Raw genomic sequence first — 53,478 nt, 5'->3', positions numbered from 1 at the left:
GGTCACGCCGCGGTGCGGGACAGTTGCGAGCCACTGGTCGATGTCCGGAAGCGTCGCGAAGCAGGCGGTCGTGAGTGTGCCTGCGGCGGCGACGTGATTGCGTCGCCTGTTACGGAGAAAGAGTGCGAGTGGTGCGAACGCGAGGAGTGCGATGCCCAGATGCCCTAGCGCGTACACGCGTCGGTCACCTCCCCCTGTCTGTGCTGTCGAGTGTGCCGTCCGGGTGCCCATCCCACGGTCATGTCGGTCTACCACAAGGGTGTGACTATAGTAGCATGGACCATGCCGTTCAATGCTCCACCATTTATATGTGTGGAGTCGTCGGCGTAGGTAACTGGTTAGGATTCTGACGAAGAAACGGGACCGATGGCGGTTCACCAGACGGAGCGTTCGTCGGTGACGACGACTTCCTCGTCGATGACGGCACAGCAGTTTTCGTAGGGGACGAACGCGGCGAACGTGCCGTCGATGTAGCACTCGATACCTGCCTCGACGTGTTCGTAGCTGTTACACTCTATCTGGCCTTCGTGGAGGATGACTCGGTACATGCTGGAAGATAGGTTGCGAGACGAGAAATCGGTGACGCGCGGAGTGTCAGGCCGGGTCTCAGTCGCGTTCGACCGCTGGCTCTCGGTCGTGGGTGGTCGACTGTGCGCCCCGTGCTTCGTCGAGGGCGAGACTGTCGGCGTAGGTGACGGCCTCGGCAACCCAGTCGTCGGCCGAACTGGGGTCGGCTGGCCTCGCTGGCTCGTCGTCTGAAACGAGGACCCGAGCGAGTCGGTCGCCGTCGGTCACTTCGAGGAGTGTGCCATCCGGATAGTCGCCGACGATACTGTGGTCGAACCGCTCTCGGCGGGCGCGTTGGGCCGCCGAATCACTGTCGTCGCCGCCGGCAGACCCGGGTTTCGGGAGTGCGTCACGCACGTCGAAGATGGGCGTGAACTCGGCTTCGAGGACCGAGTGTACCGTCTCGTCCCACTCGTCGGTCTCTGTGGCATCGTCGATTCCAGCCGCCTCGGCACCGTCTCTCGCCCCGTTCGCGGGGGCCTGCTGTGACGATGGTGCGAGATACCCCGGCGGACCCGGGAACGGGCCGGTCACGGGTTCTCGCCGCGGACCCGCTCGCCCGTGGACGAGTTCGGCTGTCGTTCGACCCGTGTCGTCGTCGTAGCCGGTGACGAGCAGTCGTGCGGCGTCGTCGCCGTCGGTCACTGCGACGTGGATGCCTTCGTCGGTCACGTCGAGGAATCGGCAGTCGAACTCGTCGGTGAGCGATTGGGTGGGTCCGGGGACCGGCTCGCCGTGAGACTGACCGCGTCCCTCGCCACTGCTCGCCGCGCCACTCGTCGAACTGGTCGAGTCGCGGTCCGATGGCGGTCTGGCGATGAAGACTATGCCCCCGACGAGTGCGGCGACCAGCAGCCAGAGGAAGAACGTGTTCATGTCGCCTGCACCTTCTCACTGGCGCGTGCCCGGGTTCCGGTCGCGGCGTCGTCGCTGTGTCCCATCGTCGTGTGTGCTACTGGTCTCGACAGGCAGAAAACAGTGTCGTCGGGCTTACTGTTCCAACTCGTCCGCACCGGCGTCGTTCTCTTCGTCCTCGTCTTCGTCGTCCTCGACGACTTCGATACCGCGGTTGTTCACGGCGTCGGGGTCGAGACCGACTTCCTGTAGGAACTGCTTGTACTCGCGCTCACAGGTTTCTGCGGCCTTCTGTTTGTCAGAGGCGCGCTGGCAGAGCGCGGCGAGGTCTTCCGGTACGTCGTTCGTGTAGACGATCCAGTGGTTGATGAGGTCGGAGAGGCGGCGAATGGGCGAGGTGAAGTGCCCGTAGATGTCGAAGTTGAGCGCGTGGTGGCCGCCGAAGGGGTCGGACATGTACTTCGCACGTGGCATCACCTTCATCACGGCCCACTGAATCTTGCCGAGCTGACGAGACGGTGCTTCTTCGAGCGTCGCGTTTACGGCCTTGCGCGGGTCGTCCCAAGTGTCGCCCGGGATGGACACGCCGTCGAGTTCCTGAATCTCGACGAGGGCCTTGTCCCACTCGTCGGGTGTCGGCTGCGGGTGGACGCGGTACATCGCCTCGACGCCGCGATTCCACATCAGGACGTGCGTGACGGCCTTGTTCGCCTTCAGCATGCACTCCTCGATGATGGTGTGTGCGCGGTCACGGCGCGGGTTGAGGACGAGCGAGCCGTCCTCTTTGCGCTGTTCGTGAAGCTGGTCGGCGAGTTCGAACACGAGCGAAATCTCGTCGTGCAGGTCGGCGTCTTCCTCGTCCAGTCGGTTCTCCGTCTGGGTGTAGGTCAGGCGCTCGTCCGAGTGGATGACGGATTTGTAGATGTCGATGTTCTCGTAGTTCAGGTTCTCCTTGCCGAGTTCCATCTCGACGGTGTGGGCGAGACGGTCCTCGTTGGGGACGAGCGAACAGACCGTCTCGGCCAACATCGGCGGGAGCATGTGGATGGTGTAGGCGGGGAGATAGACGGTGTTCCCGCGCTCGACGGCCTCTTTCCACATCTCGCTCTCGGGGTGGACGTAGTGGGTCACGTCGGCGATGTGGACCCACAGCGTGTACGTCTCCTCGTTCTCGCGGATGGAGATGGCGTCGTCGAAGTCCTGCGCGTCGACCGGGTCGGTCGTCCAAGTCACCAGGTCGCGTAGGTCCTGTCGCTCTTCGAGTTCGTCCTGAATCTCCTGTTGGACGTCTGTGGTGCGTTCTTCGGCCTCTTGCATCACGGCCGAGGGGAACGAATCACGAATCTCGAACTTCTCGAACAACTCCTCGCGCTTGTTCTCCAGATGGCGCGCGAGTTCTTCGTCGATTTCGACGGGGCCCTGGCCTTCCGCGGTCCCGGCTGCGGCCTGCGCGCTTGTGTCGTCGCTCATATTCCGGGCCTACGACCGGCCGGCACGAAAACGTGTCGGGGCGACGCCGCCGCATCGCTCGTCGATGGAAAGACCGACCGCATCGGCCGGTCACTGAAAATTGCGTTAGCGGCCCTGCTCGGACGTCCCGTACCGCTCCTCGACGAGCAGTCGGTACGTCTCCAAGAATTCGTCCTGTGTCATTTCGGCACCGTCGAGTTCGCAGAGGAGGCTCTCCAGTTCGTCTCGCGGCTGATGGCACTCGGTGCGGTAACACGGTTTGCAGAGGTACTCGAACTCTTTGCCGTGTCGTTCCCAGCGGTTGCCGTGCTTGTCGTACTCTCTCGCGTTCCGCCGTGGGACGTCCTCACCACACGCGATGCACGTGACGAGTTCGTCGCCCCGGTCTGTCCGGGAACCCCACATACGCTGATAGATGTGCGGGTGGCATATAGCCCTTGCCGCGGACGCGAACTTCTCAGTCGACTGTGACCGCGCGACGACGACACAACGCGACACGAGAGCGCGCCGTTTAAGCGCGTCCCGGGAGAGAGACGACGTATGCAGGTCAAGTCCCGCCACCACCTTCGCTCGGACGACGTGAAGGCGGTCGAATCGGCCGTCGCAGACGCACTCGGTGTCGACTTAGACGGTGACTCGTACGAACTGGTCGAACTCGACGGGAGCGAGTTCGACATCGTCCTGGTCGACGGCGAGCCGCTCGTGTGCTACATCGACGACGAACCGTTCCTCACCGTCAAGGGCGCGAACGTCCTCGACATCACCGAGAACATCGTCACGGTCGACGCCGGTGCTATCTCGTTCGTCTCCGACGGTGCAGACGTGATGCGTCCCGGTATCACCGAGGCGGACCCCGACATCGAGTCGGGCGACCTCGTCGTCATCGTCGAAGAGACACACAAGAAGGCACTGGCCATCGGTCGCGCGCTCGCGAGCGGCGACGACATGGTCGGCGACTCGGGCAAAGTCATCGAGTCGATTCACCACGTCGGCGACGACCTCTACGAGTTCAACATCTGACGGCTCTCGCGGTTTTTGTCTCTCTGCTGTTTATTCGTCCACAGCGGCGTCCATGTCGTCCTCTTCGTACGCTTCTCCGTACTTCTCCAGCGCGGTGGCGAACCCTTCGCTCGCCAACTGGTACGTCTGTCGCAGGTCCGAAATCGGTGTCTCCGTCGCGTCGACCCGGAGGTCGTCGTAGTACGGTTCCGGGTCGCGGTCTTCAGTCGTCGCCACGCGAAGCGCCGCGCTCTGAATCGTGAGGTCTTCGCGCTTGTCACCGCCTTCCTCGTAGCCCGCTTCGAGCGCGTCGACCAGTCGCTTCGCCAGCGGGTCGGCTGGGTCGCTCCCGTCGTCGCTCTCCCAGCCGTCCTCGTAGGCTGCAGCGACCGCCTCGACGACTGCCTCACCCGCGAGCAAGTTCCCTGCGACGGTGTAGTGCTCGCCGACGACGCTCCCGTACCACCCCTTGCAGTCGTCGCCGGAGTAGGCGAACTCGCCGTCGTGACCGACGCCGTGGAGTTGGCGGGCCGCCGCGTTGTCGTCCGCGTTGAGCAGTGCGTCGAGGGCGTCTTCGACCGCCAGCCCGTCGTCGAGGTACTCGATGCCTTTCCGGCCGAGACGAACGTTCGTCAGGCTCTGGGTCGACACCGCGCCGTTCTCACTCACCCACGGGCAGAGTGCGCCGACACCCGGGAGTCGGGTCGTCACTGCCACGCCGAAGCGAGTCTGTTCTTCGCCCGACTCGTCTTCGTAGGTTTCGCGAACGCAGATACTGAAAGTCATACCTGCGTCTCTGGCGCGAGACGCGAAAAAGGTCAGTGTCGGGTCGGTTGTATCGGTTCGGTTGCACGTCGCTGGCGCACACTTCGCCGGGTGGTCAGTCTGCCACGACGCCGTCCGCCGACTCCTCGACGCCGAGGGCCCAGTCGACCCGGACTAACCCAGCGCCCTGTGCGGCCGGTGCGAGACCGAGGTCTTCTGCAGTGGCCGTCAGACTGTCTCGCACCGTCTCGTGCGTCTCCCCGTCGGCGAGCAAGAGCGCGGCGGCGGCCGCCACGTGCGGACTGGCCATCGAAGTCCCCTCTTTCCACTCGTACCCACCGCCGGTGAACGCCGACCAGATTCCAACGCCCGGTGCGCACAGGTCGACCCCGTAACCGGCCGACGAGAACGTGGCCAGCGCCCCGTCGTCGTCCACCGCGCTGACACCGAGGACGGTCAGGTACGCTGCCGGGTAGTTCACACAGTCCGAACACGGCCCGTCGTTGCCTGCCGCCGCGACGAGGACGACGCCCCGCTCGGTCGCGTAGGTCACCGCGTCGGCGAGGAGGCGAGAACCGGACCCGCCGAGGCTCAGGTTCGCAACGTGCCAGCCTCGGTCGGCGACGTACTTGATGGCCGCAGCGGCGTTCGCGACCGACCCCTCGCCGTTGCAGTCGGTGACCTTCACCGCGTGGACGCGAACGTCTGGGGCGACGCCGACGACCCCCTCGCCGTTCGCCAGCGCAGCGATGATTCCGGCGACGTGGGTGCCGTGGCCGACGTCGTCGTCCCACGATTCGCGACAGACGTTTCCGACACCGCAGTCAGTACAGCCGACGAAACTCACGCCATCACCGAGATTCACCGACAGGTCTGGATGGTCAGAGTCGATTCCGGAGTCGATGACGGCGACGTGAATCGGTTCGCCGCTCGCCGTCTGTCCCGTCCGATTCATCGCCTGTGCCGCCATCGCACCGATTCGGTCGACGCCCCACGGGACGGTCTGCTCCAGCGTGTGCATCGTCCCGTTCGTTTCGACGTAGCGAACGAGTGGACTCTGCTGGAGCACGTCCAGTGCTGCCGCAGGGAATCGACCGACCACTGCCTGCCCGATTTCCGCGCCGAAGTCGAACTCGCCCCAGACCTGTGTCGACAGCTGCTGTGCCCACTCGAGTCCTGCCAGTCCTCGGATGCCGACCACGTACTCGTCCGCCGCCGTCGAGTCCCATCCACGGCCGACGCCACTGCTGGCAGTCCCGACGACCCCACCGGTGACAGCCCCGACGGTAATTCTCCGGAGGACGCTTCGACGTGTGATGGACATGCTCTCGAAAAAGAGTAGGATTCATTCACAGATATGCTCTCGTTGAGTCGACGGTAACCGTCTGTGAGTCGCTGTCGGGTCGCTCCCCTCTACGAAAACAACCACTGTCCGAGACCAATCGTATACCAGAACGTTCCGCAGTCTCCAGCCGGACACAACTTGCTCGCCGCGCCAGTGTTCGCTCGCCGCGCCAGTCTCGCTCGCCCGTTCAGCCTCTCCGCGCGAACAACTCTGCCGGCCGGAGCGCCGACGCCGTCGCTCCGGTGCTGTCACGGGCGGTCACCCTGACGAGCACTCGGCCAGACTTTCGCGTGGACACGTCACGTCCCAGTCCGACCATCGTCGTCCCCGACGCTTCGTTCCCGCAGACCAGTTCCGTCACGCTCGTCTTCTTTCGCTCGCCGTCGATTACGGTCAACTGCACGCTCACGAGGTCTTCGTCCGCGTCGGTCACCGCCCACGAGGCGACCACACCTATCTCTCCCGTCGACTCGTTCACGAGGACCGCGTCGACCATGAGCCGCTCGACCTTCGGGGCTGCTCGTCGGTCGGCGTGCGCTCGCTCGTACCCCGCCGTGTCCGTCCGCTCGGCGTCGTTCGCCCGCGACCGGACCGATTTCTCACCAGTCATCGTGGTTCGAGTAGAGAGAGGTGTCGGGTGGGTATGAGCGTGTCACGGAGGTGTCGGTGAGTACGGTTCCGCGAGAAATCACCCTCGGCTCGCTACCGAAAGCGCCACACTCCGATTCGACGACCAGTGTCCGACGCAAGAACTATACGGGTCCCGACGGTCTTCCTCCCGTATGGGGTTCATGACCAAAATCCTCGGCGACCGCGGCACGCGAAACACCGAGGATTATCTCGAACTCGACCTCGACGACTTCGACACGGCCTCCGGTGAGGCCGCGCTGCAGGTCCACATCGCCGAGATCGGCGGACAGGCCGACGCGATAGACATCAAAGATGCCGTCTACGACGGTGACATGGTCATCGCAGACATCACGCGCCTTCGCACCGAAGACCGCACCGTCGAACACATCGTCGACGAACTTCGACAGGTCGCACAGGAAGTCGGCGGCGACATCGTCCAGAAGGGCGACGACCAGCTCATCGTGACGCCGACCGGCGTGAAGATTAGCCGCGAAAAGCTCGGCCAGGACTGAGTTCGGTCACGTGACCGACGCCGACGTACAGAACAGCGGTTCACCACATTCTCCGCAGGCACAGTAGTCGTCACTTCTCTTGCAGTCGCTGGTAGTCATCGACGCCGAGACAGCGCCTCTTCTCCGTCGCTGAAACCGACAAACGTCCTCAGAAGTGGTCTTTGCCAGGGTTCGACGAGCCCCAGTCACCACGGCCGCCTTCGGTCCGGTCGACGCCCATGATGGATTCGGCCTGGTCGACGCCGAACGATTCGCCCGTCTCGGGGACGCGAACGGTCACGTCCTCGATTTCGGGCCACGTGTAGAGTTCGGCTTCGATGTTTCCCGTCGTGATGTTCGCGACGGAACAGCCAGAACAGCCGCCACCGAGTTCGATGACGACCTCACCGGTTTCGGGGTCGGCCTTGCGGACGGCGCTGGTCCCGCCGTGCATCTGGATGATGGGCATCTCTCTCGAGAGCCAGCGTTCGAGGCGTTCTTTCAGGGTGGCGTCCTCGGCGTCGGACGAGTCGGTACGCATCGAGTGAGTCTAGGCACTGCGCACGTGAGAAAGCTTTGGGTCTGCGTCGCACGATTCGACAGGAACGTCCGTGAGGAATCTGTGCTGAGGAGGTTTTCGGTCGGCCCTTACTCGTCGCGCCCGCGGAGGAACCGGGCGACACCGAGGCCGAGGCCGCCGAGTGCGGCGAGGACGCCGAAGCCGGGTGTGCCGTTCGAGATCTCACTCTCCTCCGTCGTGGCGGTCGACTCGGTCTCTCCCTGCTCGGTGGTCGTGGTGGTGGTCGTCGTCGGTGCAGCCGTGGTCTGTTGTTCGGTAGTCGTCGTGGTCTGCTTCGGCTTCTCGCCCCACCAGACGTCCTCGGGGTCGCTCGCCATCTGGCCGGGTTCGTCCGGGAACGTGAGCAGTCCAGCGGTGGTCGCGGACCCTTCGAGGCACGAAGACGCGACGAAGAACTCGTTTCCGGGGACACTCTGAGCCGTCCAGAACGCGTACTTGTCGGCGTCGGCCCACCACGAGAGACTTTCGGGGTTGGCGGGGTCGGACACGTCGTGGACAGTCACACCACCGCTGTACCACGAGGTGTACAACTTGTCGTTGCTGAGTTCGCAGTTGTGCGCGGTGGTCCACGTCCCGCCGTTGTACCGGTTGTCGCCGGAGTGGGGAGCCTCGATGGTGGCCAGTTCCTGTGGCTTCGTCGGGTCGGAGATGTCGAACAGTTCGATGCCGGACGGGCCACCGTGGTCGTCGTTCGGACTCGTGTCCCACGATTCACCGCCTTCGGCCATGAGTGTCGCGTCCTCGTTGACCGTGACGTAGTGGTCGTTGCCGGTCGGTTCGAGGTACTGCGACTGCGGTTCGTCGCCGAGTTCTGCGGGCGTCATGTCGCTCTTGTGGCCGACGAACTCGGGGCTGGTGGGGTCGGACACGTCGACGATGAAGGTGCCGCCGTCCCAGTAGGCACAGTACGCGGTTCCGTCCTGTACGTACAGATCGTGCAGGATCATGTACGGGACACTGTCGTACTCGTCCTTCCAGTCGCCCGGCTCCCACTGGCCGACACGCTCGAACTGGTCGGACGACACGTCGATCATGTCGAGCGTGTAGCCGCCGGTCAGGTAGGCGACGCCGTCGACGAGGTGTGAGTTGTGGTTGCCGTGGCCGGTCTCGAACCAGTCGCCGACCTGCTCGGGGTTGGCGGGGTCGGACACGTCGAACACGAAGATGCCAGCCGGACCACGGCCGTTCGCCGCCGCCGCGACGAGTACTCGCTCGTTCTCGTACTTCACGTCCCACACTTGCTGGAGGGATTCGCCGTCGGGCGTCGAGAGACTCGCGGCATCGCCGACGACCGTCGGGTCGGCCGGGTCGGAGATGTCCACGGAGACGAAGCCGGTGCCGACTGCGACGTACGCCACGGTCCCGTCCTCGTTCACGACCGCTTCGTACGCCTCGTCGAGTTCGAGGCTCCCGAGAGGTTCGTAGCCGGCCTGTTCGGTCGCTGTCGCCGTCGTCGCCGCACCACCGACGAGGGGGAGGGCGAGTGCACCAGCGCCCGCTCGGAGGAGCGTCCGCCGGTCCACGCGCGGAGGGGTCGGTTCCATAGTCCCACTGATTACTGGCCGTAAATAAACGTGTTCGTTCCAGTTGTCGTGTGAATATATCCTCCTCGATATGCTGTCTTCCTGCCGAAAATGTCGGAAAGAGCCCGTACTGTCGGCACGAACTGCAGTCGAAAATTGGATATATTCGTCTGGCTGTTCAGTCGCGCTTGCGAACGAGGCGCGCCGCACCGAGGCCCAGGCCACCGAGCGTGGCGAGGAGGCCGAAGCCGGGCGTGGCGCCGCCGTCGCTTTCCTCGCTCGTCGCGGTCGTCTCACCCGAAGACGCCGTCGTGCCGGTCGTCGTCGACTCGGCAGTCGTCGTCGGCTCGCTGGTCGTCGGGTCCGCCGTCGTGGGCTGTTGCGTCGTCGTCGGCTCGCTGGTCGTCGTCGTACTCTTCTGGTTCTGGATGTAGTCCGGCCAGTCGGTTTCGGTGACGCGACTGGACTCCTCCGGCGCGCGGAAGACGTCCGGCGGGTCGGCCATCTCACCGGCGCGGTCGGGGAACGTCATCACGCCGCCGTCGTTGTCCTGCCCGGGGCCCATGTTACCGGCGACGAAGAAGTCGCGGTCGCCCGCGAACTTCGCGCCCCAGAACATCTTCGACTCGGGCTGACGCCACCAGGCGAGGCGGTCGGGGTTCGCCGGGTCGGACACGTCGTGGACCATCACGCCGCCGAAGTACCAGGACGTGTAGAGTCGGCCACCGTGCACGTCGAAGTTGTGTGACGTCGTGAACTTGCCCTGTCGACTCTCGTCGGGCGCAGTCGGTGCGAACACCGTCGAGAGCTTCTCCGGCGAGGAGAGGTCGGAGATGTCCCACACGTCGATACCGCTCGACCCACGCTTCGAGTCGTCGGGGTTCATGTCCCACGACTCGGCACCGACGTACAGCGTCTCGGCCGCGTCGTCGACGGTGACGTAGTGGTTGTTGCCCGGCGGTTGCAGGGCAATTTTGGTGAAGTCTTGCTGTTTCACCTGTGCGAGCTTCGATGCGTCGAGTCCGCCGAGTCGGGCGACGACCCTGGGGTTGGCCCGGTCACTGATATCGACTACGAACGTCCCTGCCTCCCAGTTGGCCCAGTACGCGTAGTCACCCTGGATGTAGAGGTCGTGCAGACTTCTGAGGTAGCCGTGGACCTCTTTCCACTTCTCGTCGTAGTCGACGATGCCGTAGTCGCTCACTTCGGTGAACGAATCGTCGGAGACATCGAACGTCCGCATCGACTCTCTGTTGAAGTCGCTGCGGCAGAGGTAGACGTACCCGTCAGTCAAGTCGCTGTTGTGGATGGCATGGTCGACTTTCTTCACTGCGAGCTGCTTCGGCTTCGCCGGGTCGGACACGTCGTACAGCAGTGCCGCCTTAGTGACTTTGTTCCGACTCGGTTGGTTGGGGGCGACGACGAGCAGGCGGTTACCGTCGACTTTCACGTCGGCGACGTGCGCCAGCGGCCCGTTCTCTTCGTCTTTCAGGAGTTCTTTCTGCTCTGCGACCACGGTCGGGTTCGCCGGGTCCGACACGTCGATGCAGGCGAAGCCGTCGCCCGTCGCCGCGAAGGCAGTCTGGCCGTCGCCGCTGACGGTGACCTCCATCGTTCCGGCGGCGGTCGTTTCACCGAGTGGGGCGTAGGGGTCGGGGGTTCGGGCGGACGTGACTGTGCCGACAGCACCCAGTGCGAGTGCACCGGCACCCGCGCGGAGTACATCTCTCCGTTGCATACCTTCATGCCAACACGCTGACTGTGTAAAAGTACTGTAACCTAAGTGTTTGTTTGTGTTATTAATTGACACGCTTTCCGAAGCGAAAATCACGTCGACAGCGACGTGGTAGACCGACGTTCACCGGAGTCAGTTTCGGAGTTTCGACCGGTCACCGGTCCCCGCAGTGAGCGCACTCGCCAGCGCGCCCTTCACGACGACCTCGTCGCCGAGTGTCGTGAGTTGGATGTCGGGGACGTTCGTCATCACCATCTCCGAGACGCGCTCGCGGATGGGGTCTAAGACGATTTCTTCGTTGTGCAGTGCGACTGCTCCGCCGATGTAGATGACGATGGGCGCGAACGAGTGGACGACGTTGGTGACGCCGATGGCGTTCCAGTGTGAGAACTGGTCGATGACGTGGTCTGCGAACTCGTCCTCGCCCGCGTGGTCGAACACGTCTTTCGCCGAGAAGTCGGCGTCGTCGAGTGGCAGCGCGGTGTCGACGCTCTGGTCGTCCTCGGCCAGCAGTTGGGCGAACCGGGGGAGGTTGTTCCCGGAACAGTACGCCTCCCAGTGGCCGTCTTTCCCGCAGCCACAGGTGAGTCGGCCTTGTGGGTCGACGACGTAGTGACCGACCTCGCCCGCGTTGCCGTCCCAACCACTCGCTATCTTCCCGTCGACACAGACGCCAGCCCCGATACCCGAGGAGATGGTGATGTAGGCCATGTCGTCGGGGTTGCGGTCGGCGAAGAAGCGCTGGCCGATACAGCCAGCGTTGGTGTCGTTGTGCAGGTACACCTTCTCCGAGTCGATGAGGTTCTCGATGGGACCGGTGAGTGGGACACGGTCGACGGTGTCGGGGAGGTTCGGTGGGTTTTCGAGCGTCCCCTGCGCCAGGTCGAGCGGCCCGGCCGCACCGATGCCGGCGGCGACGACCTCGGTTGGGTCGATGCCCGCATCGTCACAGGCGCGCCGAAGCGTGTCGAGGACGGCTTCGGTGACCGCGATGCCTGTCGGTCCCTGTGGTGTGTTCGTCCGGTACGACCCGAGAAGTCGTGCCTCGTCGTCACCGACGACGGCCCTGACGTTCGTCGCGCCGAGGTCGACGCCCGCGTACGTGGCCATGCTATCGGAAACACCGCCGGGTAGGCACTTAAGCGGTTAGATTTACTCACGTGTGAGTATCTGTCGGCGTACTGGCGCGTCGCCTACGCCTCGGCTGCCACTCGGCTGCCCTCGGCTGCTCGACAGCCTCGGGACTCCCGCACGACACACTCACACCTGCGCGACACGCTCAGGCAGTTCCCGCCCGTAGAGAGCCGTATGGACCCGTCGACGCTTTCCGAACGAGAGGTCGAAGCCCTTCACCGGACCGAACTCGGCCTGGAGTGGCTCCGGCGCGCACACGGTCACCTCATCCAGTTCCACCACGCCATCGGCCACGGGATGGACCACTTAGACGCGGCCGAGGAACTGCTCCGCGAGAGCGGCCACACAGACCTCGCGGACGAGATACGGACGGTGCACCTCCCTCGGGGCGTCATCGACAGTGGCGTGGCAGTGGACGCGTCGGTGTCCGAACCGGCCGACACCGCCGGACCGGACCGCTGGTCCTACGACGTTCTCGAAACGTTCGAAGCAGGGTTTCTCGACGACGTGACCGACTTCGAGCGCCGAACCCGCGACGAACTGGCCGACGGCGCGCGACACGTCGCCGAGCGTCGGCAGGAACGACTGTGGCGCGAGCGTGCCGAAGAGGAGTCGGTCTGAATCGCCACTCGGTGACCCGCCGCGAATCGTGGCTATTTCTCGCTCCAACTCGAAGCCTCGGCTATGCTTCAGCCCGACCTCACCGACCGCGTCGCGCTCGTCACCGGGAGCGCGAAAGGCGTCGGCCGCGAACTCCTGCTCGCTATCGCCGATGCGGGCGCGGCCATCGCCGTCCACTATCGCTCAAGCGAATCGGAAGCCGAAGACGTGGCCGCTCGCGCGCGAGAGCGTGGCGCGCCCGCGGTCGCGACCGTCCAGGCCGACGTGACCGACCCCGACGCCGTCGACGCGATGTTCGACACGGTCGAAGCCGACCTCGGCTCTGTCGACGTGCTCGTGAACAACGTCGGTGCGTTCGCCCCGAAACACTGGACCGACATCGACTACGACACCTGGCAGACGGTCTTCGCCACGAACGTCGACGCGACGTATCTCACCTGCAAGCGCGCGTTGCCCGCCATGCGCGAGCAGGAGTGGGGCCGCATCGTCAACATCGGCTACGCCTCCAGCGAGAAGGGCCTCGTCAACCCGAAGAACGCACCCTACTTCATGGCGAAAGCCGGCGTCCTGATGTTCACGCGGATGCTCGCCGCGGACACGCAAGACGACGGCATCACGGTCAACGCCGTCTCACCCTATGTGGTGGAGAACTCCGACGAGTTCCCGGAGGACCTCCCGCGCGGACGCGCCGCCGCCTACGCCGACCTCGTGCAGGCGACCGAGTTCTTCCTCGACGAGGACTCGGACTACATCTCCGGCGAGAACGTGGAAATCGACGGTGGCTGGTTGCCTGAGAAGGTGTGAGTCCGAGGCGTCGTTTTTCGAAACAGCCGGTATGGCGCGCGCTGACGAGCGTGGCGAAGCCCGCGAGTCGGCATCGCGCGAGGGACGAGACGGTCCGCCGAAGGCGGCCGTCGAGTCGGTTGGGGAGGTTGTGGCTGCGGTCATGTTCCGTCGGCATTCGTGAACTGCTTCCCCACACCAGTAGCCGAGTCTGTTGCACCAACACGCCCTGATGACGAATTCTGTCCGGCCAAGCAGCGAACTCGCGCCGACGGTAGATATCGCCTCACCCTCCCCAACCTCCTCGTGGCGTTCGCTTCGCTCACGCCACATCGTCCCTCGCGCGACTTCGACTCGCGGGCTTCACTGGCTCACGGGTCGCTTCGCTCCCCGTTCGCTCCGAGGCGGCTCCGCCGCCTCGCTCTCGTTCAGCCACGCGAGCCAGCGCGCGCCATCAGTCGTCGGCGAACAGCGCAGCGCACAGAAGTTTACTCCAGACGTAAACCTCTACCACCATCACACAGGCCAAACGAGAGGCTTTACCCGCGAACCACCCGAAGAGTCGAGCAACAATGACGGTCATCGAGTCGGTCCACGCGGACCACGGGGCGACGTTCGGCGAGCGCGGCGGGCGAACCGTCGTCGAGCACTACGGGCGACCGGAGCGAGTTCACAAGGCCGTCCGCAACGGTGTCGGCCTCATCGAGATGGCGTACGGCGTCGTCGTCGTGGAGGGCGAAGACAAGGTGGAGTTCGTCGACAACGCCGTCTCGAACCGAGTACCTGACGAAGACGGCGAGGGCTGTTACGCGCTGTTGCTCGACCCGCAGGGGAAGATTTGGACGGACCTCTACGTCTACAACGCGGGCGAGCGCCTGCTGCTGTTCACGCCGCCACAGACGGCCGAAGACCTCGTCGAGGACTGGCAGGAGAAGGTGTTCATTCAGGACGTAGACCTCAGAGTCGCCACCGACGATTTCGCCGTCTTCGGCGTCCACGGGCCGAAGTCGACCGAGAAGGTCGCGAGCGTGCTGAACCACGCCGGCAGTCCGGAGCCACACCTCTCGTTCGTCCGCGGGTCGATGGGCGACGAAGGCGTCACGGTCATCTGTAGCGACGCACCGACCGGCGAGGAGGGCTACGAGGTGGTCTGCGCCGCAGACGACGCAGAGCGCGTCTTCGGCACGCTGGCGAACCACGGGCTGAACGCGGCTCCCTTCGGCTACCAGACGTGGGACGCGCTGACGCTGGAGGCCGGGACGCCGCTGTTCGACACGGAACTCGACGGGACCATCCCGAACGTGCTCGGCCTACGAAACGCAGTCGACTTCGAGAAGGGCTGTTTCGTCGGGCAGGAGGTCGTCTCACGCGTCGAGAACCGCGGCCAGCCGTCGAAGCGACTGGTCGGCCTCGAACCCGAGGCGGTTCCGGAGTCCGGCGCGGCCGTCTTCGACGGCGACGCGGCTATCGGCGAGGTCACGCGTGCGGTCGACAGTCCGACGCTCGACCGGCCCATCGCGCTGGCGCTCGTCGCGTTCGACAGCGAGGCGACGGACCTCTCGGTTCGCGTCGAGGGTTCGTCGACGTCTGCCACCCGTGTCGACCTTCCGTTCGTCGACGGGAGTGACACCTCGGACAGATTGCCGAAATATCTGTCCTGAGCGCCGCTACCGACCGCTCAGCCGCTGCACTTTAGCGTACTGACCGTTTCTAGCATCGTATGGATGGAACGGTGGCCCGGTGTTCTACGGGTGTCTCCGGCCTGGATCAGGTACTTCACGGGGGCCTGCTTCCCGGTCGGGCGTACATGGTACGGGGACAGCCCGGGACCGGCAAGACCATTCTCGGCCTGCACTTTCTGACAGTCGAGCCGTCTGAGTCGCTATTCGTGGCGTTCGAAGAACGAGAGGAGGACATCCGGACCAACGCGGCCACGCTCGGGTTCGACCTCAGTGACGTGATGATTCTCGACCTCAGTCCGGACTCGGAGTCGTTTCGAACGCGCCAGCACTACGACGTGTTCAAACCGCCGGATGTGGAGGACGACCTCACCGAACACATCGTCGCGGCCGTCGACGAGCACGACCCGTCGCGGGTGTTCGTCGACCCGCTGACGCAACTGCGCTACTTCGCGCCCGACGACTACCAGTTCCGGACCGAGGCCGCGGGCTTCATGAGCTATCTGAAAGACTCGGACGCGACGGTCGTCTTCACCACGCAGTCGACCGAGGTGACCCCGGACGAAGACTTAGAGTACATCTGTGACGGGAGTATGGTGCTGGGGTACGCGACGAAGGGCCGGACGATACAGGTGACGAAGTTTCGTGGTTCGGGTTTTCAAGACGGTATTCACACCATGCGTATCGGTGCCAGCGGGCTGACAGTGTTCCCGGAACTGGTTCCCGGTGACAAACGGACCGAACCGTTCGACGCCCGGACGGTCTCGACCGGTGTTCCCGAGATGGACGAACTCCTCAACGGCGGCCTCGAACGCGGGACGGTGACGGTCATCAGCGGACCGAGCGGCGTCGGCAAGACGACTACCGGGTCGCAGTTCATGAGCGCGGCCGCCGAGAACGGCGAACGCTCGGTCATCTTCATGTTCGAGGAGTCGACCGACACCTTCCTCCACCGGTCACGCGCCATCGGTATCCCCGTCGACGAGATGCTGGCGAACGACACGCTCTCGGTCCGGGAAATCGAACCGCTCGCGGTCTCACCCGACGAGTTCGCACACATGGTCCGCGAGGAGGTCGACCAACGCGACACGAGCGTCGTCATGATCGACGGTATCAGTGGCTATCGGCTCTCGATTCGCGGCGAAGACGACGACCTCATCCGCGAACTCCACGCCCTCTGTCGCTACATGCGCGGGATGGGTGTGACGACCATCCTCGTCGACGACGTGGAGTCTATCACGGGCGAGTTCTTGGCGACGAGCGAACGGATCAGTTACCTCGCCGATAACATCCTCTTCCTGCGGTACCTCGAACTCGACGCCCAGATTCACCGGGCCATGGGTGTCCTGAAGATGCGCGCCAGCGACTTCGAACGGACGCTCCGCGAGTTCGAGATTCGGGCGGATGGCCTCCACCTCGGCGAACCGATGACGGACTTGCGCGGCGTACTGTCGGCCAAGCCGGTGTGGCGAACGAGCGAGAGCGACGGCGGCGAAGACACCGTCGCCGACGAGTGACTTCGTCACCGACCGTCCGACACCCAGCCCCGCCTACAACCACTCGTCGCGCAGCAGTCCGAAGTGGACCGTGTCGCGGTAGTCACCGTTCCACCAGATGTGTCCTCTGTACCTCCCTTCCTGTTCGAAGCCGAGTCGACCGAGCAATCGCTGTGACGCGTCGTTCCCCTCGATAGTCCACGCGACGACGTGGTGCAGGCCAAGCGTCCCGAACGAGTGGTCGAGGACGAGTGAGACGGCCTCGCTCGCGTAGCCTTCGCCGTGGTACTCGGGTGCGAGCCAGTACGCGAGTGTCCCGTGGTCGCGGCCCACGTCGAACAGCGCGGCTCCGCCCATCGGTTCGTCCGGGTCGTTGGGGCGACAGACGAGGAAGTTTTGACTGCCGTTGTCGTCGTCCCCGACGACCTCGTCGACGAACGATTCGACCACGTCGCGATTCTTCGGTGTCGTGAACAGGAGTCCCTGTCTGATGGCCGGGTCGTTACGGGCACGCTGGAGGAACGCAACGTCCTCGTGTTCGACGGTTCGCAACTCGACACGGTCTCCGCGGAGGAAGGCAGCACCGGGCATGGAAACCACGTCCCCTAATTTCGACAAAAGTCTTCTGTGAAGCCGGTTTCACCCTCGCCGACACGGGCGACCGACTATCGAACTTCCTGACCGATTACTTCAGGAACGCCTTCAGCTGGTCCGTCGAAAAGAGCGAGGTCGGTCGGTCCATGTGGACGCCGATTTCGCCCGAGAGCGAGGACAGCCCGAGCGTCTGTACCGGCTCTGGCAGCGAGTATGCCCGACGAAGCCAGTGGCCGAGGCGAATCTCCGTCTCCAGGTCGTCGCGCCACGCGTCTTCGTAGTCGACCAGCGTCCGCGGGTCGTCGGGGTCGACGGTTCGAACTGCGTGGTCGGCACAGGTCATCCCGTACAGGATGCCGCCGCCGGTGAAGGGTTTCGTCTGGCTGGCGGCGTCGCCGACGAGGAAGCCACGCCGCGACGAGACGACACCGGGCGGGCCGATGGGGATGAGGCCGGAACAGCGCTTCACGATGTCCACGTCGTAGCCCGCGACGAGTTCGTCGAACAGTTCGTTCACGGCCGTGCCCGGCGGGGTCGCCAGTCCGTACTCCACACCGGACTCGGCCCGCGGAATGCGCCAGGCGAAAAAGCGCGGCGCGGTGAGGTGCACGTCCACGAAGTCCTGGTCGTCCGGTTCGTCACTGAAGCCGAGGACACCGTGGAGGAGTTCGCCCGGTTCGGGGAGGCTGAGTTCGCGTCGAACCCGCGAGCGCGGACCGTCAGCGCCGACGACCATCTTCGCCTCGTGGGTCTCGACGCCATCGGGACCGCGCGCCGTCACCGTGACGGAGTCGCGCTGCTCGTCGACCTGTGTGACCGTGTGCTGGTCGCGCAGGTCTGCACCCGCCTCGCGTGCGAGGTCGGCCAAGTGTCTGTCCAGTCCGACACGGTCGATGACGTTCGAGACGGCCTCCTGCTTGTAGAACTCGTGCGAATCGCTGTGCGGCCCGCCGACGTGGAAGCGAGCGCCGTACACCTCGTTCTGGAGGAGTTCGTCACGCGCTCCATCGCCCGTGTAGTCCCAGATGTCCGTACTCACGTGCCCCGAGCAGGCGAGCGGTTCGCCGACACGGCCCTGTTCGAGCGCCAGCACGTCGTAGCCCGCCTCGCTGGCTCGACGAGCGAAGCGTGAGCCGGCGGGACCAGCGCCGACCACGACGAAGTCGTACATGTCCGACGGCAGGAGGGAGCGGCGTAAATACCTTCCTCGTTCGTTCGCAGTCGCGACTCAGCGCGTCGCCAGTCCACGGACCGGCCCGGCCTCGTCCCACGCCACGACACGAGTCCACGACCGCGCGCCGTCGGTCGTCCGGTAGAGGCCGTCGTCGGCCGCCGCGAGGAAGGTCTCCGGTTCGTCGTCCGCAGCGAGGACCGGCCGCCGGAAGCCCTCGGGCTCCGGGAGGCCGTCCATCGCGACTTCCCACGGGTCAGTGCCCTGCTTCCGATAGACGTAGCTCTCCGCGCCCTCGTCCGGATGGGCCTTGTACGCGCCGCTGGCGGCCGACACCAGTCGGTAGTCGGGGTCTGCCGCGTCGACGGCGACGCTCCAGCAGTACCGGTGGTCAAGTCCATCCTGCGGGTGGTGCCACGTCCGGCCGCTGTCCTCGCTCTCGGCGTAGCCGTCACCGGCGGCACTGTACACCCGGCCGATGGCGTCCGGATGCGTGGTCAACTGGTGGTTGTCGAAGCGACTGCCGGTGGGACGCTCTCTCCACGTCTCCCCCGCGTCGTCCGTGACGACGAGCGCGCCGGCTTCGATGCCGACGTAGAGGTGTCCCTCGCGGTGCGGGTCGGGTTCCAACCAGCGGACGTGGTGCGTGTGTGGTCGCGGTGGGAACGACCACGAGTCGGCCGACGGGAGGTCGGTGAGCCCGTCTTTCTCGGTCCACGAGTCGCCGCCGTCGGCCGAGTAGAACACGCGACTCGGCTCGGTGCCGAGCCAGACGCCGTCGGCGTCGTGTGGGTCGAGGGCGACTGTCGTGACACTGTCGGGTAGGCCAGTTCCGATTCGGTTCCACGACGCCCCGTCGTCAGTGCTGCACCAGAGCCCATCTGAGAACGTTCCGGCGAAGACGCGCCGCTCGTCGGCGGCGACGCACTCGAAGTCGTGGCCGGTGAATCGGTCGGTCACTGCGTCGTCGTCGACCGTCAGGAGGGTGTCGTTCAGTGCGACGAACTGCATACGCGACTGTATGCTGCGTGTTGCCAAAACACTACGTCCCGGTGGGGGCGAACAGCCGACACGACTGCACACGCGACGGTGTGTCGGACACCTGCTGGCCGTCGCGTGACGACTCGTCAACGCATGCGAGTCTTGGCCGCGGAATCGCTGAAGAAGATTCGGGTCAGTTCAGGCAGGTACGTCCCAGTCGAGTTGCTGGTTGTGCCGGTCGAGGAACGGCGTCACGTCGGGGGCGGTCGCTGGCCACGGGACGCGCTCGCCGTCTCGGTCGAGGAGCGTTCGTCGGAGCAGGTCGCTGTCGGTCTCGAAGTCGGGCGCGACGCGAACACGGAGGTCGGTGTCGAGGGTGAACAGGTCGGCGTCGAAGGCGGCGTGGTGGGTCTTCGAGAGGAGCATGACGTTTCGTGGGTTCAGTTGGTCGGCTTCGAACTCGCTCCACGGCAGGATGTGGGCCACGTCGAGCAGTGCAGGAACGTCGACGCCGGAGAGAACCCCAGTCGTTCGGTAGTGCCCCAGCGTTTCAGTTCGGAAGGCCCGGGGCATCGACCGGGTCGTGGTCGTCGTCTCGTATTCCGTGCCTCGGTACGAAGACTGCTGATATTGACTGGCCTGATACTGTGGCGTCACCTCGACTTCACCCGATTCGTCGTCTTCGGCGAGGTCGACGATTCGGTACGTCCCCGCGTAGTCCTCGAACGAGACTTCATCGCTGTCTCGAAGCTGTTGCATAATCTGGCTGAACTTCTGTCCGGGCGTGTTGTTGTTCGGGAACGCCTGCTCGAAGACGGGCAGCGCCTGTTCGAGAAACTCCTGTCGAGAAAGGACGGGAGAGCCAGTCTGTTCCTGATACCGCCGCAATTCTCCTCTAACCACCCGTCGCCAGCGAGACATACCGCAGGCGAGGGATCGGGTGATCGAAAAACTTCGGGCTGTGGTCGGTTGGGAGACGAACCTAGTCGTCCGTCGGCGTCGCCATCTCCCGCGTCTCGGGTTCGACGCGCTGGCCGCGTGGGCCTTCGATGTCCACGCCGGGAAGCAGGTCGCGCAGGTAGCGCCCGGTGTGGGAGTCGTCGTTCTCCGCGACTTCTTCGGGCGTGCCCGCGGCCACGAGTTGACCGCCTTTCTCGCCACCTTCAGGGCCGAGGTCGACGACGTGGTCGGCGTTCTTCACGAGGTCGAGTTCGTGTTCGATGACGACGACCGTGTTGTCGTTGTCGACCAGTCGGTGGAGCACGTCGATGAGTTTCTTCTCGTCGGCCGAGTGCAGGCCGGTTGTCGGTTCGTCCAGCAGGTACAGCGTGTTGCCGGTGTCGCGCTTGCCGAGTTCCTCGGCGAGTTTGACGCGCTGGGCCTCGCCGCCGGAGAGGGTCGTCGACGGCTGGCCGAGCGTCATGTAGTCCAGTCCCACGTCTTTGAGCAGTTTCAGCTTCCGGCGGATGCGCGAAGAGGACTCGAAGAACTCGTACGCTTCCTCGACGCTCATGTCGAGCACGTCCGAGATGGTCGCGTCCTTGTACGTCACGTCGAGTGTGGCGTCGTTGTACCGAGCCCCTTCGCAGGCTTCACAGGGGACGTACACGTCCGAGAGGAAGTTCATCTCGATTTTGACGGTCCCCTGCCCGCCACACTCCTCACAACGACCGCCCTTGACGTTGAACGAGAAGCGACCCTTCTCGTAGCCACGCTGTTTCGACAGCTTCGTCTGGGCGAACAGTTCGCGGATGTAGTCGAAGACGCCGGTGTACGTGGCCGGGTTCGACCGCGGCGTGCGGCCGATGGGCGACTGGTCGATGAGGCGGACCGTCTCGATGTCGTCGATACCGTCGATATCGTCGTGTTCGCCGGGATTCACGGACGTGTTGTTGTTCATCCGGCGGGCCAGTCCCTTGTACAACACGTCGTGCATCAAGGTCGATTTGCCAGAGCCGGAAACGCCCGTGATGGCTGTGAAACAGCCCATCGGGAGCGGCACGTCGAGGTTCTTCAAGTTGTGCTGGCGGGCACCCTCGATGGTGAGATAGCTGTCGTGGTCGCGGCGAGTGTCCGGCACCGGAATCTGCTTGCGGCCGGAGAGGTAGTCGCCGGTGACGCTCTCGTCGCAGTCGACGATGTCGTCGAAGTCGCCCTGTGCGACGACTTCGCCGCCGCGCTTGCCCGGGCCGGGGCCCATGTCGACGACGTTGTCCGCCCGGCGCATCGTCTCCTCGTCGTGTTCGACCACGAGGAGGGTGTTGCCGATGTCTCTGAGTTCACAAAGCGTGTTGAGTAGCCGGTCGTTGTCGCGCTGGTGCAGGCCGATGCTCGGTTCGTCCAGCACGTAGAGCACGCCGACGAGACCACTGCCAATCTGCGTGGCGAGACGAATCCGCTGGCTCTCGCCGCCGGAGAGCGTCGAGGCTTCGCGGTCGAGGGTCAGGTAGTCGAGACCGACCTCGGTCATGAAGCCGAGACGGGCACGAATCTCCTTCAGAATCTCCTCGGCGATTTTTGTCTCACGCTCGTTCAGCTTCGCCTCCAGCCCCTCGAAGTGCGCGAGGGCGTCGCCGATGCTCATCCGGTTGACCTCGGTGATGGCGGTGTCGCCGACGAGGACGTGGCGACTCTGCTCTTTCAGGCGTGTCCCGTCACACACCGGGCAGGTCGTGACGGCCATGTAGTCCTCGATGTGTTCTCGCGCCCGGTCGCTGTCGGTCTCGACGTAGCGACGTTCGAGGTTTTCGATGACGCCCTCGAACGGTTCGTCCTTCCGGCGGACGCCGTTCTTCGTGTGCCACTCGAAGTGGACGTCTTCGCTCGTCCCGTAGAGGAACGCGTCCTGTATCTCCTCGTCCAGTTCCTCGAACGGCGTCTCGACGCTGACGCCGAAGTGCTCGGCGACGTTGTCTATCTGGCGGCTGTAGTACGTGCGGTTGTAGCCCCACGGTTCGAACACGTCTTTCAGCGGTTTCGAGGTGTCCACCACGACGAGGTCTTCCGAGACCTCCTTCGCGGAGCCGAGGCCGTCACACTCCGGACAGGCCCCGTGCGGGCTGTTGAACGAGAACGACCGCGTCTCGATTTCGGAGAACTGGAAGTCGCTGTTAGGATTGCCGAGGTCGGTCGAGAACTCGACGACGAGTCGGTCGTCGCCCTCGCCAGCGAGCGAGCCGGTCGAACGCGAGTTCGAGCCCAGTTCGGCGTCTTTCGGCGGGTTCGGCACGATGAGTTTGAGCGCGCCCTCGGCCTCGTCCAGCGCCGTCTCGACGCTGTCGGTGATACGCGGGCGGCTCTCTTCTGAAATCTTCACCCGGTCGACCACCACGTCGACGGTGTGGTCGTAGTTCTCGTCTAAGTCCGGTTTCTCCATCGTGAGGTCGAACAGTTCGCCGTCGACCTCGGCGCGGGAGTACCCCTCGGCGACGAGTTCGTCGAACAGGTCCTCGAACGCACCTTTCTGGTCGCGCACGACCGGCGCGGTCAGCATCGCCTTCGTGCCCTCGGGCAGGCGCATAATCTGGCGCACCATGTCCTGTGCGCTCTGCTCGCCGACCTCCTCGCCCGTGATAGGGTCGTACTGTGTGCCAACTCTGGCATAGAGCAGGCGGAGGTAGTCGTGGAGTTCCGTGACCGTCCCGACCGTCGACCGGGGGTTGTTCGCCGCGTTCTTCTGGTCGATGGAGATGGCGGGCGACAGCCCTTCGACCGTCTCGACTTGCGGCTTGTCCATCTGGCCCAGGAAGTTCCGGGCGTAAGCGGAGAGCGACTCGATGTAGCGACGCTGGCCCTCCGCGTAGATTGTCTCGAACGCGAGCGACGACTTCCCCGACCCCGAGAGGCCCGTCACCACGTTGAACTGCTCTCGTGGGATGCGCACGTCGAGGTCTTTCAGGTTGTGCTCCTCTGCCCCCTTGACCTCGATGTACTCCTTGCTCATTCGGCTGAAGGCAAGGGATGGATTGCCCTTAGCGTGTCGGTTGCGGATGCGGTGTCACGGTGGCCCGCGGTCGACGGCGTCGTTTTCGTCTCGATAGCAGGAATGTTTAAATAAAATAGCCAGGCAACTGGGGGCCATGAGTGTGGTGTCAGGACTCGACCTCAGTGGTGACCGATACACGATCAAACAGAAGCTCATCCGGAGTCGGTACACGGTGTACGACCAGCAGGGGAACGCACAGCTCAAAGCGAAGAAGAAGCGCTTCAAACTGAAAGAGGAGTTCCCGTTCAAGACACCCGACGGCGAACCGGTGTTCACCATCAAAGCCGGCGGCGTGTTCGACGTCGCAGGCGACTACACCATCACCGACGCCCAGACCGGTGAGGAGGTCGCCGTCCTCGACAAGAACTTCACCTTCTTCCAGCACAGTTGGAAGGTCCGAGCGCCGGACGGCCGCGTTCTCGCGAACATCGAGGGACAGGGTGCACTTCTCGAAGCCGCCCGCCACCACGTTCCTCTCATGGGCTTCCTGCCCCACGAGTATACTATCGAATCGCCCGACGGAAAGTCGATGGGCACCATCAAGGGACAGTTCTCGCTGCGGGACCAGTACGAAGTCGAGATTACGGACAGTGGCTCGGCACCCAAAGAAGCACTCGTCATCGCGGGCATCGCCATCGACGCGCTCGAAGGGAACTGAGCGGACTGTCGAGACGCGCAGTCAGTCTTCGCCAACCGCTCGCAGTCGCAGGACGACTTCACTCCCGACTGCTTGGTCACCACAGGCCACCTCACCGCCGAGCGACCGGGCGACCCAGTTGACCACCCACAGCCCGAGGCCGTCGCCGTGTTCGACCCGGGACACGTCGCGCTCGCCGGTGAGGAACGCGCGTTCGTGTTCGGGAATTCCCGGCCCGTCGTCGGCGACACGGACCACGACGTGGTCGTCGGTTCGTTCGACGCTCACCTCGACGGTCGGACTGGCCGACTCGGCGTGTTCGACGCTGTTCTCGACCAAGTTTTCGACGGCGAGGTCGAGGCGTTCGTCCGCGTAGGCCAGACAGTCTTGGTCGGTCTCGACGCGGATGGTCGCTTCGTCGATTCCTTCGCGCAGTCGCCCGACCAGCGACTCGACGCGGTCGGCCACGTCGGTCGGCTCCATGGTGAACTCGGAGTCACGCTGGACGACCTGCTCTAGCTGGTAGACCTTGTCCGCCAACCGGGCGGCGTCCTCGGCGCGGCCGACGACGCGCTCGATGAGCCCGCGCTCGTACTCCGAGAGGTCGCCCAGCGCCTCGTCGAGTTGGCCGAGATATCCCATGACGACGCCCATGTCGGTCCGCAGGTTGTGCCTGAGGACGCGGTGGAGCACCTGCAAGTGCTGTTCGCGCTCGCGCTGGTCGGTGATGTCGGTGTAGATGCCGAAGGCGTGACTCGCGGGGTCGCCGGCGCGGTACGGGATACCCCGGAACAGGAAGTATCGGTCGCCGTCGGCGGTCTCGCGGACGACCTCGGCCGACGCTTCCTCGTCGGCGCGGTGGGTCTGCTGGTCGAGTCGTCGGCCGTTCGCTTCGTCGTCCGCCGGGACGAGTACGTCGTTCACGCTGCGGCCGGCGACCTCGCGCTCGTCGTGGCCGAACACGCGTTCGAACGCCGGGTTGACCGCCTCGATGACGGGTTCACCGCCCTCGAAGCGTGAGTCGACGACCGGATCGGGGATGTGGCGAAACAGCGAGCGAAAGCGGTCGCGTTCGTGTTCGAGTCGTTCCTCGGTCCGGACGAGGTCGGAGATGTCGCGAATCGCCCCGATGGTCCCGCGGTACTCGCCATCGTCGGTCGGGAGCAACGAGAGTTCGATTTCGACAGGGATGCGTTCACCGTCGGCGCGGATACCCTCGGTGCGATACACCCGGTTGCCGGGGTCGTCTTCGGCCAACATATCGACGATGAGTTCCGACCCACGCGCGATTCCGTCTTCGGTGAAGAACTCGGAGACGTGCGAGCCGAGCAGTTCTTCGCGGTCGTAGCCCGCCGCGTCGCTGATCTGTTCGCTGACGAGGACGAGTCTGGCCTCGGCGTCTAAGACGTACACCATCTCGCTCACGTTGTCGACGACGGTCTGGTAGAGTTCGAGCGCCTGCTCACGGGCGGCCCGGCCGAACGCGGCCGAGGCGTTCGCGGCGAGTATCTCAGCGAGTTGCACGTCGGCGTCGTCGATGGCACCGACGCAGTCGGCCGCGATGGCGAGGACACCGTGGTCACCGAGCGGAAAGTACAGCGTCGACCCGTCGTCGTCCGTGCGGACGGTTGGCTCTCCCATCTCGTACACACCGCCGACGGCGGCTTCGCCGAGCGCGTAGTGGGATTCGCCGTCGCCCGCGGCGAGTCGCAGCCGCTCGCTACCGCTGTCGTCGTCGGCCAGCCAGACCGTGGCGTCGTCGAAGTCGAGCACGCGACAGGCCGCGTCGGTGACCACCGCCGCGATGTCCTCGGGCGAACGTGTCGTCATCAACTCACGGGCCGTCGCCAACAACCCGCTCAGAGTTCGTTCGTCGGCGTTCTGCGGGTCGCGTGCCGCCGTGAGCGCCGTGACTCGCTCGGTTAGTCGTGCCTGTGGTTCCTCCCAAATCCCGAGTGGGAGGTACTCGGTCGCCGCGCCGTCGGCGACGGCGGCCGCGAGTTCGTCCGATGGCCCCTCACTGACGAGGAGGCTCGGGACGTGCGGGTGAGTGGTGTGTAACTGCCGCAAGAGCGCGACGCCGCCTTCATCGTCGAACTCGTGGTGACAGACGATACAGTCGACGTGTACGGTCGAGAGGAGTCGTGTCGACTCCGCGTAACTCGTCGCCTCGTGGACCGAGACGTCGGCGTGTGCCGGGAGCAGTGGCTCGCGGCGGTCAGTGCGAACGTAGAGAACCCCCGGATACCCACTCATGATACGTGTGACTGATACGGATACGATTGAGCTACTCGCACAAGAAAGTGTCTTCGGTCGGGAGGGCTGCGCGAACAGTCGGCGAAACCGAAAAGCTCGGGGGTTTCAGGCGTTGACGTCGTGGTCGTCGTCGTCTTCGACGGAGCGTTTGAGCGAGTCACGGCGTGCCTTCGCGTCGCGGCCGGTCGCCTCCAGCAGGAACTCGTTCTTCGCGGAGACGGCGTCGCCAGCGGCTTCGAGTTCGTCGGGACCGAGTTCGGTCGGGTCTCGTTCGACGAAGTCGACGGCGAGCTTGTCCTTCTTGCCGGAGTACGCGACAGCCCCGATGACGATACGCTCGAAGACGGGGTTCTTCGGCTCGCCGATGACGTAGAGGTCGCTGCCTTTGAAGTCCTCAGTCTCTGTCACCGGGCCGAAATACTCCTCGATGGTTCCTTTGAGGTCCGGGATGCGTTCTTCGAGGTACTCGCCGCGGCGCATCTTGTACTCCTTCATGGAATGGACATGGGCAGGTGGGTGTTTACCTGTTTCGTCACTGGCCGGACTCGGAGAGGTAGCCCCGCTTGCAGTCGGGGCAGATGTCGCCCGCCCGGAGCGAGGTCCGAGACCGGTGTTCCGTGTTCCCACAGGAGGGACAGACGAGTTCTGCGTCGGCCCTCGTGGTCCGCCCGCTGGTCGGTGCCGTGGCCTCACCGGCCGAGGCGATGCCGGTCGGCGAGCTGTCTCCGAACTCGGCCGACCGGTCGTCGCGCTGCTGGCCGGATGCACGCGCCGTCGCGTTGTCGATGAACTCTGCGTCGTGGCCGGAATCAGGGTCAGGTTCGACGTACTCGGCGTCGTCGCCGTCACCGTCCTCGCCGGGCATCTGCGCGTCGAACCCGTCGTCTGCAGTGTCGTCGTGTGCCGGCCACGCTCGGGCCTCGCTTTCGGTCGTCTCGCGCGGGTCGTCCTCGTGTGCCGGCCACTCGCCGTGTGCGCGGTCGTCGCCGTCGTCCTCGGGCGTCGGGTCCTCGTCTGCGAGAATCACACCGTCGTCGGTCGCCGGGTCTGCGTGTGGGTCGGTCGGCTCGTCGAGGCCGGCGTCGGCGTCGGCCGTGGTTTCGGTGACGGCTTCGGCGTCGTCGCTGTCGGCCGTCGCAGCCAGCCCATCGTCGTCGACCCCAGACTCGGGCGCGTTTGCCGGTTCCTCGTCGGCTGCTGGTTCGTCGTCCCCGTCGATGATGACCGCGTCGTGCGTCGGGAGGGGGTCGTCGGCCTCCGAGTCGGCTTCGGCACCGTCCTCGTCGTCTGCGGTCACCCCGGCTTCTTCATCGGTCGTTTCGGCGTCGGTGACCTCACTCTCGGGGTCGATACTCGGCGTCGTCTCTTCGTCGTCCGTCGCGTCCGCTTCGGTCGCATCGTCCGCGCCGTCGTCCGAGGCGTCCGGTTCAGCCTCGTCGACGACTGGCTCGGCCCTCCGCGAACTGCGCTCCATCGTGGTGACTTCCGTGTTCTCGCTGAGGAGATTCCGCGAGTCACACCGCGCACACACTTCGAACTCCCTGACCGTCATGACGACCTCGTTGCCCTGCTCGTCCCGCTCGTCCTCGATTTCCGTCTCGCTCCAGTCGTGACCGAGGAGCGAACACCTGAGACCCATTGTACCGGCCTACCCTTCCCTCCCGTAAAAGGCTTTGCCGCGGTATCTTTGGCCTGGTGCTCGGCCGACACGTCGCTCGTGTGTCGAACAGGGGCAAGGGTGAAATCCTGCCCGCCCGAAGGTGTAGACGATGAAGGCAAAGCGGGAGTATCGGGAGCGCAACGACATCGACGTGTCGGTGCTCGACGCCCTCGTCGACCGTGCTGACGACGGGATGACCGTCTTCGAGTTGCGCTCGACCGTCGACGCAGACATCGACGACCTCGAATCGGCACTGTCAGAGCTGAAATCGGACGACCTCATCGTCGTCGAACAGACCGACTCGCGGACCGTCATCAAGCCAGCAGACCACGTCGTCCCCGACCCGGACGACCTCGCCGACGACCCGTCCATCGTCGAGGAACTACGAAAGAAACTGCCGTTCTGACCGTTTTCCGTTCTGCTTCTCGTCTCGTTCCGGTCCGGTCGCTTACTCCAGTGCGCGCTCGACAGCCGCCGCGACGCTTCGCGCTTTCTCGGCCAGCGGTTCCGAGACGTGGCCAGCAGCAACGGCCTCGTCCAGTTCGTCGTCGTCGACGCGTTCGACCGTCCCGTCGACGTGTTTCACCACGTCCACGTGCAGGTCGACGTAGCGTGCCGCGTCGGGGAACAGTTCGACCGGCGTACAGATGTTCACGTAGGTTCCCTTTCGCTCGCCGTCGGAATCGCGGTACACCGTCGGGTACCACCAGCGCCCCTCTTTGAGTTTCGTGACCGCGGTGTCGCCGTCTTCGCGCTCGACGCCGAGGGCGTCGTAGGTCCCGCCGCCGGACATCTGCCGTTCGACCGTGACCTGTCCCGCCGGGTCGTAGTCGACCACGTCGCCGCGGCCGAGGACGATGAGTCGGCCTTCCGGCTTCCCGTGAGAGATGGCGATACGGTCGCCGCCCATCGGTCCGAACTGCTCGGAGACTGCCTGAAACGGGAACTCGCCGTCGGCGTCCGGACAGACCGCCTCCACGAAGTCGACTGCGGTACTCGCCGCGCGGTGGGCCGCCTTGATGCGGTGGTGGCCGGGCATCGTCGCCTCGACTGCCCGGCGGACCTCGTCGAGTCCGAACCGGCACTCGCGGCCGAACCAGACCCACGCGGTCGCCTCGGGTTCGACAAGCGTCGCAGGTGCGTCGTCTGGGTCGCCGCCCGCGTCGGCCAGCGTCGCGTCGAGTTCGTCGGCGCGCTCGGCCACGACCGCCAGTGCATCACCGAGGGCCGCCATCGGCGCGTCTGCTGCGGCGCGCTGCCAGCGCACGCCCCAGCCGTCTGGGACCTCTTGTGGCAGGATGTCCGTCGTCCGGACGAGTTCCGTCGCACGTTCGCCGCGGACGTTCGCGGAGACACCGTCGCGCCCGCGAGAGAGTTCGACCAGGCCGTCGTGGACGACCATCGTCCCCGACAGCCCAGCACGGTCGGAGTCCCACGGGGCGGTCGGTTCGTGGACCTGCACCCGGACCACGTCGCCCGCGTCGACGTAGCCGTCGTACTCGTTGAACGGGAGGAAGCCTTCGGAGTCGCCGAGGTCGACGACCGCGCCGCTGCCGAGCGTTTGCGTCACCACACCGTCGAACACGGCACCGCGGGGTGCGGGGTCGTCCCACGCGAAGGAATCGATACCGACCCCGGTACAGACGTCGCGGACGGTTTCGACCGCCTCGTGGTCGCCGCTGAGGCCCACGCCCTGTCGGTCGTCCGTCGTGGCCACATCCACGTCGGCCGGCCGCGCGCTCAAATCTGCGTCGTGGTCGTCGAACCGGCGGCGGATGGGCGGCGACGCCTGCACGACCTCGTGCCCGTCGTCGAGCAACAACTGCGTCAGTGCCGTGGTGTAGATGCCACGGACACGAGCCTTCATAGCTTGTCGCGCGTGGGTGCGAACCGCACGCGGTCGTGGACACTCGGTCCGAGCGTCAACTCGACCGTCCCGTCGTCCAGTGTTCGGCCGTCCTCGACGAACACGCCCCACGTGTCGAAGCGGAGCCAGCCCCGCATCTCGGCGGCGTGGGTCGTGATGTCGCAGTACTCGACGGTGTGTTCGGGGAACTCGTTGGCGCTGTGGGCCATGTCCATGTCCGAGTACACCACGTCGTTCGTCTCGAAGAATTCCATCAAGGCGTCGGCGTCGGCCGCTGTCCGCTCGGCCACGTCGGCAGACGCGGTCTGCAGGTCGTCGGTCGACAGGCCGACGGCCCGCAGCGCCGCTTGCGTCCGCTGGTCGAAGTGCATACCGGGCGCTACTGTGGGCAGGGACTTTATCGATTCGACAGCGTCACGAGTTCGTACTCGGAATCAGTCGTCAGCCAGGGAGTCGCCCCAGCCAGCACTCGTCGGCTTGGGGGTCGAGGTAGAAGTGGACGGTTGCGGGGTAGTCATCGTCGGTTCAGGGGTCGTGGTCGTCTCTGCGTCTGTGGATTCGTTCGAAAGTGTCGGTACCGGTTTTCGTCGTCCGTCCTCCGGTGTCGGAAGTGCCGGGTAAAACATTCGACGGCTGCTATTCTCTGTCATTATCCCAGTCAGGCGGTTCGCCACTGATAAACTTCGCCCTTATACGGATACTGTGGCTTAATGTCATACTAAGAATTTAAGGTCATATTCTAGGTTCTCGTGAGGGGGAAGCGTTAGGGGGCGGTTAGCCGTAGGCGTTGGCAATGAGTCCACGCCGTGACCCGGTCGAGCACGCAGCGGACCGGGCGAGGGACCTGTACGAGATTGCGACGTGGGAGCCACGGTCGAAACTGGACGGATTCGCGGTCTCTGTCTACGACGGGTTACGACCGGCCGCCAGAGTCATCGTGCTCCTCCTCGCTGCACTCCTCGCCCTGTTGCTGTTCGGCTTAGCAGTCTTGACCGCACTCGCACAGCCAGTCGTCGGGGCGTTCGTCTTCCTCTCGGTCGTCCCGGCCGGGGCACTCGCCATCTACATCTACCGCAACGACGTGACGTCTCAGGAGCCGCTGGTCCTCCTCGTCGGCACGTTCTTGCTCGCCATCCTGTTCGCCACGTTCGCGAGCGTCGTCAACACGGTGATGGGGTCCGCCTTCCGGTTCGTCGGGCTGCCGACCGGGACGCTGCTCGGGGCGTTCCTCTACTTCTTCTTCATCGTCGCGCCGGGTGAAGAGTTCGTGAAGTGGCTCGCCGTCCGGATGTACCCGTACAACCGCCCGCAGTTCGACGCGGTCATCGACGGTGCGGTGTACGGCGCGGTCGCCGGTCTCGGCTTCGCGACCATCGAGAACGCGGTGTACATTACGAGCAACATCGACGGGGCACAGGGCCTCCAGCTACTCGACGCGGGGTCGAACATCGCGGCGGTCCGTGCCTTCGCCGGGCCGGGTCACGTCATCTACTCCGCCGTCGCCGGCTTCTACCTCGGGCTGGCGAAGTTCAACCGCGACTACTTCGGTCCCATCGTCGTCAAGGGACTCCTCCTCGCCGCGCTGTTCCACGCGACGTACAACATGACGGTGAGTTTCGTCCCCGGACTGCTCGCCAACCAACTCGCGGCCGTCGGGCTGGAAGTCGGCAGCCTCGGTGCGTTCTTCGCCTACGTCGTCGTCTACGACAGCGTCATCGGGCTGTTCCTCTACCGGAAGATTCGGAACTACCGGAAGGCGTTCTACGAGGTCGGTGCCAGAGAGGAACGAGACACCGCGTCGGAACTCACCGAGTTCGACCGCCCGCCGCGCTTCTGAGTCGGAAAATTCGCGTTCTCGGTGACCGGTTCAGGCCAGTCGGTCGGTGTAGCCGTCCAGCATGTTTTCGACGTACTTCGCGACCACGTCTACTTCGAGGTGGACCTCGTCACCCGGTTCCTTGTCCGAGAGGTTCGTCAGGTCGTACGTGGTCGGGATGATGGCGACCGAGAACTGCCCGTCGCCGCGTTCAGCCACGGTGAGACTGATGCCGTCGAGCGTCACCGAACCCTTCTCGACGACGTACTGGCCGTAGCCCTCGGGCAGGTCGAACGTGAACCACCAGTCCTCGCCCACCTCTTCGACTGCCAATACCTCGGCCGTCGTGTCGACGTGGCCCTGTACGAGGTGGCCGTCGAAGCGACCGTCGCCGGGCATCGCTCGCTCCAGATTCACGAGGTCGCCCGCGACGACCGTCCCGAGGTACGTCTTTTCGACCGTCTCGCTGGCGAGGAAGACGGTGAACGACTCCGCGTCGAACGACTCGACCGTGAGACAGACGCCGCTGACGGCGATGCTCGCGCCGTGTGTCACGTCCGAGAGGACCGTATCGCCCGCGATACGCAGGCGTCGGCCGTCGTCGGTGTCGGTCACGTCGACTACTTCGCCCGTCTCCTCGACGATGCCAGTGAACATGTTCCGGAATCGGTGACCCCGGGGCAAAACGTTGCCGTCCTCCGAGTGCGACACGTCCGAGCGGTTTTTACTGTCCCTCCGCCAACGAGGGGGCAATGGGACGGAGCATCATCGAATCGGTACAGCTGTTGGCGGTCCTCGCGTTCGCCCTTCCCGCCATCATCGCGGGCCTCGACATGTTCTTCCTCCGCGGCGAGACCACGTGGGGCGCAGCGCTCGTCGTCATCGGCGTCTTGATGATTCTCGTCGAGAAGTACATCGACAGCCCGTTCGACATCACCGGCAAGGCCACCAGTGGGGTCGTCTCCGCCGTCGTCAAAGAGCCAGACGAGGGTGACGACGGCGAGACCGCCTCTCCCCGCTCAGGGGACGAGTGAGCGTGGGAACGCACCCAGCAGTTTCGCACCCTCGTCGGTGACTTCGACGAGGTCGGCCAGTCTGACCGTGCCTTCTTCCGGGTCCGAGACACTCGCGTCGAGCGCCAGCACCGTCCCCGCTTCGAGCGAGTCAACGTCGGTCAGTGCCGGCGGTTCGCGCGGTGCGAGCCCGACACCGTAGCCTGCGACACGCTTCGAGTCGAAGCCATACGCCGCCACCTCGGCTTCGAGTTCGGTCGCCACGAGGTCGGCCGTCTCGCCCGGGCCGAGTTCGGCGAGTGCGGCGTCCAGTGCCCCTTCGACTGCGAGCTGGGCCCGGCGGGTCCAGCCGCCGTCCCCGTCGACGACGAAGGTCCGTGCGAGTCGGCCGTGGTAGCCGTCCGGCCCGTGGGGCGCGAGGTCGACGACGACGGTCTCGCCCGCCCAGACCGCACCGGACGAACGCGGCGTCGTCGGGTTCGTCCCGATGCCGATGGCCGTCGAACCCGGGTGGACGCCCTGTTTCGCCATCGCGGCATTCGCCTCGCGGCGGAGTCGCAGTGCGGTGAGAGGGGCGTCTTCCCAGTGCAGTGGTGCACCGTCTTCGTGTTCGTGTGCCTCGTCGAGGACCGCGGCGATGCGGCGCATCCCCGCACAGGCAGCAGATTGGACCGTCGTCTGTCGGAGTCGTTCCGGGTCGGTCTTCACCTGCCGAGCCTCCGCGACGACGCCACTCGACGCCACGTCGAAGCCGGCCTGTTCGAGGTAGAGCGCGGCGTCGTGCGGGACGTGCTGTGGCGAGAGGACGGTCCCCGATAGGCCGAGGTCGTCCAGCACCGTCGCCACGCGCTTGCCAGTCGGAATGTTGCTCCCGGCCGGCAGCACCTGGTCGCCGGGGAACGTCTCGGTCGCGGCGTCGGGCGCATCGGGTGCCAGCAACAGGCTCTGCTCTTCGGTCACGACGACCGCGAGTTCTCCCGGCACGCCGCCGGTCCGGCCGAGGTATCGCAGTGTCGGGTCGACCTCGGTGCCGACGTGGACGAACGCGCAGGCATCACGGTCCTGTAGCTCCTGCTGGACGGGCGCGAAATCGGTAGAAAGTGCCATGTAGGTCAGTCGGCAGCCTGCTCGGCTTCGAGCGGCTCTTTCGCGAGTTCGGTGAGTTCCTCGATGTCGGCCCCGGTCGGCTCGTTGTTGATGAGCACGTCGATGGTGAGCGTCGGCGCACCGTCGACGAGGTTCTCCATGAGGACGAGTCGTTCGCGGGCACGGGACATCCCGACGTAGAACACACGGCGCTCGTTGTCGGTGAGGACCGGAACCGGCGAGGTGGTCTTCGTGAACTCCACGCCCTCCGGCACGTCCTCGTCGTCCACGGTGGCGACCATCTGCTCGACGACCTTCTCGGTCAGGTCGGTGCCCATGAAGACGTGGTCGGCCTCACGACCCTTGGCGGAGTGGATGGTACCGATACGGACCGTATCGCGGTCGAGCCCGCGGTACTCGCCCGTCGCGAAGTACGCCTTCATCGACTTGCGCTGGAAGGAGGTGACCTTCCGGACCATGTCCGACGCCGAAGCCGGGCCGGGCATGAACGGCGCGTAGTTCGTGACGAGGTCGGGTTCGATGGAGAGTTCCGTCAGGTCGTCGATGCCGGCTTCCTCCTGTGCCTCGTCGATGGCGTCGAACAGTTCGTCACGCTCGTTGGTGCCGAAGGCGGATTCCTGCAGCATGTCCGCGAGGCGGCGTGCCTGCAGGCCGTTGATGTTCTCGCCCTCGTCCATCAGTTCGACCGCCGTGATGTAGTCGTCGAGGCGGTCGGTCCACATGCGCTGGTCGGTGAGGGCCTTGAACGGGATGCCCTCGGTGATGAACTCGTCGACGAACTGGAACATCTGGTAGCGGGCACGGAACAGAATCATGATCGTGCCGTCGTCGTTCTGGACCGTCCGGCGCACGTTGCGCACGAGGTCGAGCATCGACGGGTTCTGGACCGCTTCGACCACACCGCCTTCCTTGCGCGGTTTGAGGTCTTTGTCCTGTCGCACGTCGATGTGGCGAATCTCGCGGTTCACCACGTTCAGGATGCGCGAGGGGAGCCGGTAGGAGTTCGGCAGGATGATGTCCTCGTCCGGGGCGGCGTCGAGCAGGAGTGCGGGGTCTGCACCCTGCCACGCGTAGACAACCTGGTCGTCGTCACCGGCGATGAGGACGCCCTTCATGTGGGGCCGCCACTCCTCGTACACGTCGTGCTGGAGCGTCGTGATGTCCTGGAACTCGTCGATGACGAGGTAGTCGACGCTCGGGAGCAGCGAGCGCTGCTTGACGCGTTCGAGCATGTCCGCGAAGCCGATTTTGCCGTTGTCACCCTTGTACTTCCGCCAGCCACGGATGGCCTCGGGCACGTCGATGCGGTCGTCTGAGGCGGGCCACGTCGGCGTGTACTTGTTCCCTTCCTGTGCGTTCGGGTCGATGTCCGGGGGGAGGCGGACCTCTTCTTGATTCCACTGGAACGGGACGTCGTACCAGTCGGCCACGTCGCGGTTGGTCCGCTGAAGCCACTGCGAGGTCGCGATGATCTTGTTCCCGATGGTCGTCGACCGGGCCGTCCGGCGGCCTGCGCCGCCGTACTCGTCCTCGTACTCGATACCGAACTCCTCACAGAACTCCTCCTTGTCGGATTCGCCGACCACGTCGGCGCGAGAGAGGTTCAGCAGGTCGTACGCTTTCGCGTGCATCGTACAGACGTTGCCCTGCAGCGAGCGTGGGTTGATGTCGAGACGCTCGGCGAGGCGTTCCCGAACCTCCTGTGCCGCCGCACGGGTGTACGAGACGACGAGGATGTCGCGGAACTCCACGTCGTTCTCCTCCAGAATCTCCTCGACCTTGTCGAGGAGTGCTGTCGTCTTCCCGCTCCCGGGACCACCGAAGAGTCGGGTTACTTTCGTCTCGGCGTCAGTCATTGTACGCATACTGGGGGTGGACACGTATAAGAACCGTGGGTTCACTTCGACGGCGTCTAGACGGGGTACAGGTGCCATACAGCACGAAATCGAAGGAAGAAGGATATAGTCAGTAGACGATACTCAGTTGTTCCGCGGAGACCGGGCTTCGCGTACCTCACTGCCGTCGCGGATTTTGTCCTTGCAGTTGGGACAGACACGGGGATCCGTGATGCCTCGTGGTGTGAACACTCGTGCGTAGGCGTCGGTAACGAAAGAACCGCAGTTCTGGCATTCCGGCATTTGAATCTCCACCCTATCCTGATGGAATTATATTTATTAACGTTTCCCCCAAACTGACCGGATTGCCGGTTCCCATACATTTGATAACTAGATACACGGTCGCCTTGCACACCAAAGGACGACACCGGTTACTGGCCGATTCAGGGTCTCTCACTTCGAAAATATATCTGGCTCCTGACTGACTGGTATCGCCACACTTCGGCCGACCCGAGCCGAGGGCTCGGCGTCGGTATCGACAGAAACGAGTCCGGCCCAGCGAGGGCCAGGGTTCCCCGGTCAGTTCGGGGTCCAGTCGCAGACTGTGCAGGTGTCTGCTGTCTCTTCGTGGAGTGACATACACTCCGGACACTGCAGTTTGTTATAGTTTCGGTCCCACCCTACCGACTCTGTCTCGTGACCGCGGTCTGCTAAGAACTGGTCGAACACGTCGTCACCGCGTTGGGGTGCGGACGCCATATGTCATGGTAAAGCACAGCACGTACTAAACCATTGTGGTATGACACCCCTTGTCTCCCAACCAAGGGTTTACGTGCGACAGCCTGCACGCGGGTGGAGACCGGACGAGCGGGAGAGGTGGCGAGCGGGAGAGTTTTTCCACCCGCGGCCGAACGAAGAACTATGACCGACCTCTCGCTCGACCCGACACAGCTCGACCGCTACTCCCGGCACATCATCATGGAGGAGGTCGGGCCCGAGGGCCAAAAGCGCCTGCTCGACGCCTCGGTCCTCTGCGTCGGCGCTGGCGGCCTCGGCTCGCCCGTCGTCGAGTACCTCGCCGCGGTCGGCGTCGGCCGCCTCGGCATCGCCGACGACGACGTGGTCGAACGCTCGAACCTCCAGCGCCAGGTCATCCACCGCGATGCCGACGTGGGCGAACCGAAAGCCGAGAGCGCTGCCCGGTTCGTCCGCGAGTTGAACCCCGACGTGACCGTCGACGCTATCGAAGAGCGCGTCACACCCGAGAACGTGGAGGAACTCGTCGCCGAGTACGACCTCGTCGTCGACGGCAGCGACAACTTCGCCACGCGCTACCTCGTGAACGACGCCTGCGTCCTCGCCGAGACGCCGTTCGTCCACGGGGCCATCTATAAGTTCGAGGGACAGGCGACGACGTACGAACCCGGCGCACCCTGCTACCGCTGCGTCTTCCCCGAAGCGCCCGAACCGGGCACCGTCGCCGACTGCGCGACGACGGGTGTGTTGGGCGTGTTGCCGGGCACCGTCGGCTGCATCATGGCGACCGAAGCCATGAAGCAGATTCTGGGTGTCGGCGACCTGCTAGACGAACGACTCATGCTGTACGACGCGATGGACATGAGCTTCGAGCAGGTGCCGGTTCGCCAGAATCCCGAGTGTCCGGTGTGTGGCGACGAGGCGTCTATCTCGTCGGTGCACGAAGTCGAGTACGCTGAAACGTGCGCTATCGAATAGGAGACGTTCATCGGGTGTCGGCTCAGCACTCGTCGCTTTCCGTGGAGTCGTTCTCGGTACCACTGGATTCGCTACCGCGCAGTTCACGAATCACGACGGAACATGACCGCAGCCACTACCTCCCCAACCGATTCCTCGCTCGCCTTCGGCTCCCTCGTCATCCCTCGCGCGATTTCTGCTCACGGTCTCGCTTGCTCACGGGTCGCTCTGCCCCCCGTTCGCATCGAGTCGACTGTGTCGACTCGCCATCGCTCGACACGTTCACCAGCGCGCGCCAGAGTGTTCGTGAAGACTGTCCCGTGGTTTCTCTACCTACAGAATCGACGCGATATCGCCGAGTGAGTCGACGACGTGGTCGGGTTCGATGTCGCTGCCGACGACTTCCTCGCGGGTCGTCGCGCCGGTCAGCACGAGTACGGTCTCCATGCCGGCGCGTTCGCCCATCAGGATGTCTGTGTGGAGGTTGTCGCCGACGACGAGACACTCGGCGGGGGTGACGCCGAGGCGCTCGCACACAGCGTCGGCCATGTGTTCCGAGGGTTTGCCGACGACGAGCGGGTCGCGGCCGGTCATCCCCTCGATGGCTCCGATGGTCGCGCCGGCACCGGGTTCGAGACCAGTCTCGGTCGGGTAGGTTCGGTCGGTGTTCGTCGCGAGGAACAGTGTCCCCTTGTGGAAGGCACGGAGTGTCTCGGTCAGCAGTTCGTGACTGATGTCGCGCGCCTTGCCCGCGACGACCACGTCGGCTTCGCCGTCGACGATGGTGAGGCCGGCGTCGCGTACCTCCTGCTGTAACACGTCGTCGCCGAGGACGTACACGGCCGCTTCGGGGTGGTGCGTGGTGAGGTAGGCTGCGGTGGCCGACGCGGAGGACGTAATCGCGCCGGCGTCGCGTGGAATCCCGAGCGATTCGAGCGTGTCCGGAAACGCGGCCCGGTCGACACTCGTGCTGTTCGTGACGAACTCGACGGTGAGGCCCGCGTCGTGAATCGCTGCGAGCCCCTCGTCCGCGCCCGGAATCAGTTCCTTCCCGCGCCAGACCGTCCCGTCGAGGTCCACGATAGCCGCTCGGCGTGTCATAGTCGTCGCTTCGATAGCTGCCGTTGTAACAGTGGCTCTGCTGAACGTTCACACGGAACAGTACGAGATTAAGTCCGCAGCTGCCGAATACGTCGCATGCAAGCACTCTCGCGGAGAGACTTCCTCGTCGGCGGGGCGACGGCTGGGCTCGTCGGACTCGCCGGCTGCACCGGTCTGTCGACGTACACCGTCTCACGCGGGCAGACGTACACGGTCGACGGCGGGACGCTCGTCGTCGGGACCGACAATGGTGACGTGACGGTCAGACGTGGCTACAGTGACAAGCTGAACGTGAGCTACAGCATGCAGACGAACGGCCCGAAGCGCGAACTCGACCGGCTCACGTTCGACGTGGTGACTGGGAGCGAGAACAGCGTCGTCGCCGAAATCGCTGGCGGCTTCTTCGACCTCTCCGTCGACCTCGACATCGACGTGCCCGAGGGCGTCACGGTACAGACGGTCCGCTCCGGCAACGGCGACGTGACGGTCGAGGAGGTCGCGGGCGACCTCGTGGCCGAGACGGAGAACGGTGCGGTCGTCACCCGGAACGTCGACGGCCACGTGACACTGCGCTCGGCCAACGGCGACTTGTTCGCGAGTGGACTGGGCGGCATCGTGGCGGCCGAGACGGGAAACGGCGACGTCGACGTGGAGATTCGGTCGCTGCCCGGTGACGCGACGATTCGGTCCGGCAACGGCGACGTGACAGTTCGAGTCGGCGCAGATCTCGACGGGACGGTTCGCGCCGAAACTGGCAACGGCGCGGTCACGTACCGGGACCTGTCGCTGGTCACGACTCACGACGAAGAACGACTCGTCGAAGGGTCGCTCAACGGAAGTGACGGACCCCGTATCGACGCTCACACCGGCAATGGCGACGTGGAGTTGCGGACCGCCTGAGCGCAGTCTGCCACGGAACGAGATGCGTCACTACTCCGCGAGCGGTTCGAACGACTCACCGGTCCACAGCCAGCAGCCGACCTGTGGCTCAGCCGCCAGCGACACGATACAGTACACTTTCTCGGGCCACGTCGCCAGTTCGTGGTCCGTCTCGCTCGGACCGTCCGGTCCTGCGGGGTGGGAGTGATAGAAGCCGACGACTTCGTCGCCCGATTCCTCTACCGCCTCGATGACCCGTAGCGTCTCTTCGGGGTCGAGTTCGTACCGGGTTTCGGGCGTCTCGGCGACGTTCGTCACGGGGTGAACGCTCGTCACGATTCTCTCGGGTGACTCGCGGCCAGCGAGGACGCCACAGATTTCGTCCGGTGTCCCGTCCCGGGCCAGTTCGAGCAGTCGCTCGCGCGTGTCGTCGGCGAACTGCATCGGCCTCACCGGACCTCTAACAGGTCCGAAATCGGCGCGGCCACGTCCGCTGGCGGTCGCTCGATGCCATCGTGGACGACGCCCGCGAGGTGTTCGAGCGAGTCAACGACGCGCGGACCGGGCCGGTTGAAGAACTGGTCGCCGTCGATGGCCCACACGTCGCCGGTCTGGACCGCGGTGAGGTCGTCCCAGCCGTCGCGCTCGGTCAGGTCCGAGAGGTTTCGCCGAATCTGGGCGAGGTCGAACCCACAGGGCGCGACGACCAGCGTGTCCGGGTCGTACCGACAGAGGTTGTCCCACTCGCGAGGGCGCGAGCGGTCGCCGGGTGCGGCCATGCCGTACTCGCAGTTCGCGCGGTGGGCGAGGCCGGGCACCCAGTGGCCCGCGATCATCACCGGGTCGGTCCAGTCGAGGACGGCGACGTGACGCTGTTCGAACTGCCTCGATTCCGTGGCGACGGCCTCGACACGTTCGCGGAGCGAGTCGAGCAACTGCTCGGCCTCGGCATCGCGGCCAAGTGCCTGTCCGAGGCGTTCGATGTCGTCGTAAATCTCGTCGAGCGTGTGCGGGTCCGTCGTCAGAACCTCCGGGTTCGCGTCGATGGCGTCCACCGCGTCCTCGACGAGTACCTCGTCGACCGCACACACGTCGCAGACACCCTGCGTGACCACGAGGTCTGGGTCGAGGTCGTCGAGCGTCTCCACGTCGATGCCGTAGACACTGCCGAACTCGGCCTGGGCAGCTTCGACCTGGCGGCCGATTTCTGCGGTCGCCGCGCTCGCGTCGACGTGGCTGAAGTCGACGACCGGCCTGTCGAGTGCGTCGGGTGGATAGTCGCACTCGTGGGACACACCGACCGGTTCCACGCCGAGGGCGTAGACGAGTTCCGTCGCGGAGGGGAGCAGCGTCACGACGTTCATACCGCAGAATCCGTCACCGAGGCGGATAAAGAGACGGAAGTCGGCAGTCTGTCACAGCAGTCGGCAATCAGTCAGAGGAAGGCGAACGCCATCGCCACGGCCCCGCCGACGAGCATCAGATAGCCGCCGAGCCGGCGTTGTCGCACGTCGTCGCTGTCGACCTCGACGCTGTCGTAGTCGGTCTCGCCCGCGAGCAGGGCGAACAGCCAGACAGTGAACGCCTCGGCGAAGACGACTTGCACCAGCCCGACGAGCGCGATGGCCCCACCGATAGCGAGGAAGGTCGTTTGGTCCGCAGACAGCGACCCAACTGTGACGTTCAATCCGACCGTGGCGACCACTGCGGCCGCGAACACCACGACGACCACTCCAAGTGCCAGCTTCGCGTTCTTGACCGCGCTCGCTCGACTCATTGGTGGTGCTTCGGCGGGTCGCTGTAAATGAGTTGTCGAATCGCGTCGACCGCCTCTCGGTCAGACGAGAACACCGAGGGCAACGAGCGTGCCTTACGCGTCTCGTGGGATGTCGACGACGACCAGCGAGAGGTCGTCGCTCGGAACAGCCTCGTCCAGCGCCGCGGCGAGGTCGTTCCAGTCGGTCGGGTTGTACGTCTCCAACCCAAAGCTCTCACCCAACTTCACGAAGTCCGGGTTATCGATGTAGGTCCCGAAGGACTCTCCGCGGTGGTCGGTCTGTTTCTCGGAGATGAGGCCGTAGTCGTCGTCGCAGAACAGCACGACGGTGAAGCCACAACCGAGCCGCCGCGCGGTTTCTAGCTCCGCGCCGTTCATCAGGAAGCCACCGTCGCCGGTCGCCGCGACGACGTTCGCCGGGACGGCGAGGTCGGCTGCCACCGCGCCCGGCACCGCGATACCCATACTGGCCAGCCCGTTCGAGACGACGAACGTGTTCGGTTCGACCGTCGGGAAGTACTTCGAGAGCGTCATCTTGTGGCTGCCCACGTCCGTGATGAGCACGTCCTCGTCGGCCATCGCATCTCGCAGGTGCGGAACTGTGCCCCGAACCGAGAACGAGTCGTCGGCGTCGGGTCGACGCGTTGCCGCCGAAATCGCGGCCTCCCGCGCGTCGGCGTACCAGTCGCTATCCCCGGCACAGTCGGGGGCCGCCTCGGCGAGTGCATCGAGTCCCCGCTCCACATCGGCGACGATTTCCACTTCGGGGTCGTAGTGCTCGTACACCTCTGCTGGCTCGGAGTCGAGGTGGAGGACGTGTTTGTCCTTCTCGGGATTCCAGGATTCGGGGTCGTGTTCCGCGATGTCGTAGCCGACCGCGAGGATGGCGTCCGCTCGTGCCACGGCGTCGGCCGTCGCACCATCGCCGGAGTTGAGCGTCAACAGCGAGTGCTCGTCTTCGTCGGAGATGGCGCTCTTACCCATGTAGGTCTCGACGACGGGCATCCCGGTCGCCTCGACGAACTCCCGGAGTGAGTTCGCTGCCTCTGCTCGGACCGTTCCGTTCCCGGCCAGCACGAGCGGGCGCTTCGCTTCGTCGAGAACCACGGCGGCGCGTGCGACCGACCGGTCGTCTGGGTCGGGCAGTCGCACCCGTTCGCGTTGCGGGAGTGGCTCGACAGTCGTCTCGCTGGCTGCCACGTCTTCGGGCACTTCGAGGTGGGTCGCGCCGGGCTTTTCGGCTTCGGCCAGTTTGAACGCCTTGCGGACCGACTCCGCGACGATTTGCGGGTCGCTGATCGTCGTGTTCCACTTCACGACCGGTTCGAACACGTGCGGCACGTTGAGCATCTGATGGCTCTCCTTGTGGACGCGTTCGAGGCTTCCCTGCCCGGTGAGGGCGACGAGTGGCGCTTTGTCGAGTTGGGCGTCGGCAACTCCGGTCAAGAGATTCGTCGCGCCCGGCCCGAGCGTCCCCAGACAGACGCCTGCGTCGCCGGTCAGGCGGCCGTGCACGTCGGCCATGAACGCTGCGCCCTGTTCGTGGCGGACGGGGACGAACGTCACGTCCGAGTCTCGAAGCGCGAACAGCAGGTCCTCTAACTCCTCGCCGGGTAACCCGAAGACGTGTTCGACGCCCTCACGTTCGAGACACGCGACGAGTGTCTCTGCGACCGTCCTCGTTTCAGTCGCTTCCGTCTCCGCCGCCGAATTGGCGTCGTCACTGCTCATACGGGAGTGGTTCGACCGCCCGTCAGATGACAGTACGGCCTTATCACCCGGGTTTCGGCATCGAATTTCCCGGCAGGAGTACGTTTTTGTGCGTTGCGCACAATTCTATAACTGATGACGCTCACTATCGACCCCAACGAGTTGTCCGACGACGACATCGGCCGCGAACGTGCGACGCTGGAGATGGAACACGAGGAGGCCATCGAACACGTGCGAGAATCCTTCGAAGACGCCGGCTTCGGCGTCATCGTCGAGTTCTCGCCCTCGGAACTCATCGAGGAGAAGACCGGCTCCGAGCACCAGCCGTACTACGTCCTCGGCGCGTGCAACCCGCAGATGGCCGACCGCGCGATGGAGATGACACCCGAAATCGGCGCGCTGATGCCGTGTAACGTCGTCGTCTGGGAGGAAGCGCCCGGCCGACAGCACGTCTACCACGTCTCCATCATGAAGATCGCGCGACTGCTCGGGATGGCACCCGACGACGAGGCGTGGGAGGACCTCGTCGGAGATACCGGCGAACTCGTCCAGGCGGCGTTCGAGAACGTCAGAAACGTCTAACGAAGCGCGACTCGGTAGTAGTAATCGAGTACCAACGAAACGACCATCACCGTGAGTAGCCCGGCGACGGCGGGTGTCGACCCGCCGAAGTTGATCAGAAGTGGTCCAATGCCCATGTCATGTTTTACCATGGGCTTCTGACGCATAAATACGAGGGCTCACTACGTCGGCTAAACCTCTGTCTTCTGGTGTTTAGAAGTCGCTAAGTGAGGTCTGTATCCCCGAGACCATCGTCGACTTGCGCCGGAGGCGGCCGAGCGAGACCGGTAGCTGGGTGGTGATTGTCCGCACCGCCTCGTGAAACGTCTCCGCAGAACCATGCTCACCGTCGAAAGCGTTGCGCACGCTCTCGCGCACCTGCCAGACGCCGACGGGTGCCCAGTAGTCGTCGCTGACCTCGCGCAGGACGAGACACTTCGCCTGTCGGCCGCGGTCGGCGAGCTGTTCCAGCACGCCGAGTCGGCTCGCGTAGTACGCGCCGGCCGTCTCGTCGACGTAGCCGGACCGGCCCTCGTACCCTTCCGAGGCGCTCCCCATCCAGATTTCGCCGGTCGATTCGGGGTTCCAGATGCTCCCCGGAGCCTTCATCTCGACGAGTTCGAACTCCCACTGGCCGGGTGCGAGAAGTACCCAGTAGCGGTTGCCCATGAACTCGTTCTCCCACACCTCGACGCTATCGATGCTCGGTGCGTGGCGAATCTGGCCGCGGAGGTACTGCCCGATGGTGTCGTCGACTGCCGTGATGGACCAGCGCGTCGGGACCAGTCGTCGGTTCTTCCCCTGTCCGAGCGCGCCGGCGGAGAGGACGCGGTTCACGTCGTACACGTCGAGTCCACGCCGGTAGAGGTAGGTCATCGCGCCCTGTGCCTGCCAGTCGTCGTCCTCCAGTGTCTTCTTCACCGGTTTTGGAACGTAGGGATTCTCCGTCAGGTCGACCGACGTGGCCTTCGCTCGCGGGCCGCGCGGCGTAGCGATACCCTCGTCCACGTCGAGGTCGAGGGTCGGTTTTCCGTCGAGGCCGATTTCGAGGTCGACCGGGTCCTGCGCGATGGCGACCTCTCGCTGGACGCCGACGAAGCCGTCCCACACGTCCTCGACGTTCACGTTCGACCGGCGCGTGGAGTTGAGCAGGCCGCTCCGGCGCTCGACCACGTCGCCGACGCCGAGCCCCTGCTGGTACCACGCACCGTCGGTGACGAAGTCGGTCGGGTCACCGGTCGCCACGGGTGAGAGCAGGCCAGTCGACACCCGCGGGTAGTTCGTCCGACCGACGAAGATGGAGGGCGCGGTCGCGCCGAACAGCGAGTCGCCCTGTACCGTCTCCTCGAACTGGGTCTCGAAGTCTTCGAGGTAGTCCGTGATGGCGTAGGACTTCTCCTGGGCCAGCCGACGACGGCGCGCGTCCTCGTCGGGTTCGAGGCTCTCGATGTAGTCGTCGAGCCGCATTCGCCAGTGCTACGGCTGGCGCGTGCATGAATCTGGCGAACAGGCGACACCCGACACCCGCTACCGACGGCGGTCCGTCGCACACCCGCTGGCTGCCGTCGGATTCCTCGTCAGGGCATGCGGGGGCTGGCCGCCCCATCGCACAAAAACTCGTGGCGGAATCAGTAGCTGACCATCGACCGCGCGGAAGCCGGGACGCGCCCGACCTCCATCCAGCCCGTGTCGATGCGCTTCAGCACGCGGGCCTCTTCGTGTTGGCCGAAGCCATCCGTCACGTCCATCGTTCCAGCGTAGAGTTCGCCGTCGTCGACCGCCCACGAGACGACGAACGAGTCTTTCTCGCCGGGGTACGGAACCCGGTTTGGTACGTCTTCGTCGTCGGGCCACTCCAGCAGTGCACCGCCCGGTTGCGCCGGTCCCCAGCCGTTCGCGGCGACGTACAGCGTCCCGTCGTGGTGGAACGCCTCGCGGAAGTAGGTGAACCAGAAGTCGCGGAAGTCGGTGTCCTGCCTGAGCCACGTCCTGCCCGCGTCGGTCGTCCGGTACAGCCCGCCCCCGGTGGAAGCGACGTACTCGTCGACACCCTGCGCGAGGACGTGATGCACGTCGTCGTGGACGCCGTCACAGCGTTCGTTCCACGTCCTCCCACGGTCGACGCTACTGTGGACGCCGCCGGGTTCGACCCCGACGACGAGCCGGTCCGGCGCGCCCTGATGGATCGCAATCGTCCTGACACCGGCATCGTCGCCGGGGGCGCGGTCGCGCCAGCGCTCGCGCGAGGGGAGTCCCTGAAACGACTCTACCTCGTTCCACGTGACACCCTCGTCCTCGGAGACGTAGAGCGCGGCGGGTTTCGTCCCGACGTACCAGTGCGACCCGGTCGGGCTGACTGCGGTCGAGACGACCTCGCCGGCGAACGACTCGACCTTGGCCCACTCCACGCCGTCGGGCGAGCGATACAGGCCGGTGTCGGCGGCGGCGAACAGGCCAGCGTCGAAGCGACGAACGCGGTGGACGGTCGCATCGAGCGTCCGTTCGACGGTGTCGAATCCGTCGGTGACACGGTAGACTCCGTCGTGTGTGCCGATGACCAGCGTCATGTGTGACGGTACTCGCCACAGTAAGTAACGGTTTCCCCGACGGCGTCTAACGAATGTTTGGAAAGAAACACTTTCCGGCATCCCGGCCAATAATGTTTGTTGGACAGATTGTCTAAACTGCCAACTAATTATCACATCATTGGCCAATTTGGCTCGCACGTCGAACTGAGTCACATCACGACTTCGAACACGAGACGAGAGTTCACGCATATCGCCGCCGCCTCGGAAGGGTACGAGGGACCGTCGGTCTACGTCGACGAGACGGCCGTCGCTCCGCGGCCGACAGACCGGTCGTGCCCGTTGGTCGGGCCCGTCCTGCACCCACGCTCGCCGAACTGACCGCCCGCGACAGACGCTTCAGACGGTCGTCGAGGGGACCTGGGTCGAGTAGGGCGTTCAGACGGTCGACTGTGGAGACTCTTTTACCGCAAGTCGCGGTAGCCGTCGCTCTCGGACGTGGGTGCTAAAAAATCGAGTTGGACTGTGTAGCTGTAGTTAGCTGTGGATGCCCATCGCTTCGATCTGTTCCTGGTACCGGTTCCGGATGGTGACTTCCGTCACCTGCGCGACATCTGCGACCTCGCGCTGGGTCTTCTTCTCGTTGCAGAGCAACGAGGCGGCGTAGATAGCTGCTGCCGCGTAGCCGGTCGGCGACTTCCCAGAGAGAAGTCCCTTCTCGGCCGTCGTCTCGATGATCTCGTTGGCCTTCGTTTGGACCTCTTCCGAGAGTTCGAGTTCAGAACAGAAGCGTGGGACGTATTTCTTCGGGTCGACGGGCCGCATCTCCAGTCCGAGTTCCTGCGAGATGTAGCGGTACGTTCGACCGATCTCCTTGCGCTCGACACGCGAGACCTCCGAGATTTCTTCGAGACTGCGCGGAATCCCCTCTTTACGGCAGGCGGCGTACAGCGCGCTGGTGGCGACGCCCTCGATGGAGCGACCTCGGATGAGGTCTTCCTTGAGTGCGCGCCGGTAGATTACCGAGGCGACCTCACGGACCGACCGCGGCACACCGAGTGCCGAGGCCATCCGGTCGATCTCTGAGAGGGCGAACTGCAGGTTGCGTTCGCCCGCGTCCTTGGTACGAATACGCTCTTGCCACTTACGCAGCCGGTGCATCTGGCTGCGTTTCTTCGAAGAGATAGAACGCCCGTAGGCGTCTTTGTCCTTCCAGTCAATCGTGGTCGTGAGGCCCTTGTCGTGCATCGTTTGCGTGGTTGGGGCCCCAACGCGCGATTTCTCCTGCCGTTCCTGGTGGTTGAATGCGCGCCATTCCGGACCGGGGTCGATTTTCTCCTCTTCGACGACCAGCCCGCAGTCGTCACAGACGAGTTCGCCCCTGTCGGAACTCTTGACCAGATTATCGGAATTGCATTCGGGACACTCCCTGACCCCCTCCTGCTCGTCCGACTTTTCGGTCTCGTGTTCTCGCTCCCGCTGGCGGGTAGACCGTGTCATCGCATTTTTATAGTAGTACTCCCGACACACTTAAACCCTTGGTATGAATTTGACGGTGCTTCCGGGGACAGAAACGGATGGATTAAGCGGAATCGAGAGACTGCGGCAATTCTGTCTTTCTGACACCCCAAACCGAATCAGAACGGTTATAGCGCAGGTTCGGTGACCTTCGGTCAATGCCAGTCATCGAATGTGATGTCGAAGACGCCCGGGAGAAACTCGAATCTGTCGGGGCGACCGTGATCGAGGGCAACACCCCACACGAGCGCTGGCGTGCAGAACACGGCGACGCGTCCGCGGTCGCCTACGACGAGAAGGTCGTGATTCAGGGCGCGAACCCACAAGACATCGAGGCGGTCCTCCGCGAGGCCGGCGGGCGTGCCCACTGCTACTTCGACGGTGGCTCGCGCGGTAATCCCGGCCCCGCGGGCATCGGCTGGGTCATCGTCACGAGCGACGGTATCGTCGCCGAAGGCGGCGAGCGAATCGGCAATGCGACGAACAATCAGGCCGAGTACGAGGCGCTCATCAAAGTGCTCGAAGTCGCACGCGACTACGGCTACGACCGCGTGGAGATTCGCGGGGACTCCGAACTCATCGTCAAGCAGGTCACGGGCGAGTACGACACGAACAACCCGACCCTGCGCGAGAAGCGCATCACGGTCCACGAATTGCTTGCTGCCTTCGACTCGTGGTCCATCACGCACGTTCCGCGGGAGATAAACGAGCGCGCCGACGAACTGGCGAACGAGGCGATGGACAATGCCTGAAGAGCGAGATGGGACGGCCGAGACAGACGTGACCGAGGAATCGCCGGGCGAAGAACCCGGAGAACCGGAGTCGGAGCTGCCGACCGAGGTTGTCGACGCCGCAGAACGGCTGACCCGACTCGCGACCGAAGCCGTCGACGAGTCGGAAGCCGACGCGTACCGCGAGCGGCGCGACGACTTGCTCGCCGACCACGAGTTCGTCGCCCGTGTCCGCGACGACGACGCGAGCGAGACGCTCGTGCTCCACCCAGACGAGTGGGTCGGAGACGGCGTCATCCGGACCGACCGCATCGAAGATACCGACAGAGCGGTCGAGGTCCACCTCTCCGGTCCGGGCGACGCCGAGGAGTGGCAGGACGTGGACGACCACAACCGCGCGCTCGTCGAATCGGTTCGCGAGGCGCACGGCGCAGTCCACGCGGGCAACGCCGACCGCCTCGCGGACTTCATGAGCAACCACTACGCGAGAAAGATGGACACCGCGACGGCCGACGAACTGCGCGAGTTCCGCGACGCGTACTATCCAGTCAACACGTGGCCGACGGCGGAGGAGAAAGCAGTCGTAGAGACGTCGCTACGGCTGGTGTTCGAAACCGCTGAAAAGCGGATGCCCGGTCTGTAGCACTGTACTCCACGTCGACCGGGGGTGCCGTCGGTCGACGATTTCGGGGACGCCGATTATTCGAGGAGTGCGCGGACTTCGTCGGCGCGCTTCTCTTCGGTCGCGATGTTCCCGAGGTTCCACTGGAGCTGGTCCATGACGGCGGCGAAGCCATCGTCGGTCAGCTCGTACTGGTTGGTACGCTTGTCGAGTTCGGACTTGTCGATGAGTCCGAGGCCGACGAGTTCGTCGAGGTTCGGGTAGAGTCGACCGTGGTTCACTTCGGTCCCATAATACTCCTCCAGTTCACGCTTGATCGCGAGGCCGTACATCGGCTCCTTCGCCAGAATCACGAGGATGTTGTGCTGGAACGCGGTGAGTTCGCGTGCGATACTCTGTTTGCCGGTGACTGCTTGTGCCTCTGACATAGCTTAGTAAATGTCACCAGGCTATTTAACACTTCTCAACTATTAGTGCATTTACTTGGAGTTCGGGGAATCCATCACCTCCTAGACTCGCTGAGGGGTTGCGGTTTTCGACTTCTGGTACTAATTTTCGATTACTGACGGGTGATATCGTCCTCCACACCTGCTAACCCGCTTACAAACTCTGGACGAAGGGTAAATACGAAAGTACTTTCCGACCACCCAGCACAGCCCAGAACGTATGGCGAATCTCTGGGAAGACCTCGAAACTGGCCCGAACCCGCCGGAGACCATCTACGCAGTCGTCGAGTGTCTCAAAGGCGAGCGCAACAAGTACGAATACGACAAGGACATCCCGGGCGTCGTGCTGGACCGCGTCCTCCACAGCAACGTCCACTACCCGTCTGACTACGGCTTCATCCCGCAGTCGTACTACGACGACGAGGACCCCTTCGACGTGCTCGTGCTCGTCGAGGACCAGACGTTCCCGGGCTGTGTCATCGAAGCCCGCCCCGTCGCGCTGATGAAGATGGACGACGACGGCGAGCAGGACGACAAGGTCATCGCCGTCCCGACGGAGGACCCGCGCTTCGACCACATTCAGGACCTCGAAGACATCACGCAGCAGCAACAGGACGAGATTGACGAGTTCTTCTCGACCTACAAGAACCTCGAAGCCGGCAAGGAAGTCGAGACGCTGGGCTGGGAGGACAAGCAGGCGGCGAAGGACGCCATCGAACACGCGATGGACCTCTACGAAGAGACGTTCCAGTAAGCCGAACTTCGGGGAGACCCCCTTTCTACTTTCCGTGTATCGCTGCCCGTATCGGACACAGTCGTACCGCACCGGTCAGCAACAGCACGACGCCGAGGACGCCGAGGAGGGCACCTGCCGGAACCTGCTGGAAGCCAGCGCCGGCGACCATACCAGCGAACAAGAGGACCGACCCGACGCCGACGCGCACGTACTGGTCGGTTTCAGTGACGTTCTGCTTCATGGTCACCCGTTAGCCGACCCACCACAAAAGGGTGTCCGTCGGGCCGGTCCGGCAGTCGGTGCGACGCAGTCGTCGTGTTTCGGCGGATTTCGCTGCCGACGACCGTCGGCGGGGATTCGTCGGGGTAATCCCGGCACGCCTCGCCGATAATTTATGAGCATGGGTAATCTTTTGGGGCTATCTCCCGTATGCTTACTCGACTATGGCGACCAACTCTGCACACCCCACGACGCTCGTCGAAACCGACGCGGAACCCGAGGAGCCGCGACGAGTGCGCGGCGGCGTCGGAATGGCGCACGTGACCGTGGTGCCGACGAACTTCGAGCGGCACACGGCCGACGAAGAATAACCAAGCGTTGCCGGAACCACCGATTCGCGGCCCGTTTGCCCGGTGTTGAGAACCTTCTTGTATCCCTCCTTAGTAGGGTCGGGTATGGGTCTCTTCGACCGTCTTCGTGGTGACGACGCGCCACGCGTCGCCTTCTTCGGAATCGACGGCGTGCCGTACAGCCTCATCGCCGACAACGAGGATGTCTTCCCGAACCTCACACAGCTCGCCAACGAGGGGAGCGCCGGCCCGATAGACAGTATCGTCCCGCCGGAGTCCAGCGCCTGCTGGCCCTCCCTGACCACCGGCGTCAACCCCGGTGAGACCGGTGTGTACGGCTTCCAGGACCGTGAGAACGGCACCTACGACGCCTACGTCCCGATGGGCGACGACGTGCAGGCGAAGCGCCTCTGGGACCGCGTGCAGGAGGACGGTCGCGACGCGACCGTGATGAACGTCCCCGTGACGTTCCCGCCCCAGCGCAGTGTCCAGCGCATGGTCTCCGGCTTCCTCTCCGTCAACGACCTCTCCAAGGCCGCGTACCCCGACGAGTTCGGCCAGTACCTCGACGGCATCGACTACAAACTGGACGTGAACGCGAAACTCGGCCACGAAAACGACAAGACCGCATTCGTCGAGAACGCCCACGAGACGACGGACAAGCGGTTCGAGGCGTTCAAACACTACATCGAGGAGGACGACTGGGACCTCTTCTTCGGCGTGTTCATGACGACCGACCGCATTAACCACTTCCTGTTCGAGGACTACGAGCGCGACGGCGAGTACAAACAGGAGTTCCTCGACTACTACAAGAAAGTCGACGACTACCTCGGCAAGCTCCGCGAGGCGCTCGCCGACGACGTGACGATGGTCGTCGCCAGCGACCACGGCTTCACTACGCTCGACCACGAGGTCCACTTCAACGCGTGGCTGCAGGAGGAGGGCTGGCTCGACTTCGAGACGGACGAGCCGAGCGAACTCGCGGACATCTCCGACGACACCCGCGCCTACGCCTTCATCCCCGGCCGTTTCTACATCAACCTCGAAGGCCGCGAGCCGCGTGGCTCCGTCCCGCAGGAGGACTACGAGGACGTGCGCGACGAACTGAAGGCCGAACTCGAAGCCCTCGAAGGCCCGAACGGCGAGAAGGTCGCCGACCGCGTCGTCGAGAAGGAGGAAGCCTTCCGTGGCGACCACGACGACATCGCGCCCGACCTCGTCGTCGTCCCGAACCACGGCTTCGACCTCAAGGCTGGCTTCAAGGGCGGCGAAGACGTGTTCACCAAGGGCCCGCGTAACGGGATGCACAGCTTCGACAACGCGTCGTTGTTCGTCGACGACCCCGAGGCGAACATCTCCGACGCCGACCTGCTCGACATCGCGCCGACCATCCTCGACCTGCTCGAACTCGACTACCAGCGCACCGAGTTCGACGGCGCGAGTCTGGTCTGAGGACGACGGGCCTCTCGTCTGGCAGACAGCACATCGAATCGACGGAATTCCTCTTTCTCGCGCCACGCCTAGGCTCTCTATGACACGCAGTCTCCAGCGGCAGGACCTCCTGATAATCGGCCTCCACGTCGGCATGCTCGGCATCGGAGTGGTCGCGTTGGTGCTGGGCTACGAGTACTGGTGGCTCATCCTCATCGTCGGCTACGCGCTCGTCGGTCCGGCTACCCTGATACTCGCAGAAGGGTACGAGGGAAAGCGAGGAAAGAGGCGAAAACGGCGTGGAAAACGCGCGTAGCGAGCCAACAGCGCGCCCCAATCGGCGGACCGCGACGGAATCCTTTTGCCGCGTTTGCGACAACTACTCAGTATGGGACGCCACAACGAGCGCGACGACAAGTTCACCGGCGTCGCGTCACTGCTCGTTCTCGGAGCCGGGTTGGCGGGACTGTTCATAGGGTGGGACAACTGGTGGCTCATCTTCGTCATCGGCTACGCCGTCGTCGTCCCGATAATCGCCACCCTGACCGGTGAAGGGGGCAACGACGACATGTTGGGCGACGTGGACCGGCAGATGGACGACGCGCTCCGAGGGCGATACGGCGACACGGACCTGACCGAACGGGACCTCTCACCGTCGAAACGCGACGCCCTCGACACGCTCCGCGAGCGCTACGCACAGGGCGAACTCTCGGACGAGCAGTTCGAAGCGAAACTGGAGCGGTTGCTCGATACGGAGACGCTGGAGGACGCTCGGTCGAGAGTCGAGCGCGGCAGAGCGAACGACGAGTCAGGCGAGCGTGAACTGGAGTTCGAGTAACTCAGTTCACGCGACTCAGAACAGGTCGTCGAGTTCGTCGTTGGCGAAGTTGGCCGCGTGGTCCTGCGGCGTCTTCTGTTGCTCTTTCTGTGCCTCCCGAGCGCGCTGCATGAACTCGTCGATGCGCGGCGAGCGCTCGACGCCACCGAGCAGGACGAGCGCGGCGAGTCGGTCCGAGTCGAGCGGGAAGTCCCCACCGCGAACCTGCAGGCTACCGGTCTGGTCCTCGACCCAGCGCCGCGCGCGTTCGACGCCTTTGCGCGGAATCGCTTCGGGTCGCCCGGCGATGACGAGCAGTGCGGAGTCGGCAGTCACGGCGTCGGGCAGACTCGTGCCAGTGAACAGGGCCGAGCGCGTGACGCTCGTGACCGCGTTGATGTTGTCCTCGGCGGTCTCGCCGGAGACGGCGCTCGAATAGCCCATGCAGGCGATGCCGCCTTCGCGGAGCGTGTTGATTATCTCGGAGGTGTCGACGACGCTCTCGCCGACGCCTTCGACCGCTTCGCCGGAGGCGAACAGCAGGCCGATTCGCTGGGCGATTTTCTGGTTGATGCTGTCGAAGGCACCTTCCATCGACTCGCCCGAGTCGTGCCACGCGTCGTTGTCGACGAGGATGGTCGAATCGGCCTCGCGCACGAGCGTCTTCAGCGAGCGACCGGCGTTCGCCTGGTACATCGACCCCTCGCCGCGGCCGGGAAGGACACCGAGCGCGTAGACGGGGATGTC

Annotated in this window: 59 protein-coding genes (2 of these 59 cut by a window edge); 21 read left to right on the top strand and 38 right to left on the bottom strand. The window is 64.6% G+C overall.

Features of this window, described 5'->3' with window-relative positions; genetic code table 11:
• From ACSC1P_RS16830 to ACSC1P_RS16810, 5 genes are all read right to left on the bottom strand, one after another.
• Positions 1-177, bottom strand: partial view of a metal-dependent hydrolase gene (locus ACSC1P_RS16830; RefSeq protein ID WP_435361357.1) — the 5' portion only. Its footprint begins 396 nt before the window's first position; 177 of the gene's 573 nt are visible here — the first part of the coding sequence; its start codon is at positions 175-177; the stop codon falls past the left edge of the window.
• A gap of 197 nt (positions 178-374) precedes the next feature.
• Positions 375-548 carry a hypothetical protein gene (locus tag ACSC1P_RS16825; RefSeq protein WP_435361356.1) on the bottom strand — a complete coding sequence of 58 codons (174 nt, stop codon included), beginning with the start codon at positions 546-548 and terminating at the stop codon, positions 375-377.
• Positions 549-606: 58 nt separating this feature from the next.
• Complete coding sequence (locus tag ACSC1P_RS16820) at positions 607-1,443, bottom strand: hypothetical protein (protein ID WP_435361355.1); 837 nt, start codon at positions 1,441-1,443, stop codon at positions 607-609.
• A gap of 114 nt (positions 1,444-1,557) precedes the next feature.
• Complete coding sequence (locus ACSC1P_RS16815; RefSeq protein WP_435361354.1) at positions 1,558-2,892, bottom strand: RNB domain-containing ribonuclease; 1,335 nt, start codon at positions 2,890-2,892, stop codon at positions 1,558-1,560.
• 105 nt (positions 2,893-2,997) lie between these two features.
• Complete coding sequence (locus tag ACSC1P_RS16810) at positions 2,998-3,297, bottom strand: DUF7562 family protein (RefSeq protein WP_435361353.1); 300 nt, start codon at positions 3,295-3,297, stop codon at positions 2,998-3,000.
• Positions 3,298-3,432: 135 nt separating this feature from the next.
• Here ACSC1P_RS16810 and ACSC1P_RS16805 point away from each other — a divergent pair, with 135 nt between their 5' ends.
• The gene (locus ACSC1P_RS16805) at positions 3,433-3,912 is read left to right on the top strand and encodes an RNA-binding protein (RefSeq protein ID WP_435361352.1); all 480 of its coding nucleotides are present in this window, start codon (positions 3,433-3,435) and stop codon (positions 3,910-3,912) included.
• Positions 3,913-3,942: 30 nt separating this feature from the next.
• Here the strand turns inward: ACSC1P_RS16805 and ACSC1P_RS16800 are convergent, their stop codons facing one another.
• The 3 genes from ACSC1P_RS16800 to ACSC1P_RS16790 form a co-directional block, all read right to left on the bottom strand.
• Entirely contained in the window at positions 3,943-4,677 is a 735-nt protein-coding gene (locus tag ACSC1P_RS16800; protein WP_435361351.1) for a DUF1028 domain-containing protein, read from the bottom strand.
• A gap of 94 nt (positions 4,678-4,771) precedes the next feature.
• Positions 4,772-5,980 (bottom strand): S8 family peptidase, encoded by a 1,209-nt coding sequence (locus ACSC1P_RS16795; protein WP_435361350.1) that lies wholly within the window; start codon positions 5,978-5,980, stop codon positions 4,772-4,774.
• Between the two features lie 208 nt (positions 5,981-6,188).
• Positions 6,189-6,611: a hypothetical protein gene (locus tag ACSC1P_RS16790; RefSeq protein ID WP_435361349.1), complete on the bottom strand. Its 423-nt coding sequence runs from the start codon at positions 6,609-6,611 to the stop codon at positions 6,189-6,191.
• 172 nt (positions 6,612-6,783) lie between these two features.
• Here ACSC1P_RS16790 and ACSC1P_RS16785 point away from each other — a divergent pair, with 172 nt between their 5' ends.
• Positions 6,784-7,143: a cell division protein SepF gene (locus tag ACSC1P_RS16785; RefSeq protein WP_435361348.1), complete on the top strand. Its 360-nt coding sequence runs from the start codon at positions 6,784-6,786 to the stop codon at positions 7,141-7,143.
• A gap of 148 nt (positions 7,144-7,291) precedes the next feature.
• Here ACSC1P_RS16785 and ACSC1P_RS16780 read toward each other — a convergent pair whose 3' ends face one another.
• The 4 genes from ACSC1P_RS16780 to ACSC1P_RS16765 all read right to left on the bottom strand — a co-directional run bounded on the left by ACSC1P_RS16780 (position 7,292) and on the right by ACSC1P_RS16765 (position 12,070).
• On the bottom strand, positions 7,292-7,663 hold the full coding sequence (locus ACSC1P_RS16780) for a NifU family protein (protein ID WP_435361347.1): 372 nt from the start codon (positions 7,661-7,663) through the stop codon (positions 7,292-7,294).
• A 107-nt stretch (positions 7,664-7,770) separates the two neighbouring features.
• On the bottom strand, positions 7,771-9,246 hold the full coding sequence (locus ACSC1P_RS16775; protein WP_435361346.1) for an LVIVD repeat-containing protein: 1,476 nt from the start codon (positions 9,244-9,246) through the stop codon (positions 7,771-7,773).
• Between the two features lie 157 nt (positions 9,247-9,403).
• Positions 9,404-10,963: an LVIVD repeat-containing protein gene (locus ACSC1P_RS16770; RefSeq protein ID WP_435361345.1), complete on the bottom strand. Its 1,560-nt coding sequence runs from the start codon at positions 10,961-10,963 to the stop codon at positions 9,404-9,406.
• Positions 10,964-11,092: 129 nt separating this feature from the next.
• On the bottom strand, positions 11,093-12,070 hold the full coding sequence (locus ACSC1P_RS16765) for an ROK family protein (RefSeq protein ID WP_435361344.1): 978 nt from the start codon (positions 12,068-12,070) through the stop codon (positions 11,093-11,095).
• 198 nt (positions 12,071-12,268) lie between these two features.
• Here ACSC1P_RS16765 and ACSC1P_RS16760 point away from each other — a divergent pair, with 198 nt between their 5' ends.
• The 5 genes from ACSC1P_RS16760 (at position 12,269) to ACSC1P_RS16740 (ending at position 16,694) form a co-directional block, all read left to right on the top strand.
• Positions 12,269-12,715, top strand: a complete 447-nt coding sequence (locus ACSC1P_RS16760; RefSeq protein WP_435361343.1) for a hypothetical protein — start codon at positions 12,269-12,271, stop codon at positions 12,713-12,715.
• Between the two features lie 63 nt (positions 12,716-12,778).
• Entirely contained in the window at positions 12,779-13,519 is a 741-nt protein-coding gene (locus ACSC1P_RS16755; protein ID WP_435361342.1) for an SDR family NAD(P)-dependent oxidoreductase, read from the top strand.
• A 31-nt stretch (positions 13,520-13,550) separates the two neighbouring features.
• The gene (locus ACSC1P_RS16750) at positions 13,551-13,682 is read left to right on the top strand and encodes a hypothetical protein (RefSeq protein WP_435361341.1); all 132 of its coding nucleotides are present in this window, start codon (positions 13,551-13,553) and stop codon (positions 13,680-13,682) included.
• 388 nt (positions 13,683-14,070) lie between these two features.
• Positions 14,071-15,159 carry a CAF17-like 4Fe-4S cluster assembly/insertion protein YgfZ gene (gene ygfZ / locus ACSC1P_RS16745; protein WP_435361340.1) on the top strand — a complete coding sequence of 363 codons (1,089 nt, stop codon included), beginning with the start codon at positions 14,071-14,073 and terminating at the stop codon, positions 15,157-15,159.
• A gap of 59 nt (positions 15,160-15,218) precedes the next feature.
• The gene (locus tag ACSC1P_RS16740) at positions 15,219-16,694 is read left to right on the top strand and encodes an ATPase domain-containing protein (protein WP_435361339.1); all 1,476 of its coding nucleotides are present in this window, start codon (positions 15,219-15,221) and stop codon (positions 16,692-16,694) included.
• Between the two features lie 33 nt (positions 16,695-16,727).
• On the opposite strand, the gene ACSC1P_RS16735 is transcribed toward ACSC1P_RS16740, so the two are convergent.
• The 5 genes from ACSC1P_RS16735 to uvrA form a co-directional block, all read right to left on the bottom strand.
• Entirely contained in the window at positions 16,728-17,264 is a 537-nt protein-coding gene (locus tag ACSC1P_RS16735; RefSeq protein WP_435361338.1) for a GNAT family N-acetyltransferase, read from the bottom strand.
• Positions 17,265-17,358: 94 nt separating this feature from the next.
• Complete coding sequence (locus ACSC1P_RS16730; protein ID WP_435361337.1) at positions 17,359-18,438, bottom strand: geranylgeranyl reductase family protein; 1,080 nt, start codon at positions 18,436-18,438, stop codon at positions 17,359-17,361.
• Between the two features lie 57 nt (positions 18,439-18,495).
• On the bottom strand, positions 18,496-19,449 hold the full coding sequence (locus ACSC1P_RS16725; RefSeq protein WP_435361336.1) for a beta propeller repeat protein: 954 nt from the start codon (positions 19,447-19,449) through the stop codon (positions 18,496-18,498).
• A gap of 168 nt (positions 19,450-19,617) precedes the next feature.
• Complete coding sequence (locus tag ACSC1P_RS16720; protein WP_435361335.1) at positions 19,618-20,340, bottom strand: HNH endonuclease; 723 nt, start codon at positions 20,338-20,340, stop codon at positions 19,618-19,620.
• 61 nt (positions 20,341-20,401) lie between these two features.
• On the bottom strand, positions 20,402-23,362 hold the full coding sequence (gene uvrA, locus ACSC1P_RS16715) for an excinuclease ABC subunit UvrA (RefSeq protein WP_435361334.1): 2,961 nt from the start codon (positions 23,360-23,362) through the stop codon (positions 20,402-20,404).
• Between the two features lie 136 nt (positions 23,363-23,498).
• Here uvrA and ACSC1P_RS16710 point away from each other — a divergent pair, with 136 nt between their 5' ends.
• The gene (locus ACSC1P_RS16710) at positions 23,499-24,062 is read left to right on the top strand and encodes an LURP-one-related/scramblase family protein (RefSeq protein WP_435361333.1); all 564 of its coding nucleotides are present in this window, start codon (positions 23,499-23,501) and stop codon (positions 24,060-24,062) included.
• A 21-nt stretch (positions 24,063-24,083) separates the two neighbouring features.
• Here the strand turns inward: ACSC1P_RS16710 and ACSC1P_RS16705 are convergent, their stop codons facing one another.
• The 3 genes from ACSC1P_RS16705 to ACSC1P_RS16695 all read right to left on the bottom strand — a co-directional run bounded on the left by ACSC1P_RS16705 (position 24,084) and on the right by ACSC1P_RS16695 (position 27,936).
• Entirely contained in the window at positions 24,084-26,297 is a 2,214-nt protein-coding gene (locus ACSC1P_RS16705; protein ID WP_435361332.1) for a sensor histidine kinase, read from the bottom strand.
• Between the two features lie 105 nt (positions 26,298-26,402).
• On the bottom strand, positions 26,403-26,792 hold the full coding sequence (locus ACSC1P_RS16700; RefSeq protein WP_435361331.1) for a DUF5611 family protein: 390 nt from the start codon (positions 26,790-26,792) through the stop codon (positions 26,403-26,405).
• Positions 26,793-26,829: 37 nt separating this feature from the next.
• On the bottom strand, positions 26,830-27,936 hold the full coding sequence (locus tag ACSC1P_RS16695; protein ID WP_435361330.1) for a DUF7093 family protein: 1,107 nt from the start codon (positions 27,934-27,936) through the stop codon (positions 26,830-26,832).
• A gap of 130 nt (positions 27,937-28,066) precedes the next feature.
• On the opposite strand from ACSC1P_RS16695, the gene ACSC1P_RS16690 reads away from it, so the two are divergent.
• Entirely contained in the window at positions 28,067-28,363 is a 297-nt protein-coding gene (locus tag ACSC1P_RS16690; RefSeq protein ID WP_435361329.1) for a DUF6432 family protein, read from the top strand.
• 42 nt (positions 28,364-28,405) lie between these two features.
• Here the strand turns inward: ACSC1P_RS16690 and ACSC1P_RS16685 are convergent, their stop codons facing one another.
• Both ACSC1P_RS16685 and ACSC1P_RS16680 read right to left on the bottom strand, forming a co-directional pair.
• Positions 28,406-29,824 carry a ribonuclease FAU-1 family protein gene (locus ACSC1P_RS16685; RefSeq protein WP_435361328.1) on the bottom strand — a complete coding sequence of 473 codons (1,419 nt, stop codon included), beginning with the start codon at positions 29,822-29,824 and terminating at the stop codon, positions 28,406-28,408.
• Positions 29,821-30,195 carry a DUF7532 family protein gene (locus ACSC1P_RS16680; protein ID WP_435361327.1) on the bottom strand — a complete coding sequence of 125 codons (375 nt, stop codon included), beginning with the start codon at positions 30,193-30,195 and terminating at the stop codon, positions 29,821-29,823. Before ACSC1P_RS16680 ends, ACSC1P_RS16685 begins: the two co-directional genes overlap by 4 nt.
• 422 nt (positions 30,196-30,617) lie before the next feature.
• Here ACSC1P_RS16680 and ACSC1P_RS16675 point away from each other — a divergent pair, with 422 nt between their 5' ends.
• A complete protein-coding gene (locus ACSC1P_RS16675; RefSeq protein WP_435361326.1) occupies positions 30,618-31,661 on the top strand; it encodes a PrsW family intramembrane metalloprotease in 1,044 nt (347 codons plus the stop codon).
• Positions 31,662-31,691: 30 nt separating this feature from the next.
• Here the strand turns inward: ACSC1P_RS16675 and ACSC1P_RS16670 are convergent, their stop codons facing one another.
• The gene (locus ACSC1P_RS16670; protein ID WP_435361325.1) at positions 31,692-32,297 is read right to left on the bottom strand and encodes a riboflavin synthase; all 606 of its coding nucleotides are present in this window, start codon (positions 32,295-32,297) and stop codon (positions 31,692-31,694) included.
• Positions 32,298-32,392: 95 nt separating this feature from the next.
• Between ACSC1P_RS16670 and ACSC1P_RS16665 the strand changes: the two genes are divergently transcribed.
• On the top strand, positions 32,393-32,674 hold the full coding sequence (locus ACSC1P_RS16665) for a DUF7533 family protein (protein WP_435361324.1): 282 nt from the start codon (positions 32,393-32,395) through the stop codon (positions 32,672-32,674).
• Here the strand turns inward: ACSC1P_RS16665 and ACSC1P_RS16660 are convergent.
• From ACSC1P_RS16660 to ACSC1P_RS16645, 4 genes are all read right to left on the bottom strand, one after another.
• Positions 32,660-33,760 carry a M24 family metallopeptidase gene (locus ACSC1P_RS16660; protein WP_435361323.1) on the bottom strand — a complete coding sequence of 367 codons (1,101 nt, stop codon included), beginning with the start codon at positions 33,758-33,760 and terminating at the stop codon, positions 32,660-32,662. The two genes, ACSC1P_RS16665 and ACSC1P_RS16660, sit on opposite strands and share 15 nt — an antisense overlap.
• 5 nt (positions 33,761-33,765) lie before the next feature.
• Complete coding sequence (locus tag ACSC1P_RS16655; protein WP_435361322.1) at positions 33,766-35,616, bottom strand: UvrD-helicase domain-containing protein; 1,851 nt, start codon at positions 35,614-35,616, stop codon at positions 33,766-33,768.
• Between the two features lie 123 nt (positions 35,617-35,739).
• The gene (locus tag ACSC1P_RS16650) at positions 35,740-35,898 is read right to left on the bottom strand and encodes a DUF7563 family protein (RefSeq protein ID WP_435361321.1); all 159 of its coding nucleotides are present in this window, start codon (positions 35,896-35,898) and stop codon (positions 35,740-35,742) included.
• Positions 35,899-36,174: 276 nt separating this feature from the next.
• The gene (locus ACSC1P_RS16645; RefSeq protein WP_435361320.1) at positions 36,175-36,354 is read right to left on the bottom strand and encodes an HVO_0416 family zinc finger protein; all 180 of its coding nucleotides are present in this window, start codon (positions 36,352-36,354) and stop codon (positions 36,175-36,177) included.
• A 162-nt stretch (positions 36,355-36,516) separates the two neighbouring features.
• On the opposite strand from ACSC1P_RS16645, the gene ubaA reads away from it, so the two are divergent.
• Complete coding sequence (ubaA, locus tag ACSC1P_RS16640) at positions 36,517-37,329, top strand: SAMP-activating enzyme E1 (RefSeq protein ID WP_435361319.1); 813 nt, start codon at positions 36,517-36,519, stop codon at positions 37,327-37,329.
• Between the two features lie 312 nt (positions 37,330-37,641).
• Here the strand turns inward: ubaA and ACSC1P_RS16635 are convergent, their stop codons facing one another.
• The gene (locus ACSC1P_RS16635; RefSeq protein WP_435361318.1) at positions 37,642-38,409 is read right to left on the bottom strand and encodes an HAD-IIA family hydrolase; all 768 of its coding nucleotides are present in this window, start codon (positions 38,407-38,409) and stop codon (positions 37,642-37,644) included.
• Positions 38,410-38,505: 96 nt separating this feature from the next.
• On the opposite strand from ACSC1P_RS16635, the gene ACSC1P_RS16630 reads away from it, so the two are divergent.
• The gene (locus ACSC1P_RS16630) at positions 38,506-39,309 is read left to right on the top strand and encodes a DUF4097 family beta strand repeat-containing protein (RefSeq protein WP_435361317.1); all 804 of its coding nucleotides are present in this window, start codon (positions 38,506-38,508) and stop codon (positions 39,307-39,309) included.
• 30 nt (positions 39,310-39,339) lie between these two features.
• Here the strand turns inward: ACSC1P_RS16630 and ACSC1P_RS16625 are convergent, their stop codons facing one another.
• The 4 genes from ACSC1P_RS16625 to ACSC1P_RS16610 form a co-directional block, all read right to left on the bottom strand.
• Positions 39,340-39,732, bottom strand: coding sequence for a desampylase (locus ACSC1P_RS16625; RefSeq protein ID WP_435361316.1), 393 nt, complete (start codon positions 39,730-39,732; stop codon positions 39,340-39,342).
• A gap of 5 nt (positions 39,733-39,737) precedes the next feature.
• A complete protein-coding gene (locus ACSC1P_RS16620; RefSeq protein WP_435361315.1) occupies positions 39,738-40,652 on the bottom strand; it encodes a cobalamin-binding protein in 915 nt (304 codons plus the stop codon).
• A 71-nt stretch (positions 40,653-40,723) separates the two neighbouring features.
• Entirely contained in the window at positions 40,724-41,065 is a 342-nt protein-coding gene (locus tag ACSC1P_RS16615; protein WP_435361314.1) for a hypothetical protein, read from the bottom strand.
• 93 nt (positions 41,066-41,158) lie between these two features.
• The gene (locus ACSC1P_RS16610; RefSeq protein WP_435361313.1) at positions 41,159-42,796 is read right to left on the bottom strand and encodes an acetolactate synthase large subunit; all 1,638 of its coding nucleotides are present in this window, start codon (positions 42,794-42,796) and stop codon (positions 41,159-41,161) included.
• A gap of 114 nt (positions 42,797-42,910) precedes the next feature.
• Here ACSC1P_RS16610 and ACSC1P_RS16605 point away from each other — a divergent pair, with 114 nt between their 5' ends.
• Complete coding sequence (locus ACSC1P_RS16605) at positions 42,911-43,357, top strand: DUF302 domain-containing protein (RefSeq protein WP_435361312.1); 447 nt, start codon at positions 42,911-42,913, stop codon at positions 43,355-43,357.
• A 192-nt stretch (positions 43,358-43,549) separates the two neighbouring features.
• Here ACSC1P_RS16605 and nreA read toward each other — a convergent pair whose 3' ends face one another.
• The 3 genes from nreA to ACSC1P_RS16590 form a co-directional block, all read right to left on the bottom strand.
• Complete coding sequence (gene nreA, locus ACSC1P_RS16600) at positions 43,550-44,803, bottom strand: DNA repair protein NreA (RefSeq protein ID WP_435361311.1); 1,254 nt, start codon at positions 44,801-44,803, stop codon at positions 43,550-43,552.
• 161 nt (positions 44,804-44,964) lie between these two features.
• Positions 44,965-45,903: a WD40/YVTN/BNR-like repeat-containing protein gene (locus tag ACSC1P_RS16595; protein WP_435361310.1), complete on the bottom strand. Its 939-nt coding sequence runs from the start codon at positions 45,901-45,903 to the stop codon at positions 44,965-44,967.
• 495 nt (positions 45,904-46,398) lie between these two features.
• A complete protein-coding gene (locus ACSC1P_RS16590; RefSeq protein WP_435361309.1) occupies positions 46,399-47,361 on the bottom strand; it encodes a transcription initiation factor IIB in 963 nt (320 codons plus the stop codon).
• Between the two features lie 176 nt (positions 47,362-47,537).
• On the opposite strand from ACSC1P_RS16590, the gene rnhA reads away from it, so the two are divergent.
• On the top strand, positions 47,538-48,131 hold the full coding sequence (rnhA, locus tag ACSC1P_RS16585) for a ribonuclease HI (protein WP_435361308.1): 594 nt from the start codon (positions 47,538-47,540) through the stop codon (positions 48,129-48,131).
• On the top strand, positions 48,124-48,753 hold the full coding sequence (locus ACSC1P_RS16580) for a DUF7108 domain-containing protein (RefSeq protein ID WP_435361307.1): 630 nt from the start codon (positions 48,124-48,126) through the stop codon (positions 48,751-48,753). Before rnhA ends, ACSC1P_RS16580 begins: the two co-directional genes overlap by 8 nt.
• A gap of 56 nt (positions 48,754-48,809) precedes the next feature.
• Here the strand turns inward: ACSC1P_RS16580 and ACSC1P_RS16575 are convergent, their stop codons facing one another.
• A complete protein-coding gene (locus ACSC1P_RS16575; RefSeq protein ID WP_435361306.1) occupies positions 48,810-49,160 on the bottom strand; it encodes a PadR family transcriptional regulator in 351 nt (116 codons plus the stop codon).
• Positions 49,161-49,398: 238 nt separating this feature from the next.
• On the opposite strand from ACSC1P_RS16575, the gene ACSC1P_RS16570 reads away from it, so the two are divergent.
• Positions 49,399-49,932 (top strand): inorganic diphosphatase, encoded by a 534-nt coding sequence (locus ACSC1P_RS16570; RefSeq protein WP_435361305.1) that lies wholly within the window; start codon positions 49,399-49,401, stop codon positions 49,930-49,932.
• A gap of 25 nt (positions 49,933-49,957) precedes the next feature.
• Here ACSC1P_RS16570 and ACSC1P_RS16565 read toward each other — a convergent pair whose 3' ends face one another.
• Complete coding sequence (locus ACSC1P_RS16565) at positions 49,958-50,155, bottom strand: YgaP-like transmembrane domain (protein WP_435361304.1); 198 nt, start codon at positions 50,153-50,155, stop codon at positions 49,958-49,960.
• A gap of 202 nt (positions 50,156-50,357) precedes the next feature.
• Between ACSC1P_RS16565 and ACSC1P_RS16560 the strand changes: the two genes are divergently transcribed.
• The 4 genes from ACSC1P_RS16560 to ACSC1P_RS16545 all read left to right on the top strand — a co-directional run bounded on the left by ACSC1P_RS16560 (position 50,358) and on the right by ACSC1P_RS16545 (position 52,752).
• Positions 50,358-50,504 carry a hypothetical protein gene (locus ACSC1P_RS16560; RefSeq protein WP_435361303.1) on the top strand — a complete coding sequence of 49 codons (147 nt, stop codon included), beginning with the start codon at positions 50,358-50,360 and terminating at the stop codon, positions 50,502-50,504.
• 84 nt (positions 50,505-50,588) lie between these two features.
• The gene (locus ACSC1P_RS16555) at positions 50,589-51,935 is read left to right on the top strand and encodes an alkaline phosphatase family protein (RefSeq protein WP_435361302.1); all 1,347 of its coding nucleotides are present in this window, start codon (positions 50,589-50,591) and stop codon (positions 51,933-51,935) included.
• Positions 51,936-52,014: 79 nt separating this feature from the next.
• The gene (locus tag ACSC1P_RS16550) at positions 52,015-52,230 is read left to right on the top strand and encodes a hypothetical protein (protein WP_435361301.1); all 216 of its coding nucleotides are present in this window, start codon (positions 52,015-52,017) and stop codon (positions 52,228-52,230) included.
• 72 nt (positions 52,231-52,302) lie between these two features.
• Positions 52,303-52,752: an SHOCT domain-containing protein gene (locus ACSC1P_RS16545; RefSeq protein ID WP_435361300.1), complete on the top strand. Its 450-nt coding sequence runs from the start codon at positions 52,303-52,305 to the stop codon at positions 52,750-52,752.
• A gap of 15 nt (positions 52,753-52,767) precedes the next feature.
• Here the strand turns inward: ACSC1P_RS16545 and ACSC1P_RS16540 are convergent, their stop codons facing one another.
• A protein-coding gene (locus tag ACSC1P_RS16540; RefSeq protein ID WP_435361299.1) for a tubulin/FtsZ family protein crosses the window boundary here: on the bottom strand, positions 52,768-53,478 show its 3' portion. 369 nt of this gene lie beyond the right edge of the window; 711 of the gene's 1,080 nt are visible here — the last part of the coding sequence; its start codon lies off the right edge, out of view; it ends in the stop codon at positions 52,768-52,770.

Origin of the sequence: Haloarchaeobius caseinilyticus (genome assembly GCF_051207395.1) — an archaeon.
Taxonomy (GTDB): domain Archaea; phylum Halobacteriota; class Halobacteria; order Halobacteriales; family Natrialbaceae; genus Haloarchaeobius.
Note: the sequence above shows the minus strand (reverse complement) of the source record. Positions and strands in the feature narration are given on the sequence as shown.

Bases quoted from the DNA above. Each gene is read 5' to 3' on its own strand.
- ACSC1P_RS16795 (WP_435361350.1), bottom strand. From the start codon at position 5,980: ATGTCCATCACACGTCGAAGCGTCCTCCGGAGAATTACCGTCGGGGCT.
- ACSC1P_RS16595 (WP_435361310.1), bottom strand. From the start codon at position 45,903: ATGACGCTGGTCATCGGCACACACGACGGAGTCTACCGTGTCACCGAC.
- ACSC1P_RS16625 (WP_435361316.1), bottom strand. From the start codon at position 39,732: ATGCAGTTCGCCGACGACACGCGCGAGCGACTGCTCGAACTGGCCCGG.
- ACSC1P_RS16670 (WP_435361325.1), bottom strand. From the start codon at position 32,297: ATGTTCACTGGCATCGTCGAGGAGACGGGCGAAGTAGTCGACGTGACC.
- ACSC1P_RS16545 (WP_435361300.1), top strand. From the start codon at position 52,303: ATGGGACGCCACAACGAGCGCGACGACAAGTTCACCGGCGTCGCGTCA.
- ACSC1P_RS16775 (WP_435361346.1), bottom strand. From the start codon at position 9,246: ATGGAACCGACCCCTCCGCGCGTGGACCGGCGGACGCTCCTCCGAGCG.
- ygfZ (WP_435361340.1), top strand. From the start codon at position 14,071: ATGACGGTCATCGAGTCGGTCCACGCGGACCACGGGGCGACGTTCGGC.
- ACSC1P_RS16790 (WP_435361349.1), bottom strand. From the start codon at position 6,611: ATGACTGGTGAGAAATCGGTCCGGTCGCGGGCGAACGACGCCGAGCGG.
- ACSC1P_RS16805 (WP_435361352.1), top strand. From the start codon at position 3,433: ATGCAGGTCAAGTCCCGCCACCACCTTCGCTCGGACGACGTGAAGGCG.
- ACSC1P_RS16810 (WP_435361353.1), bottom strand. From the start codon at position 3,297: ATGTGGGGTTCCCGGACAGACCGGGGCGACGAACTCGTCACGTGCATC.
- ACSC1P_RS16705 (WP_435361332.1), bottom strand. From the start codon at position 26,297: ATGAGTGGGTATCCGGGGGTTCTCTACGTTCGCACTGACCGCCGCGAG.
- ACSC1P_RS16590 (WP_435361309.1), bottom strand. From the start codon at position 47,361: ATGACACGGTCTACCCGCCAGCGGGAGCGAGAACACGAGACCGAAAAG.
- ACSC1P_RS16730 (WP_435361337.1), bottom strand. From the start codon at position 18,438: ATGTACGACTTCGTCGTGGTCGGCGCTGGTCCCGCCGGCTCACGCTTC.
- ACSC1P_RS16765 (WP_435361344.1), bottom strand. From the start codon at position 12,070: ATGGCCACGTACGCGGGCGTCGACCTCGGCGCGACGAACGTCAGGGCC.
- ACSC1P_RS16615 (WP_435361314.1), bottom strand. From the start codon at position 41,065: ATGAGTCGAGCGAGCGCGGTCAAGAACGCGAAGCTGGCACTTGGAGTG.
- ACSC1P_RS16725 (WP_435361336.1), bottom strand. From the start codon at position 19,449: ATGCAGTTCGTCGCACTGAACGACACCCTCCTGACGGTCGACGACGAC.
- ACSC1P_RS16755 (WP_435361342.1), top strand. From the start codon at position 12,779: ATGCTTCAGCCCGACCTCACCGACCGCGTCGCGCTCGTCACCGGGAGC.
- ACSC1P_RS16550 (WP_435361301.1), top strand. From the start codon at position 52,015: ATGACACGCAGTCTCCAGCGGCAGGACCTCCTGATAATCGGCCTCCAC.
- ACSC1P_RS16760 (WP_435361343.1), top strand. From the start codon at position 12,269: ATGGACCCGTCGACGCTTTCCGAACGAGAGGTCGAAGCCCTTCACCGG.
- ACSC1P_RS16575 (WP_435361306.1), bottom strand. From the start codon at position 49,160: ATGTCAGAGGCACAAGCAGTCACCGGCAAACAGAGTATCGCACGCGAA.
- ACSC1P_RS16635 (WP_435361318.1), bottom strand. From the start codon at position 38,409: ATGACACGCCGAGCGGCTATCGTGGACCTCGACGGGACGGTCTGGCGC.
- ACSC1P_RS16610 (WP_435361313.1), bottom strand. From the start codon at position 42,796: ATGAGCAGTGACGACGCCAATTCGGCGGCGGAGACGGAAGCGACTGAA.
- ACSC1P_RS16675 (WP_435361326.1), top strand. From the start codon at position 30,618: ATGAGTCCACGCCGTGACCCGGTCGAGCACGCAGCGGACCGGGCGAGG.
- ACSC1P_RS16735 (WP_435361338.1), bottom strand. From the start codon at position 17,264: ATGCCCGGTGCTGCCTTCCTCCGCGGAGACCGTGTCGAGTTGCGAACC.
- ACSC1P_RS16780 (WP_435361347.1), bottom strand. From the start codon at position 7,663: ATGCGTACCGACTCGTCCGACGCCGAGGACGCCACCCTGAAAGAACGC.
- uvrA (WP_435361334.1), bottom strand. From the start codon at position 23,362: ATGAGCAAGGAGTACATCGAGGTCAAGGGGGCAGAGGAGCACAACCTG.
- ACSC1P_RS16620 (WP_435361315.1), bottom strand. From the start codon at position 40,652: ATGAACGTCGTGACGCTGCTCCCCTCCGCGACGGAACTCGTCTACGCC.
- ACSC1P_RS16720 (WP_435361335.1), bottom strand. From the start codon at position 20,340: ATGTCTCGCTGGCGACGGGTGGTTAGAGGAGAATTGCGGCGGTATCAG.
- ACSC1P_RS16650 (WP_435361321.1), bottom strand. From the start codon at position 35,898: ATGCCGGAATGCCAGAACTGCGGTTCTTTCGTTACCGACGCCTACGCA.
- ACSC1P_RS16690 (WP_435361329.1), top strand. From the start codon at position 28,067: ATGAAGGCAAAGCGGGAGTATCGGGAGCGCAACGACATCGACGTGTCG.
- ACSC1P_RS16560 (WP_435361303.1), top strand. From the start codon at position 50,358: ATGGCGACCAACTCTGCACACCCCACGACGCTCGTCGAAACCGACGCG.
- rnhA (WP_435361308.1), top strand. From the start codon at position 47,538: ATGCCAGTCATCGAATGTGATGTCGAAGACGCCCGGGAGAAACTCGAA.
- ACSC1P_RS16750 (WP_435361341.1), top strand. From the start codon at position 13,551: ATGGCGCGCGCTGACGAGCGTGGCGAAGCCCGCGAGTCGGCATCGCGC.
- ACSC1P_RS16645 (WP_435361320.1), bottom strand. From the start codon at position 36,354: ATGGCGTCCGCACCCCAACGCGGTGACGACGTGTTCGACCAGTTCTTA.
- ACSC1P_RS16815 (WP_435361354.1), bottom strand. From the start codon at position 2,892: ATGAGCGACGACACAAGCGCGCAGGCCGCAGCCGGGACCGCGGAAGGC.
- nreA (WP_435361311.1), bottom strand. From the start codon at position 44,803: ATGCGGCTCGACGACTACATCGAGAGCCTCGAACCCGACGAGGACGCG.
- ACSC1P_RS16660 (WP_435361323.1), bottom strand. From the start codon at position 33,760: ATGGCACTTTCTACCGATTTCGCGCCCGTCCAGCAGGAGCTACAGGAC.
- ACSC1P_RS16665 (WP_435361324.1), top strand. From the start codon at position 32,393: ATGGGACGGAGCATCATCGAATCGGTACAGCTGTTGGCGGTCCTCGCG.
- ACSC1P_RS16555 (WP_435361302.1), top strand. From the start codon at position 50,589: ATGGGTCTCTTCGACCGTCTTCGTGGTGACGACGCGCCACGCGTCGCC.
- ACSC1P_RS16580 (WP_435361307.1), top strand. From the start codon at position 48,124: ATGCCTGAAGAGCGAGATGGGACGGCCGAGACAGACGTGACCGAGGAA.
- ACSC1P_RS16710 (WP_435361333.1), top strand. From the start codon at position 23,499: ATGAGTGTGGTGTCAGGACTCGACCTCAGTGGTGACCGATACACGATC.
- ubaA (WP_435361319.1), top strand. From the start codon at position 36,517: ATGACCGACCTCTCGCTCGACCCGACACAGCTCGACCGCTACTCCCGG.
- ACSC1P_RS16785 (WP_435361348.1), top strand. From the start codon at position 6,784: ATGGGGTTCATGACCAAAATCCTCGGCGACCGCGGCACGCGAAACACC.
- ACSC1P_RS16605 (WP_435361312.1), top strand. From the start codon at position 42,911: ATGACGCTCACTATCGACCCCAACGAGTTGTCCGACGACGACATCGGC.
- ACSC1P_RS16630 (WP_435361317.1), top strand. From the start codon at position 38,506: ATGCAAGCACTCTCGCGGAGAGACTTCCTCGTCGGCGGGGCGACGGCT.
- ACSC1P_RS16655 (WP_435361322.1), bottom strand. From the start codon at position 35,616: ATGACTGACGCCGAGACGAAAGTAACCCGACTCTTCGGTGGTCCCGGG.
- ACSC1P_RS16695 (WP_435361330.1), bottom strand. From the start codon at position 27,936: ATGGGTCTCAGGTGTTCGCTCCTCGGTCACGACTGGAGCGAGACGGAA.
- ACSC1P_RS16700 (WP_435361331.1), bottom strand. From the start codon at position 26,792: ATGAAGGAGTACAAGATGCGCCGCGGCGAGTACCTCGAAGAACGCATC.
- ACSC1P_RS16570 (WP_435361305.1), top strand. From the start codon at position 49,399: ATGGCGAATCTCTGGGAAGACCTCGAAACTGGCCCGAACCCGCCGGAG.
- ACSC1P_RS16685 (WP_435361328.1), bottom strand. From the start codon at position 29,824: ATGAAGGCTCGTGTCCGTGGCATCTACACCACGGCACTGACGCAGTTG.
- ACSC1P_RS16565 (WP_435361304.1), bottom strand. From the start codon at position 50,155: ATGAAGCAGAACGTCACTGAAACCGACCAGTACGTGCGCGTCGGCGTC.
- ACSC1P_RS16825 (WP_435361356.1), bottom strand. From the start codon at position 548: ATGTACCGAGTCATCCTCCACGAAGGCCAGATAGAGTGTAACAGCTAC.
- ACSC1P_RS16800 (WP_435361351.1), bottom strand. From the start codon at position 4,677: ATGACTTTCAGTATCTGCGTTCGCGAAACCTACGAAGACGAGTCGGGC.
- ACSC1P_RS16740 (WP_435361339.1), top strand. From the start codon at position 15,219: ATGGATGGAACGGTGGCCCGGTGTTCTACGGGTGTCTCCGGCCTGGAT.
- ACSC1P_RS16770 (WP_435361345.1), bottom strand. From the start codon at position 10,963: ATGCAACGGAGAGATGTACTCCGCGCGGGTGCCGGTGCACTCGCACTG.
- ACSC1P_RS16680 (WP_435361327.1), bottom strand. From the start codon at position 30,195: ATGCACTTCGACCAGCGGACGCAAGCGGCGCTGCGGGCCGTCGGCCTG.
- ACSC1P_RS16820 (WP_435361355.1), bottom strand. From the start codon at position 1,443: ATGAACACGTTCTTCCTCTGGCTGCTGGTCGCCGCACTCGTCGGGGGC.